Consider the following 57,671-nt stretch of genomic DNA (forward strand, 5'->3'; position numbering starts at 1 on the left):
GATACTTCCGAGGCCTCCAACGTGGTGTCCAACAATCGCAACGCACGATCACGAAACTCCGGCGAATACTGACGGGGCATGATTCTGATCCTCCTATAAAGATCGGAACAAAACCCGGGGTAGTTCACGCGTCGCCGAGTCAGAGGAGTACCGGACCCGCTATGACATCACCCTGGCGGCACAAGTCATCGCTGACCTGCCCGAGGGTGAGGACAGCAACACCGAGGTCCTTGATGCCTACATTCGCCGGCGCACCCCAAGCGAGATCGTCCGAGCAGGGCTGCGGTGCCTGGCCCAGACCATGAACATCGAAGTGCGCACCGCACTTCCGATCGCAGAGGCGATGACTGCGCTGCGCCGCTGCAAAGCACTGGCCACCACGCCGTCGGCTATCGACGACACACTGGCGTCGCCTTTGATCCGTGTGAATCAAGGGCGGCTGCGCTTCGGTCATGAGAAGCAAGCCCGTTTCCTGGCCGCCCAGCATCTAGTGCTGACTGCCCACGACGGTGCCGAGTTGGCCCAGCTGCTCACCCAGCCAGCGCACCACGACCTTCGCGACCACGCCATTATCTTGGAGAGCGACCCGGTTCGCCGCTACGACGCCATCCGCCAGCTCGCCGACCCTACGCTGATCGCCGCCGCCACACGCGGATCTTTCGGGATCCCCACCGCCAAGCAGGCCCAGGCCGACATCACCGAGTTGCTCATCCAAGCGACCGCTGCTGCACCGCATTCCACCTTCACCCCCAAGGATCCCGAAGCCGCATCGTTCGACGGCACCTGGCAGCACCTTCGACAATGGACCAGGACCGAGGCGGCGCTGCTGCTCGCCGCCGGACACTGTGCCTACGATGGCATGTTCCTGCCGGAGATCGGTGCGCTGATGGACGCTTTCGACACGGTGATGCGGGCCGCGATGCGCAACCTCCACAGTGCGGGCAGCCGCGTGGCGGTCAGCACCCTCGTCGCATGCACGTTTGGTCGATCCAGCCATGAAGGCACGCCGGCGGCGGGTCTGGTCGCTCGCGGCAGCGAACAGGCCCGTGTCTTCAGCGATCGAGCCGCGACGAACGTGCCGACTGCCACCTCGATGTGGCGACCCAACTCGCGTTGCTTCGGCCGACTGTATATGGCAGCACTACTGAGCCATCCGATCCGTCACGACACCGACGCGCAGAATCTGCCCGACCTTGTCGAGGCCGGTCTCGCGGTGGGCGGCTGCCACCTTCGACTGAAGCTGCTGGAGTCTGCTCTCTACGGCAGCAGCGTCCTGAAATCCGTGACGCGTCAACGCACGATCGACGTGCTGAACGGCTACGACAACGACCCACGCGACCTGGGGACCAGCTCGACTCTAATCGACGTGCTCGCCAGCTACGACCAAATCACGCCCGTCACGTCGCTGGAAGGTATACAGCGCGAGATCGCCGGTGCGCTCAGCGACGTCGACAATCCTGACCATCAGGCACTGGCTCAGGGAATCGTGGCCGGCATGTTTGAAGACGAGCGCGTACTGGGCCCCTACACCGAGGCGATAGACTCACTATCTGACGATCAGCGGTTGACCCTCTACGCGATGTCGGTGATGCGCTCCGACTACAGCTTCGCAACACCCTGGTCGATCAAGCAGCTCGCCGAGGGCGCCGACAGCACCGACGACCTCGTCGTACGCGCTTTGGCGCGATACGTCGGACCCTTACCGCGCGAGACTCTCAGTCGCTCCGAAGCCGTGGCAGCCCACCTCAACGCTCTATCGGGCTGGGCCAAGATTTCCGCCACGTTGCCGCCGGCGGAAGAGTCGGCCGACGAGTCCACCATCGCCTGGAGATTGGTCGACGAATTGCTGCTGGACCTCTTCCGTGGCGTTACCACAGTCCAACGGGCAGAAGCAGTCTGGTGTCGGCTCTCACATGAGACTCCCGGCTCGGCCGTCTCTGTTCTCCGCGACCTTTATCGCGCGAACAGCGAACTGCTCACCAGCGACCGGAATTCCCCTGTCCACCCACACCGTGCGCTCCTCGCCGCCCATCCCGACCAGATTCGCAGATTGATGGAGTGGGCACTGACCCACCGCGACGACCTGCCAGGAGAGCACGATGATTGGGATCCCATGGGCGGCACCCGCAGGTACGCCGTGCGGATGCTCGGTCTGGTAGGAACAGCCGACACCGCAGACCGGTTACGCCACCACTATGTCTACGACCCGGAACTTGGCCGCGACGCCATCGAGGCCGTCCACGCCATCGATACGCGCACTCAACAATGAGTTGAAGGATCGGCTGACCTTGAAGCGGGCTGCATATGCTTCAAAGGAGATTGTTATGTCGATGGCGGAAGTATGTACTGCCGGTCAGGTGTGAGCGCGTGAGCCGCAGGGCCTCTGGGGGCGGGCTGTATCGCAGGGCCACTTGTGAACGGATTTGTGAACGAAACCGTGCGTAACGGGGACGACCGCGTCGACACGGCGTGATATGCGAGACGCGGACTAGCAGCTGACCTGCACGTTAGCGACGTGGTGAGAAGCGCAAGACTGCAACCGGCCGGCTCATAACCCAGAGGTCGCAGGTTCGAATCCTGTCCCCGCTACTAGGTGATGTCTCAGGACATCGGAATGGCCGCGGACCTACTTTAGGTCCGCGGCTTTTTCCGTTCGGGGCCCAGGCCTCTTCGTCGGCGACCTCCTGCAGGCGCTTACTCACCTCGGGCAGCGGAATGTCGACCGCATCCGAGATGTGCCCGTCGGCGAACTCGCCGCTCAATCCGGTGATCACTGCGGTCGCCCACGTTCGAGGTCTCGATGACGGTGACGTCGACGCGCGAGTTCACAGCGACGCGATTGCGGCCCGCAGTTTGGCGGCGGCTTCGTCGGCGACCTCGCGCAGCCCCGGTTGATCCGAAACCTGGACCATGATCTGCGGGTCCATCGCGTCGACGATCACCGTGTCGTCGCCGGCCGAGGTGTCGGCGCGGACGACGACGTTGCAGGGGAGCAGCAGTCCGATCTGGCGGTCGGCGTTGACCGCACGGTGCGCCAGCGGCGGATTGCATGCGCCGAGGATCAGGTAATCCTCCATGTCCTCGCCCAGCTTCGCCTTCAGGGTGGCCTTCATGTCGATCTCGGTGAGCACACCGAAACCCTGGTCTGCCAGTGCCCTTCGAGTGCGCGCGACAGCGTCCTCGAACGTCGTGTGCAGGGTGGTGGACAGTGCGTATCCCATGGTTCCTCCGATTTGGTGGGTTCAGGCCAGAGCCAGGAACAGCTTCTCCAGCTCGGCTTCGGTCATCGGCTGCTTGCCGTCGGCTGCTTCGCCCGTCATGCACTCGCGCATCCCGGTCGCCACGATCTTGAAACCGGCGCGGTCCAGGGCCCGCGACACCGCGGCCAGTTGGGTGACCACGTCTTTGCACTCGCGGCCCTGCTCGATCATCGAGATCACTCCCGCGAGCTGACCCTGCGCCCTGCGCAGCCTGTTGAGCACCGCAGCGATCGCATCTTCGTCACCAACCATGGCGCATCTCCCTTCAACGGACGTTACTGGGGATGGTACCCGCGGGGGTATTGCCCGAACGCCTTGCGCGGCGCATCGGGGTCGACCAGTGCGGTCATGACGCGCTGCCGTCAACGAGCTGGGACACCACGCTCTGAGCGTCGCAGGAGGCGCCGCGGTTGTAGGGGAGCTTCGACAGCAGCATGCCCATTGCGCAGGTGTTGGACAGGGCCGCGAACGTCAGTCCGCCGCCGACAACGCCGGCCACCCACTTGAGCCGTGGCGCGGCGATGCTGGCCAGCACGCTGGACAGCACGATCGAGCCCGCCACCAGGCGGACCTGCCGCTCCAGGTCCCAGCGCGCGGTACCGCGGTTGACCGCGAATCCCTTGGCCTCCCAGGCCGATATCCCGCCCTCGAGGATGTGCACGTTCGACAGACCGGCGGTGCGCAGGGTCTCCTCGGCTTGCGTGGCGCGCTGGCCAGAGCGGCAGACCAGGACGACGTCCTCGTCGAGGTGCTTGACGATCTCGTCGCGGTGTTCGCGGAGCAGGTCCAACGGCACGTTGTAGGCGCCGGCGATGTGGGCGCTCTCGAACTCGCCGGGAGTGCGCACGTCGAGCACCCGGGGTGGGTTGGTGGAATCGAGCATCTGGCTCAAGTCATGGGAATCGATCATGGTGGGCGCGGTCATCGTCGTGTCCTTCTCGCAGAGTGGGGGAATACCAGATACCGGTGGGGGTATCCATGCGATCATGGTACTCATACCCCATGGGGTATAGGCAAGGCGGAATTTTTATACCCCCAGGGGTACTTGACATACCCATAGGGGTATCGGCAGTCTGGGACCCAGAAGGCCGAACCGCCGACCGAGTGAAAGGACCACCGTCATGAAGTTCATCCAGTACTACCTGGACTGCCTGTCCCATGCGTCGTATCTGATCGCCGACGAAACCACCGGGCGCGCAGTCGTCGTCGACCCGCAGCGAGACGTCGCCGAGTACCTGCGCGATGCCGAGGAGTTCGGCTACGGGATCGAGCTCGTCATCGAGACGCACTTCCACGCCGACTTCCTGTCCGGTCACCTGGAGCTGGCGAAGGCAACCGGCGCCACGATCGTGTACTCCTCGGTCGCCGAGACCGAATTCGAATCGATGGGTGTGGCCGACGGCGAGCGTTACTCGCTGGGCGACGTGACGCTGGAGTTCCGGCACACCCCCGGCCACACGCCGGAGTCGCTGAGCATCGTGGTCTACGAACACGCCGGCGACGAGATCCCCTACGGGGTGCTGACCGGTGATGCGCTGTTCATCGGCGACGTCGGCCGGCCCGACCTGCTGGCGTCGATCGGATTCACCAGGGAGGAACTCGCCGAGAAGCTCTACGACTCGCTGCACGACAAGCTGATGACGCTGCCGGACGCCACCCGGGTGTACCCGGCCCATGGTGCGGGCTCGGCCTGCGGCAAGAACCTGTCCACCGAGCTGTGGTCGACGATGGGGGAGCAGAAGGAGACCAACTACGCGCTGCGCGCCCCGGACAAGGACACCTTCATGGCGTTGGTCACCGAGGGGCAGCCGCCGGCGCCGAGCTACTTCGTCTACGACGCGATTCTCAACCGCAAGGACCGGGAACTGCTCGACGAGACCAAGATGCCGGGCGCCATGACCTACGAGCAGGTGCGTGATGCGATGGCCGGCGGCGCGATCCTGGTCGACGGACGTGGGCCCGAGGAGTTCGCGATGGGCCACCTGCGCGGCGCGATCAACATCGGGTTGGACGGCCGCTACGCCGAGTTCGCCGGATCGGTCGTCCCCGCCGATGTCGACATCGTGTTGTTCACCGAACCGGGTCAGGAGCTGGAGGCCAAGACCCGCCTCGCCCGTATCGGATTCGACCGGGTCATCGGCTATCTGGACAGCCCGTTCGAGGTGATGTTCGCCCACCAGGACGACGTTCAGATGGCGTCTCGCTTGACGGCCAGGGCGTTCGATCGACGTGCCACCGAACTGGCCGACCTGCAGGTCGTCGACGTGCGCAACCCGGGTGAGGTTGCTGCCGGAACCATCCCGGACGCGATCGCGATCCCGGTGGGCCAGTTGCCCGCCCGGATGGGCGAATTGGATCCGGCCAGGCCGACCGTCGTGTACTGCGCCGGCGGTTACCGTTCCTCGGTGGCGGCAAGCGTGTTGCGTCGCAACGGTTTCACCGACGTGAGTGACATCCTGGGCGGCTTCGGCGCCTGGGAGGAATCACACCAGAACGTCTGAGCGACAGGAAGAATCATGATCACCGACAAGCATCAGATCGTCATCGTCGGCGGTGGCACCGCCGGAATCTCGGTGGCGGCCCGCCTGCTGCGCAAAGGCCACTCCGATGTGGCGGTCATCGAACCGTCCGACGTGCACTACTACCAGCCGCTGTGGACGCTCGTCGGCGGGGGCCAGGCGAAAGCGTCGACGACCGCGCGTCCCGAGACTTCGGTGATGCCGGCGGGCGCCACCTGGATCAAGAAGGCCGCGGCGACGGTCGACCCCGACGCCAACACGGTCACCTGCGCCGACGGAGCGGCCTACGAGTACGACGTGCTCGTGGTCTGCCCCGGCATCCAGCTGGACTGGAACCGCACCGAAGGGTTGGCAGACGCTCTCGGCAAGGACGGGGTGTCATCGAACTACCGGTTCGACCTGGCACCGCGAACCTGGGAGTTCATCCGCGGTCTGCGATCGGGCACGGCGGTGTTCGCGATGCCGTCCGGCCCGATCAAGTGCGCCGGGGCTCCGCAGAAGATCGCCTACCTGGCCAGCGACTACTGGCGCAAACAGGGCGTGCTCTCCGACATCGACGTGCATCTGGTGGTGCCGACACCGCGATTGTTCGGCATCCCGGCGATCGCCGACACACTCGACACGATCGCCGCGGACTACGGCATCACCGTCCACACCAACGCCGAGGTGACCTCGATCGACGCGGCCGCGCACAAGGCGGGCGTCACCCACACCGGGGAGGGTGGGGCCCAGACGCTGCTGCCCTACGACGTCCTCCACACCGTCCCGCGGCAGTCGGCACCGGACTGGATCAAGTCCAGCCCGCTGTCGACCGGCGACGCAGGGGGGTACGTCGAGATCGACAAACACACGATGCAGCACGTTCGCCATCCCAACGTCTTCAGCCTCGGCGATGCCGGGTCGTCCCCGAACTCCAAGACCGGGGCCGCGATCCGCAAGCAGGCACCGGTGGTGGTCGACAACGTCGATGCGCTGCTGAACGGCCGTCCGCTGACCTCCTCCTACGACGGCTACGGGTCATGTCCGATCGTGACGTCCTCGCACGCGATGCTGCTGGCGGAATTCGACTACGACCTCAACCTCACCCCGTCGCTTCCGTTGCTCGACCCGACCAAGCCGCACCGCGGCTACTGGTACCTGAAGAAGTACGGGTTGCCGTTCATGTACTGGAACCTGATGTTGAAAGGACTGGCCTGAGATGGTCACCAAAAACCTGACCTACGATGACTTCGAGGCCGCTCACCCCCACGTCGAGGTGACGACGAGCGCGACGACGCAGAGCAGCACGACCACCGCGGTGACGCCGTAGGCGACGGTGCCTGCCGCGCGCAAGCGATACCGGCCCATCATCCGAGCATCGCGTGCGACGCCGATGATGACGACCATCAGGGGCAGGAGCAGAACGGCGTTGAGGACCTGGGTGGCGACGAGGATCGTCACCAGTGGCGCGCCGGGAATCATGACGATCAGCGCCCCCAGCACGGTGACGGCGCCGAAGGTGAGGTAGAACGTCTTCGCCTGTCGGAAGGGATCATTGAGTGCGGCCTCGACTCCGGCGTACTCGCACACCGAGTACGCGGTCGACAGCGGCAGGATGGCTGCGGCGAGGATGGCCGCGCCGACCAGGCCGGCCCCGAAGAGCGTCGATGCGAGGTCACCGGCGAGCGGTTGCAGCGCAAGGGCGGCGTCGGCGGCATCGGTGATGGAGCGTCCGTCGCGGTGCAGTGTGGCGGCACAGGCAACGACGACGAAGAAGCCGACGACGCCCGTCAGCAGTGCTCCGGTCACCACGTCGATGCGTTCGAAGCGCAGATCTTCGATGCGCAGCTTCTTGTCGACGGCGTAGGACTGGATGAACGACAGACCCCACGGGGCGAGTGTGGTTCCCACGGTGGCGGTGACGATCGCGACGGCTGCGCCGTCGACGGGCATCGTCGGAACGAGCAGCCCTCGGGTGGCCGCACCCCAGTCGGGATCGGCCAGGATGCCCGAGGCGATGTAGGCGAGGAACACCGTCGACAACACCAGCAGGAAGTGCTCGACCCGGTGAAAGCTGCCGCGCAGCACCAACACCGAGACGAGCAGGGCGGCGGCTGGGACGCTGACGTATCGGCTGACCCCGAACAGCTCGAAACCCGCGGCGATGCCGGCGAACTCGGCGCACGTCGTGCCGACGTTGGCGGTGACGAGCGCGACCAGGGCGGCGCCACCGATACGCACCCCGTAACGCTGGCGCACCAAGCCGATCAGTCCCTGACCGGTGACGATCCCCATGCGAGCCGCCAGGGTGTGGAACATGACCAGGGCGAGCGTCGAGAGCAGCAGGACCCACAGCAGCTGGTATCCGTAGTCGGCGCCGAGGACCGAGTACGTGGTGATGCCGGCGGGATCGTCGTCGGAGAGACCGGCGAGCAACCCGGGCCCGGTGACGGCGACCAGCGCACCGATCGCCCACCGCCTGCGCGTGGTGACCGCCACGCTCAGCGCACCCCGCGCCGGCGACGGGGCCAGACACCCGAGCGCAGCAGGTGCCGCCGCACCCTGGGCGCGCGGGACAGTACGCGTGCCCAGTGTCGGGAATGGTCGATCGGCATCGTGACGACGACGTCGGCGGCCTTGTCCGGGGTCAGGGCGCGCAGCATCCGTTCCGCATCGGCGGGGTCGCTCGCGCGGATGACGTCGGCGGCCACCGCGGCGTCCTTGGCGGCGAGCACATCGGCTGCCGGGCCCGTCGCCAGCCTCGCGACCAACGCCGCCAGGGCGCGGGCGTCCAACCGGTGGATCGCCGAACGCGGTGTCGCGAGTTGCACGGTGTGCCCGCGGTCCGACAGCAGGTGCAGATCGGTGAAGGCGATGGCATCACCACGGACGCCCTTGGCCACCCAGGCCAAGCCGAGGCGTCGCAGCACGGCGTCGAACCCGACCTCGACGCCGACGACCTCCAGGCGGCCATCGTGGCGACGGGTGAGGACGACGTCGGCCACCCGTGTGACCCGCTGCCCGGCGACGTCGACGACCTGGGCATCGAGGACGTCCCGCACCAGCAAGATCGCGTCTGCGGCCAGGGATTCGGCCGCCAGTGACGGCAGACGAGAAGCGTCCCCGGTCATGCGGACGTGGCGGGGGTGACCCAGGTCGACGGCCCCGCCGGGCACCAGAGCCGGCGCCCGGTGGGGGCGCGAGAGCACCACCGAGTCCACCACGGGCAGGCCTGCGTCGCCGCTGGGGCGGGCGACCACGTCGGCGATGCGTCCGACGACGCCGCCGTCCGCGCCCAGCACCCTTCGGCGCATCAGTGTGCTGAGGAGCAACACGTCAGCCACGCACCGTCGACGTCGGGATCATCGGAGGGCCTCCTCCCGCGGAATCGAGGGTGCCTCACCCCTCTGCGACGTCAGGGTACGACTGCGACGTCAGGGTACGACTCGTTGGCGTCCGGTCTCGCCCAATGACGCCTTCGTAGGGTGGACCCGGGAAGGAGCGCAGTCTCGTGGTGACGCTGGATCGGCTGGTCAACGTGCTCGGTGGGTACGGGGTGCGGTTGCGCGCGTGCACGGTGTCGCGCGAGGCCGAACTCAGCAGTGTGGTGCTGCCCGAGACCATCGCGGATCGCGGGGTGGTCACCGGCGACGTGCTGCTGGCCGTGGGCGCGCAGGACGTCGCCGAGGCGGTGCGGTGGGCGGTGGCGGCGGGGGCGTCGGCGGTCTTGGTGCGCGGCCGCGACGACGAGTTCGCGTTCCCCGACACCGACGCTGCGATCGCCGTGCTGACCGTGGATCCCGAGGTGTCCTGGAGCGAGCTGACCGCGGTGGTGTTCGGGCTGGTGCTGGAGGGGCGTGAGACCGAGTCCGGCCGGGGGCCCACCGACCTGTTCGCCCTGGCCGACAGCGTGGCCGCTGCGGTCGGTGCGGCGGTGACCATCGAGGACGGGCACTCGCAGGTACTGGCGTACTCGCGGCTGCAGCAGCACGCCGACGCGGCACGGGTGCAGACCATCATGGGCAGGCAGGCGCCCGAGGGCGTGCGTGCGCTGCTCGAGCGCCGCGGGGTGTTCGACCACCTGGCCCGCTCCGACGATCCGCTGTTCGTCGCCGGCGACGACGCGCACGGGCTGACGGGCCGGATGGTCGCGGCGGCGCGAGCGGGTCGTCGGCTCCTCGGGTCGGTGTGGGTGGCCACTCCGCAGCCGCTCTCCGGCGCGCGACTGGCGGCGCTCGCCGAGGCCGCGGGCACGGTCGCGGTGCACCTGTTGCGCTCCCGCGCCAGCGCCGATCTGGAACGTCAGGTCGAGTCGGATCTGGTGGCGCGCTTGGTCGAGGGCACTGCGGACGCGGTCACCGCGGCCAGCCGTCTGGGACTACCGCCCGACGGCCTGCGGGTCATCGCCGTGCACGCGCGCGCCGGCGCCGACCGCGACGCGGCGCTGCTGCTGCTGTTCGACCGGGCCACCTCGGGTTTCGGCTGGTCGCGTCCCGGTCGCAGCGCGCTCTTGGGCAACACGGTCTACACCGTGCTGCCCGCCGTCGAGCCGGTGGCCGCGCGCGGCTGGATCGACGCCCTGGGCTCGGCGTTGCCGGATCAGACCACGCTCGCCGCAGGCGTGAGCGGGCTCGCCGCCGCCGCCGAGGTGTCCCTGGCCCGCCTCGAAGCCGAGGAGTGCCTGGCCCTGCACGAGGCGCGCTCCTCGCGCGGTCGCCCACCGGCGTACGACGAGGACTGGCACGAGGTGCTGCTGCAGCGGCTGCGTACGGCCGCAGGCACCGCGCGCATCCCCACTCGCGGGCCGATGGCAGACCTGCGACGCCATGACCGGCTGCACGGCACCCAGTACGTGGCGACGCTGCGGGCGTGGCTGGAGGCTGCGGGGGACCAGTCCGTGGCGGCCTCCCGGCTCGGCGTCCACGCCAACACCGTGCGCTACCGGCTGCGGGGCATGGCCGGGATCACCGCTCTCGACCTCGACGATCCACGCGTGCGGGTCGCGACCATGATCGACCTCGCCGTGTTCGACGACGCCGACCCGCGGCTCGACTGACACCCGGCGACCTGTCGCCGAGCGACAACCGGGACCGCTCCGATTGTCGTCCGAGGACAACCGGGGTGTGGGCCGGGCTGGTCATGCTGGAGGCGTCCCCACAACCTCGGAGGTGCGCCATGACCGAACGATTCGACGGCGGCCCGCGATCGGTCATCGTCGTCGGTGCCGGCATCGTGGGTCTGTCCACTGCGTGGTTCCTGCAGGAGCGGGGCGTCGAGGTCACCGTCCTCGACCGCGCCGGTGCGGCCGCGGGCGCCTCGTGGGGCAACGCCGGCTGGGTGGCGCCGGCCCTGACCGTGCCGCTCAACGAACCGGGCGTGCTGCGCTACGGCCTGCGCTCGCTGCGCGACCCCAATGCGCCGCTGCACATTCCGTGGACGCTCGACGCCTCGTTGGCGTCGTTCCTGCTGCGCTTCGCGCTCAACTGCCGGCCGTCGTCGTGGCGGCGCGCCGTGTCCGCCAACCTGCCGCTCAACGACGAGTGCGTCGAGGCGTTCGACGTGCTCGTCGGCAACGGCGTCGACGCTCCCGTGACCGACGCGCCCGTCACCGCGCTGTTCCGCACCGCGCGCGACGCCGAGCACCTGCTCGACGAACTCCGCAGGATGCAGGACGCCGGCCAGGACATCGCGGTCACCACGCTGTCGGGAGACGCTCTGCGCGAACGGGTTCCGTTGGCCTCCCCGGTGCTGACCGCCGGCCTCGACATCGGTGGTCAGCGGTACCTGGACCCAGGGCGTTTCGTGCACGCCCTGGCCGCCGCGGTGCAACGGCGCGGCGGGGCACTGCTCGAGCACGAGGTCGTCGGGGTGCGTCCGTCCAACCGGGGCGGGGTGCAGGTGCTGTGCCGCGACGACCCGGCCCCGGCGGTCGCCGACGCCGCGGTGATCGCCACCGGCGCGTGGCTGCCCCGGCTCACCGCCCGCCGGCGCCTGCGAGTCCCGGTGCACGCCGGACGTGGTTACTCCTTCACGGTGCCCGTCGACCGACCCGTGCCCGGGCCGCTCTACCTCCCCGACATCCGCGTGGCGTGCACGCCGTACCGCGGCGCGCTGCGCGTCGCGGGAACCATGGAGTTCCGCGGGCCCGACGCGCCGCAGGTCCCGCGGCGCGTGCAGGCGATCGTCGACTCCACCGCACCACTGCTCGACGGCGTGCGGTGGCAGGAGCGCAGCGACGTCTGGGTGGGACCCCGACCGGTCACCCCCGACGGGCGCGCGCTGATCGGTTCCATCGACCCCAGCGTGTACGTCGCCGGCGGACATGGCATGTGGGGACTGGCCCATGGTCCGATCACCGGACGACTGCTGGCCGAGCAGATCACCACCGGCAAACAGCCCGCCGCCCTGCGGCCGTTCGACCCCACTCGCTGACCGCCACGCCATCGGGTGCGCCCGACCCCCGGGTCGGGCCCTGCGAGTCGTCAGGGGCGGAGACGTTCCCGCCCCTGACGACGACCCGACGACCCGGTGACCCGACGTGCCAATGACCCGACTGTCGAGAGGAACGACGATGACCAGTTCCACCAGTGTCTGGATTTCCGAACACGCTCACCAGCGCCTGAAGGACGAACTACGCGAACTGCGGACACTGTTGGAACGCAACGCTGCCGTCACCGTCGACGACGCCGGGGACGGGGAGAACCTCAAGGCGATCCAACGCGCGCGCCAGGCGCGGGTTCAGCACATCCACGACCTGCTGGTGCACGCCGTGGTGGGGGAGGACCCGCCCGACGACGGCGTCGCCGAACCCGGCATGGTGCTCACCGTGCGCTACGAGGACACCGAAAACACCGGAAACGCCGGGGACACCGAGACGTTCCTGATGGGAGTGCTCGGCACGGAATTCGGCGATCTCGACATCTACTCCGTGCAGTCGCCGCTGGGACGGGCGCTGCTCGGTGCCCGCGTCGGCCAGCAGCGCACGTACCGCGCGCCCACCGGTGCTGCCGTCACCGTCACCCTGCTCGGCGCGGTTCCCTACGGCCTGCATCACCGACAACCCGCCACCTGACGCGCGAACCCCGCGGCGGCGACGCTCCCTCAGGCCAGCCACCCCTGATAGGAGTCCCACGCCGCACGAGCCGGCGGGGCGTCGTCGCGCAGCACCGTCGCCTGGATGAAGCCGTAGGGCCGGTCGTCGGCGTTGAACACCTCACCGGGGTTTTCCAGCCCGAACCGCGACAGGTCGTAGAGGAAGTGATGCTTGTTCGGGGCGGCGAGGCGCACCTCGGTGATCTCCGGGACGGCTTCCAGCACGGCCTTGCCCATGTGAAACAGCGTCTGCTGCAGGGCCAGTGACCGAAGCTCGGCGAACTGCTTCACCATCTCCGCCTTCGCGGTGGCGTACGCGGCATCCCAGTCCACCTCGGTGGTGGTGAACCGCCACTGGGCCGTCAGCGACGTCGCCATCACGCGGTCGTGGGTCGGCTCGAGCACCGTGTACGGGTCTTCGAGGAACCCGAAGAACTCCGAACCCGTCGACTTCAGGATCACCAGGTCCTTCAGCCCGCCGACGACGTACTCGCCCGTCTCGTCGACCGTCACCGCTGCGGTGCGCACCTCCTGGCCCTTGCGCACGAAGGTGTGATCGTGCTCGACGCCGTCGACGACCGCACGCTCCCAGGCGTATTCGTCGATCTCGATGCGTGCGCCCACCACGGGTGCCACGTCACCCACGAAGTGCCGCGCCAGCGCCAGCCCGTACTCCTCGATGCACCGTAGCCCCTGCTCCTTCGCATAGGCGTAGGCGGTCTGCTTCTGCGAGTCGGTGGGCAGTACGTCGGCCTGATTGCCCTCGAGGTGTGCGGCACTGAAATCGCCACGCAGACAGGTGGATACGTTGATGTCGCGAATCTCGTGCCGCGGGGTGTCGCGGTGGATCCGCACCACGCGGTTCTCGGCCTTGCCGTACTGGTTGCCGCCCAGGATGATGCCCGACACGTGTCAGCTCCCTCTGTAGGTGGAGTAGGCGTACGGGGACAGCAGCAGGGGCACGTGATGGTGGCCTGCCGGGTCGGTGATCTCGAAGGCGATCACCACCTCGGGGTAGAAGCCGGTGACGCCGCTCGCGGCGAAATGAGCTGCGGTGTCGAAGCGCAACCGGTACACCCCCGCGGGGAGGTCGGCGGCCAGGGAACCGACGCGGCCGTCGTCGTCGGTGAGCGCGTCGGCCAGCACCGCACCGGCGGCGTCGGTCACCGTGACGGCCACGCCGACGGCCGGGCGGCCCGTCGTGGCGTCGAGGACGTGGGTCGAGAGGCTCACGTGTTCGACCCTGCCACAGGCTCGCCCAGGAGCCGCTGCAAACGCAGGCGGTTGATCTTGCCGAGTTCGCTGCGCATCACCCGGCGCTCGGTCTGGGGGTCGTTGCGCAGCCGGTCCTCGAGGATGGCCAGCAGCTCCTCGGCGGAGCGGCCGTGGGCGCACACCAGGTACACGTAGCCGAAGGTCGCGTCGTACTCCCGGTTGCGCGCCGCCAGCCGCGCCTTCACCTCGTCGTCGGCCGTCGCCACCCGCGCCTGTTCGCGCGCCGACGATGGGTCGTCCACCGCGGCGCCGATGCGCGGGTGCCCGTCGAGGGCGGCGTCGATCTCCGCGTCGGGCAGTTCGGCGAGCACGCGGTCGGCGCGGTCCAGCAGTGCGTCGACGGACCCGAACGGCGCTCCGGAGAGGACGCGGCGGGCCCAGATGGTCGAACTGCAGACACCGAACAGCCGATGCATCTGCTGTCGTTCCGACAACGCGTTGAAGCCGTCCAATCCCAGGGCTGCAGCGGGCATCTAGCGCAGCTCGTCGAGTCGCGAGAACCGGGCGGCGGCGATCGGGTTGGCGTCTGCCACCAGGTCGCTGAAGCGGTAGTTGGCGATCTTGGCGATCTCGATCAACGCGAACGCCCGCTCGGTGGCCGGCGAGTTGTCCATCCGCGACCACCCGTTCTTCAGCACGTACTCGAAACGTTCGGTCTCCTTGGCGCAGATGATGAGCGGGAAGCCGAAGTGCTCACGGTACGCGGTGGCGAGGTCGACGACGTCCTCGTGGTCGTCGGCGTCGAGGTTGGACAGTGCCACGTGGTCGACGGCCAGCGCGTGGCCCGTCTCGTCCTCGGCGCCCAGGTCGGGGAAGGCGCGCAGCAGTTCGTCCTGCTGCTCGGAGGAGCCGGTGAGCACGGCATCCTGGAACGCCTCCCGCAGGGCGGTGGTGTCGGCGAAGGGACGCGCGGTGAACGCCCGTTCGACGGCCCACGGGACGTCTTGTACGACGTGCCCGAACACCTCGGTGAAACGCTGCTGGCTCATGGCGTTGACTTCGTCGAGCGTGATGGATCCGCCACCTGCCACCCGCGGTCCCCGCGACCCGGTGTGGAAGAACACGACGTTCAACACGATCGCGCTGACCGCGCCGATGCTGATGCCGCTGCCGAAGATCAGGTCCAGTCCGGTGGGCATGCCCTTGGCGAGGTCGGGATGGGCCGTCACCCACAGGGCCAGCGCGAGGCTGGTGGTGACGATGATGAGGTTGCGGTGGTCGGTGAAGTCGACCTTGCCGAGCGTCTGGATGCCGACGACGGCGACGGTGGCGAACAGGGTCAGCGCGGCACCGCCGAGCACCGGGTTGGGGATCGAGGCGACGACGGCGGCGACCTTCGGCAGGAACCCGAGCAGGATCATGATGACCCCGGCAGCGGCCACCACCCAGCGGCTTTTGACCCCGGTGAGCCGCACCAGCCCGACGTTCTCGGAGAACGCGGTGTAGGGGAAGGAGTTGAAGATGCCGCCGATCGTGGTCGCCACCCCGTCGGCGCGCAGCACGTTGCCGATGTCGGAGGGGGTGACGCGCTTGCCGACGATCTCGCCGGTGGCGATGGTGCTGCCCGTCGACTCGACCGCGGTGATGAGCAGCACGAGGATCATCGTCAGGCAGGCGACCGCGTCGAACTTCGGCATGCCGAACAGGAAGGGTGCGGTGAAGCCGAACGCCGCCGCCTCACCGACCCGGTCGAAGGTCATGTCGCCCAACGCGAATGCCACCGCGCAGCCCGCCACCAAGCCCAGCAGCACGGCGATGGTCGCCAGGAATCCGCGGAACAGGCGCTGGATGGCGACGATGACCACGATGGTGCCCAGGGCGTAGAGGAACCAGCGGATGTTGGTCGGGTCTTCCTCGTGCGTGTGGGGGTTGGTCACGGCGTCCATGGCGCCGACGGGCACCAGACACGAGCCGATGATCGTGATGAGAGTGCCGGTGACGACGGGAGGGAAGAACACGAGCAGCTTGATGAAGATGGGCGCGACGAGGAACGTGAAGACACCTGCGACGATGACCGCTCCGTAGACGTAGAGCATGCTGGCCGCGCCGCCGCCGCGGGCCAGCCCGATCGCGATGATGGGCGAGACCCCCGCGAACGTGACGCCCTGCAGCAGCGGCAGTCGCACGCCGATCTTCCACACGCCGACGGCCTGCAGGATCGAGGCGATGCCGCAGGTGAAGAGGTCGGCGGTGATGAGCTTGACGAGTTCTGCCTGCGACAGTCCGACGGCGCCGGCGATGATGATCGGCACCAGCACGGCCCCGGCGTAGAACGCGACCACGTGCTGAAAGCCGTAGGTCGCGAGCTGGGGGGCGGGCAGCATCTCGTCGACCGGGTGCACCCGCGTGTTCGAGGTGGTGCGCGCTGGCACCGGCACTGGCGCTGACATGGATCAAGAATCAGTCAGCCGCGTGCCGTTCGCATGTCGCGGGCGAGGTGTTAACGCGCCCGTCACGAAGCCGGTCGCGTGCTCACGTCACGGATGTCCGGGACGTGCCCGTCGATGGTGACGCAGTCCTTGCCGCTCCGTTTGGCGTGATACATCAACACGTCGGCACGGTGCAGCAGCGCTTCCGGGCTGCATTGGTCCCGTGCCACCACGATGCCCACGCTGACCGACAGCCGGTCGTACCGGTGCCCGGCGCCCAGCGTGACGGGTCGGCGCAGCTCCGACCGCAGCCGCTCGGCGAGTTCGTGGAGCCGGCCGACGTCACCGACCCCGGGGCAGAGGATGGCGAACTCGTCCCCACCGAGGCGGGCCGCCGTATCGGCCGCGGTGATCGCGGCCGTGATCCGGGCCGAGACGTCCGCGAGCACCCTGTCACCCTCGGCGTGCCCCCAGGTGTCGTTGATCGCCTTGAAGCCGTCGAGATCCAAGACGATGAGCCCGGCGCCGGTTCCGCGGGCGGATTCGGACAGTGCGCTCTCGAGCCGCGACGTGAACAGGGTGCGATTGGCAAGCCCGGTGAGAGGGTCGTGGGATGCCAGATGGTCCGCGCGGTCGCGGGCGGCTTCGAGTTGGGCGATCAGCCGGGCGCGGGAATCGCGATACAGCGCCAGGGTGAGCACGAGCAACGTCAGGCTGGCGACCATCGCCTGCGCCAGCATTGCGCGGACCTCCACGTCCGCCATGACGAAGTCGCCCCGATTCGACAGGGTGGCGTAGATGATCCACACGCCCGCCACCGCGAGGAACAGGGTGCTGACGGTGGTGCTGTAACGCAGGGCGACCCACATCGCCGGAACGAGGGTGAGGAACGCCGTCGGCAGACCCTGGTTCTCCCAGAACGTCCAGTAGAAGACCCCGCAGACGCCCGCGAAGACCAGCAACGCCTCGGCCACGGGGGCGGCGCCGAGGCGCGGACGCCGGGGGCGCACGTCGCGCAGGGTGAGCCAGATCGAGACGCCCAGCAGTGCCGTCGCGCCGTTGCGAACGGCGAAGAGCGCGAACGTCTCCCACGGCCGGGACTCGGTGGTGAGCACGAAGTACGCCGCCGCGAGGACGGCGGCGCCGCAGGTGCCCGCCGTGACGGCCGCGACCAGCTTGGCGAAGTCGGTGGGATCACGCAGGGCGACGTCGTCTCGACCGAGGAACAGCAGTTCCACGGTGACGACCGACAGCACGACGTTGACCACCGAGAACCAGGCGCTCAGCGGCAGCGAGGCGCCCGTCGCGAGGTTCGTCGCCAGCGCGACGACGGCCAGCAGTCCGACGTGGACCGCGCGGCGGCGCAGCGTGCAGCGCTTCGTCGAGAGCAGCCAGATGACCCCGACCGCCGCCGCCGGCCAGACCAGGGAGACCTCTCCACCGGCCAGTCGACTGGCGCGACCGCCCGCGACGGCGATCGCGTAGGCCACGGGGAACGCCACCATGCTCATCGCCGAGCACCGAGAAAGGACCACCGCGCATCCCTTCATCAGGTGGGTCCCTCATAGGATGCCGCCACGGTGGGCCGTGCGTCGTGGAATCGGTCGGGCCACGACGCGCGTGTTCAGGTGCCGCTGCAATCCAGGGTGACGTCGATCGTCTTGTCCAGCGTGATCGTCACCTCGTGCTTGTCGCCGCGCGAGCCTGGTCCCCCCGGGGTGGTGCCCCCGGAGTTCATGGACGTCACCGTCATCGGGTTGTGCACCTCGACCACGTTGCAGTCCATGATGGGGCGGTCACCGGATCGATCGACGGTGACGGAGTAGCCGGCGGCCTGCAGACCCGCGATGGTGCGCACCGACGTGGTGTCCGGGAGCCAGTGGATCTTGCCCTGATCGTCGGCCATGCAGCGGAGGGCCGCGTCGCCGGTCGGATTCGCGGTGTCGCCGATCTGGGCGGCGGCGCAGTCGGCGCCCGCCGTCGGAACGTCGGCCGCGGACGGCGGGCTCAACGCCAGCAGCAGCACGGTGGCGATGGCCGCCGACGGCGCCAACGACGTCGTCGCGAAAGACGGTGTCGCCAAAGACGTTGTCGCCAAAGATGTTGTGGAGGAATATCTTTCGACACGTGCCATGTCCACTCCCCGGGGCTCGATAAGGACGTAGGCGGTCAGGCTAGGTGGCGGGGACGAGACCCGTCAGGGTCCAACGGCGGACGTCGGCGCGCCGAAGGTCACCGCGACGCCCGGCCGCGACCGGCGCCGGGGCGCAGCCGTCGCGGCCTCGCCGTGCCGGGACCTTGGCCCCTATCCGCTCGCGGCCGCTCGGCGGCACGTTGGTCTGATGACGAGGAGAGGGGCGAGGGATCATGAATCGTGAGGCATGCACGTTCTTCAGCGGCGCGTTCGCCGCGCTGGCGTACGCCCATGCCGCCTATGCGGTGGCGACGTCGCGCGGGATCATCAGTGAGCCGGTGTTCATGGGTAGGCGCTGGGGTGTGGGCTACATGTGGTCCGAGGCGGCCGTGTACGCCGCCGTGAGTGGGGCGCTCGGTTACGCCGGATGGCTGGCCGGCCGTGCACGCCGGGACGACTCGCCGACCCACGAGCTCCCGCCGGAGAGCGTGCCGACGGCCGTGCCCGCTGCCAGCCGGGCCCCGTCGATCTAGGCGCCCGGGGGCGGGGGACCGTCCACGTCGACGGCGCACGGGTGCGGTACGTGCGTTCACCCGGTTCCTCGCGGTCGCTCGACGGCGGTAGCTAGGCCCCCGAGGGGCTTTGGCCCCTTGACCGACCGGGCCGGGGGTCGTCGGCATCTGGTGGCGGCGGCGTTCAGGGCGAGGCCGCCCGCGGCGGGTGATGCTCGGGTGCCCACGGGTCGTCGATCGTGGGTCCGGTGCTCGCGTCTCCGGGTGGGTCGGCGGGTGCGACGGCGGTTGCCTCGCCGGTGGCCCTGGTCTCGGCGGGTGGCGATTCGCCTGCCGCGCAGCCGCTTTCCCCGCCGCCCGGTGGTGAATGGAGTCGTTCGGGGTGGTGGTAGGTGTTGATCCGGGTCTGTCCGCGGTCCAGCAGTGGGGGCGGTAGCCATTCGACGTGGTGGTGGGCGTTGATGCGGGTGGTCCAGCCGCCGGTCGTGCCGACGAGGCGGTTGTCCGCACCGCACGCCAGGGCGTTGTCGTTGACGTTGGTGTTGCCACCGGCGGCGAAGTCCTTCTTCGCGTGGTGGACTTGGCAGCCGTAGGCGGGCACGGTGCAGCCGGGTTTGGTGCAGCCGCCGTCGCGGGTGATCAGGGCGAGGCGTTGCACGACGGTGGCGGTGCGGCGGGTTTGGAAGAGGTCGAGGACCTTGCCGGTGGCGTCGTCGAACAGGGTCAGGAACCCGGTGGTGGTGGATTGGGCGGCGAGCTGCAGGATGTCGCGGCGGGTGAGCACGGTGCCGCCGCCGGTGACGCCGACTCCGGCGCGGGACTCGAGGTCGGCGAGGGTGGTGCGGATCAGGATGGCGGTGGGGACGCCGTTGAGGTGGCCCAGTTCGCCCTTGGCCAGGGCCGTGCGGTGGAGGAACGCCAGCGCGTCGTGGCGGCGTTGGGCCAGGGTGCGGTCATCACCATCGATCTGCGCCTGTGACGGCGTGCCGGAGGTGCACGGGTGCGCGTCGGCAGGGTTGCACATCCCGGGGGTCGCGAACTTGGCCAACAGGACTTCCAGTGCCGCCCACGCGGGTGCGGTCATGACCACGGTCATCGCGACGGTGCCGTCGGGGCCTTGCTTGCCCACGGTCATGCCGCGGCGGCGCACCCCATCGTCATGGGTGGGTTCGGGCCCGTCTTGGTCGAGCAGGTAGAGCGTGCGCTTGAGGTCAGCGGCGAACTGATGCGGCGCCATCACCATCGCGGCCCGCGCCCAGGCGACCTCCAACTCCTGCCGTCGTTTCGGGTCGACGTGGTCGGGGATCTTCGCGACGGCCTTGCGGATCACCGCGACGTGGTCGCCGTTGATGAGCCCGTGCGCCTCGGCAATCGCGGTCGCGGGCAGATTCGGTGGCATCGACTGGCCGGTCAGGGATCGCCGGGGTCCGAGGTCGGCGGCGACGGCGACGCGACGTTTGGCTTCCCTGGGGTGCAGATTCAGCCGCACCTGGAGCGCGTTGGCGAGGTTCTTGGCGCCTAACTGCGACGGCGGGGTGTCGGCGTCGAGGGAGGTGACCAGCCGGTGCTCGAGTGCGGGTAGGCGGCAGCGGTGGGTTTCCAGGTCTGCCAGTAGTGCCACCCGTTCGGCGGCGTCCAGTGATTCGAGGTCACACGCGGCGAGCGCGTCGACGGCGGCACGCAACGCCGCCACCGCCTCTGCCACCGCCCCCGTCTGCATGATTCGAACATACATGCGACTACTGACATCTTGGGTCCGCGATCCACAGCCCCGACGTGGTGTGGCCGATGGGACGAATGAGTCCGGACCGTTTGTTGCCGAGCGGGATTGGCCGACCCGGCGGAGACCCTTCGGCAGACCGCGCAGGGGTGGTTCGGCGCAGCAGAGCCGCCACCGTCACGTGAACAGAGCCTGTCCCAGGTAGTGCCCCGTCTCGGGAGCAGGCGGTATGGCGAAGATGGCCGAGCCGACGTGGCGGACGTACTCGTTGAGCAGATCGTGTGCCCCGATCCGATTCTGGATCGTGGTGAAGTGTCGCGGATCGTTCTGATAGGAGACGAACAGCAGCCCCGCATCGAGTTCGCCGGTGGGGTCCAGGCCGTCGGTGTAGTTGTAGGAGCGGCGGCGAATCATGATGCCGCCGTTGTTCTCCCGTGCGGCCAGTGCGACGTGGGAGACCGGGTCGATCACGGGATCGCCTGCCGACGTGCGTGCGCCGAAGTCCGGGTTGTCGAACTCGTCGGAACCGGTGAGCGGCGCGCCGGTCTCCTTGTGCCTGCCGAAGATCCGTTGCTGGTTGCCCACTCGGTCGGTGTCCCAGGACTCCAGCAGCATCCGGATCTTGCGGACCACCTGGTAGGTTCCGCCCTCCAGCCACGGTTGGTCGCCACCCTGGATCCACACGAACTCGCGGTACTCGTCGTCGGTGGCGACGTTGCGGGTTCCGTCCTTGAAGCCGAGCAGGTTTCGCGGCGTCTGTTGTCCCGGTCCGGCCGAGGCCCTGCCGAATCCCAGCACCGCCCAGAAGGGGTAGACGGTGCCGCGCCCCAGCCGGGCGAGGTTTCGGACGGCGTGGTAGCACACCTGCGGGTCCTCGGCGCACGCCTGCACGCTGAGATCCCCTCCGGTCAGGCGGGGGTCCAGGTCGTCGCCGTTGAGCGTCGGCAGGGCGCCGAACAGTGCGGGCTTGCGCGCCGCCAGCCCGAATCGATCACCGAAGACGCTGGGACCCAGGCCCACGGTGACGGTCAGCGACGCCGGGCTCAACCCGACCGCCTCGCCGGTGTCGCCGGGTGGCTGCACGTCGACGCTGGGCTGCACCGCACCCACCGGTCTGCCCTGCTGTAGCGACGCGATGCCCGCCGACCAGCGGGCCAAGAGGCTTCGCAGCGCCGATCGGTCGGCGGTGTCGGCGAATCGGAACGTCATGAACACGCAGTGCCGTTGCGGCTCGGTGTCGATGCCGCCCTGGTGGGCCTGGTCGTAGAACGGATACGCCCGGGAGAGGTCCACGGTGTCGGACCCCGCGGGGTGGTCGGCGGCCAGGGCCCAGCCGGTGGCGCCGCCTGCGGCGGCTCCCAGGGCCACTCCGCCGAGGCCGGCCCACAGCGCGCCCGACAGCACGCCGCGGCGGGACACCGCCGCGGGGTGGTCGGTGGGGGCGGCGGGTGAGGGATGCTCGCTCATCAGCTCGCCGCAACCACCTTCTGGGCCACGGTGGACAGGCTTTGATGCAGGGGTTGGATCACCGCGGTGAGTTTCGGTGCGTCCGTGGCGCGCAGCTGCGGTGTCCACACCACGAAGCCGCCCGGGCCGGCAGGGTCGCGATAGCCGTCCAGGGTGGTCGACACCGTCTGGAACCGTTGGTCGAGCTGCGCCACCAGGTTCGCGTCGATCTGCTGCAGGCCCGGTCGCAGCGAGGCATAGGCCTGTCGTGCCCCTTCCACGTTCCCCGCGAAGTCCACCAGGTCGAGGTGGCTGAACGCCTCCTCCTCGCCGGTGATCTTCGTGTTCTGCACCTCTTCGATCAGGTCGGCGGCGCCGTTGGCCAGGTCCTCGGGCTGGTACTGCAGGGGGGTGACGATGCCAACCAGCTTGTCGACGTTGCCCACCAGCTCGGTGCTGAGCGCCTTGGTCGTCGGCGTGATGGCGTTGCCCTGCCACAGATCTCGCTCGATGGCGTGAAAGCCCTTCCAGCCCACCTTGGCGTCGACGGGGGTCGACTCCCGCATGTCGATCAGGTAGTCGAGGTTGCCGGCGTTGTCGTCCACCGCGAAGCCCGGGAGCACGAACCCGTCGACGTTCGCTTCGGAGCGCTCGTAGAAGGGCCGCGCCCTGGCGTATTCGACGCGGGCCTGCGCGAGGTTGCCCGCCTGGACGGCGGCGTCGAGCGCCTTGACGCCGGCGTCGAGTTGGTGGACCTGATCCGTCACGTACGTCGCGTAGCCCTTGGTGCCGTCGGCCAGCACGGTCTGCACGGTGCCCGACGGTGCGGCCGGTGCCCGTCCCGTCACCTCGAGGTCGACGTATTCCCGGTCGGCGCCGGGGCAATACACCTGGTACGTGCCGCCGTCCAGGCTCACGGTGAACGACACCGGGTCCAATCCGGGTGCCAGGTTCTCCTTCTCGCCGACGATGCGCTGGTCCTTGATCAGTTCCACTTCGGTGATACCCGGTGCGCTGGCGTTGTCCACCGTGAAGGTCACCGGACCGGCCGCAGCGGTGGGGTGATCCAGCGCGCAGGTGTCCTTGCCGCCGTCGTTGGCCAGGGTGACCGTGACGGCCTGGGGGGCCGCCCCGGATGGCGTTGGGCCCGAGGCGGAATCGGTGTGACCGCTGCAGCCGCTCAACGTCAGCGCGGCCGCGACGGCCACTGCGGGCACCGCGAGCCACGGGTCACGGGCGGGCGACGCCGTCCGGTTGCGGGGGTGGGGCGAGGTTGCCTGCGGCGTCATCGGTGCCGTGCCTTTCGTCGGGGGTCGAAGGGGAGGTGCGAGGCGGGCGCAGGGCGGTGGCCGCGGCGCCGACGGCGGCGACGGCCAGCAGGATCGGCGCCCAGAGGCGCAGGAGTGCATCCGCGGGTGCGGTGACGTCGCGATGGGCGAGCGCGGCCGCCACCGCGTCGTCCTCGGGTGCAGGGGTGGCCCAGTCTCCCGGGAGCGCGCCGAGGCTCACGGTCCGGTTACCGGTCAGCCCGCCGCCGCTCAGCACCGCGATCCGGTTGCCGTCGGAGCGTGCGCTGATGAGCGAATCACCATGGGTGACGGCCTGATACGTGCGGGATCCGCTCCAGCTGGCCTGGAACGGCCCGGGTGCCCGGTTGGCGCCCAGACCCACCGGGAGCCGGCCACCGGTCAGGCGGGCCAGGTCGGCGAGCGTGGCCGACGGGGCGTTCACGCCGGGGTCGGCGGGCACGCGGGCCTGCCACAGCTGGGTCGCCACCCCGTCGGTCGAGCCGGTGCCGGCTGGGGTCAGCGCGACGGGCTCGGCGTCGCCGACCCGAAGGGTGGCGCCGTCGGCGACCCGCACGGTGACCGACGTGGTGCCGCCGCCGGTCAGCGCGACCGCTCGGGTGGCGCCCGGTGCGGGTCGCGGGCCGGGTGTCAGGAGTGCCAGCGCGCCTGCGGCGACGGCCAGACCGATCGCCGCGCTCAGCAGGACGCGCCGACGGGTCCGCGCGCAGCGCCTCGACGTGGCCGGCCACAGGAACACCGCCAGCACCGGTACGGCGTAGAGCGCCCAGCCGATCACCTCGATCTGGCGCGGATCGACGGGGATGCCGAACATTCCCGTGGCCACGGCGCCGAGCACCGAACGGGCGGACAGCCAGGACGTGAGGTCGGCGACGCGGTCCTGTCCGACGGTGAGCCAGCCGGCCTCGTGGGCGGTCCGGAGCGTGTTCAACACCAGGCCGGCGGCCACGAAGACCAGGAACACGCCGGTGACGCGGAAAAACCGCGCCAGGTTCAGCTTGATGCCGCCGAGGTAGATGCCGACGCCGATGCCGACCGCCACCGCGATCCCGGAGAGCCCGCCGAGGAGGGCGGCCCATCGGCTGCCGTGGGTCGCCTGCGCTGCGGCCAGCAGGAAGACTGCGGTCTCGAAGCCCTCCTTGAGCACCGCGAGGAACGCCATGCCTGCCAGGGCGAGGGAACTGCCCGTGCCGATGGCGCGCGCCGCGTGGTCTTCCAGTTCGCCCTTCATGGCGACGGCGTGGCGGTTCATCCAGATGATCATCGTGGTGACGAACACCACGGCGGCAGCGCCGATCACCGTCTCCAGCATCTCCTGCTGGCGTTGGGGCAGCGACGTCGACAGCAGGTCGAGACCGACGCCCACGGCGATGCTCAGCGTCACGGCAACCGCGACACCTGCCATCATCGGGCGCACCGAGGCCCCGTTGCGCCGCAGGAACGCACCGACGATCCCGACGATGAGGGTCGCTTCCAGGCCCTCCCGCAGTCCGATCAGGAACGTGCCCACGAACATGCCGTTCAGCCCCGTACCCTCTCGCCATTGCGTCCCATCGAGGAACGACTAGTAAGCAGGTTAGGCTTACCGCATGCCGAAAGGCCATGGCACGGCGCGGGATTCAGCACATTGCCAGGTTGCTGACAGCATCTTCCCGCCATCGGGAGGCCGGGCCCGTGCGGCGCGGGTGCCCTTGGTCGGGCCCGTCAGGCCCGGCGGGCCCGCGGTTTCGGCTGCGACGCGCGGGCGCCCAGGGCGATGCGGACCACCGCCAGGGCGTCGGGATCGGTGGCGACGTACACCTGTCGCTTGCCGTGCCGGGACGCGCGCACCAGCCCCGCCAGCTTCAGTTTGGCCAGGTGATGGCTCACGGTGGCGACCGATTGTCCGGTGATGTCGGCGAGGGTGCCCACGTCGCGTTCCCCGCCGTCGAGGAGCCACAGGATGTGCAGCCGTACCGTCGCCGACAGCAGGCCGAACAGGGCGGCGATGTCCTGTAGGTCGGCGGGGGAGGGGGCATCGTGCGGTTCTGCGGTGAACTCTGGCACGCAGTGGCATCCTTTCCGTGGCTCTCGGTGTGGCGGCGACTCTCGGTGTGGCGTCCAGGCTGTCCCATTCGGCACACTTGCGCAACCGTTTGACTGTTTGGCGGTTCTGGGGTCTACTGGGTGCGCGCCCGACGCCGGTCGGGGGCGTGCCGATGGGAGGTGAACCCGCATGATCGAAGGAAGTAGTCGCTGCCTCCGCCGATCAGTGCCAGGCCACCGTTTCCCGATGGGATCGATTTAGTCGCAGCGGTTTTCGGTGGGGGCCGTCGGATGGACTCGAGTTCGACGAACGATCACCTCACGCGAAGGACCGATGATGACCTTTCCCACGGCGCGTCCGTCGACGCGGCGCCCGCTGCAGGCAGGCGCGGACTACGCGCTTGCAGATCTGGGCAGTGCGTCGGTGTTCGCCGTGTTCCAGCGCGTGGCCGGTTCGCCGCGTGGGCTGACCGAACGACAAGCAGAAGCTCGGCTGCGCGAGGTCGGTGACAACGACGCGCTGTCGATCACGGTGCGCGGGCCCAACCCGATCGATGCGGTGCGCAGCCCGTTCGTCGCCTTGCTTGCCGTCGTGGGCGTGGTGTTCCTGGTGCTGGGCGAGTGGCACGGCGCGGCGACCGTGGCGCTGATGGTGGTCCTCGCCGTGGGCCTGCGCATCTGGCAGCAGACCCGCTCGACGCGGGCCGGTCTGGCCCTCGAAGACCTCGTGCTCACCACCACGACCGTCCGTAGGCGCGCCACACCGGAGGCGGAGCCGATCGCGCGCGACGTGCCCTCGCGCGACCTGGTCCCCGGCGACGTCGTCGTGGTCGGCGCGGGCGACGTGGTGGCCGCCGACCTCCGCCTGCTCTCGACCACCGACCTCGTCGTCGATCAGGCGGTGCTCAGCGGGGAAGTGTTGCCGGTGCCCAAGAGCGTCCCGCGGCAGGCGCCGGCGCCGGGACGGACCGGACCCGCTGCCGTCGTGGACCACTCGGCGCTGTGCTTTGCGGGGACCGCCGTGGTCTCGGGCACCGCGACCGGGGTCGTGATCGCGACCGGTGACCGGACCTACGGGGCGTCGCTCGCGCGCGCCGCCGGTGCGGCGCGGCCGGAGTCCAGCGTGGACGTCGGCGTGCGCGCCGTCGGGTGGACCTTGGTGCGGTGCACGATGGTGCTGGCGCCGTTGGTGTTCGTGGTGAGCGGGCTGGTCGGTGACGAGTGGGCCCGGGCCGGGTCGTTCGCCCTCGCCGTCGTGGTGGGTCTGACCCCGGAGATGCTGCCGGTGATCGTCACCGCGAACCTGGCGCGCGGCGCGGCGCGGCTGGCGGGCGACCGCGTGCTGGTCCGGCGGCTGGACGCGATCCAGGATCTCGGTGCGGTGGACGTGCTGTGCGTGGACAAGACCGGCACCCTGACCGAGAACCGCGTGGTGCACGCGCACAGCGTCGACGTCACCGGGCGACCCGACGACGTGGTCGCCGAATTCGCCTATCTGGCAGCGCACTTCTCCGACGAACCGGGCACGCCGCTGGACGAGGCGATGGCCGAGGTGGCGGGCGGGGACGCGGCGCTGGACGTGCTGGCGCGAGCGGCGTACGCGAAGGTCGGCGAGATCGCGTTCGAGCCTGCGCGCGGTGTCGGCACCGTCGTGGTGTCCCGGCGGCACGACGAGCACGTGCTGATCTGCCGGGGTGACGCCGATCGCATGCTGGCCCTGTGCGACCGGGTGCGGGTTGGCGGGCGGGTCACGGAGTTGGACGACGAACTGCGGCTCCGGGCAGCCGGCATGGTCGACGCCGTCCGCAGGCAGGGTCGTCGGGTGGTCGCCGTCGCGGTGGACTACCTCCCCGCGCGGTGGGAGCCGTACGGTTCGCGGGACGAGAAGCGGTTGATCCTGGCCGGTTTCGCGAGCTTCGAGGATCCAGTCCGCGACAGCGCCGCGCCCGCGGTGGCGAGCCTGGCCGCCCATGGCGTGGCGGTCAAGATGCTCACCGGCGACGGTCCGGTGGTCGCGCGGCAGGTGGCCGCGCAGGTCGGGCTCGACGCCGCCACGGTGGTCGTCGGCGCCGACGTAGATGCCGCCACCGACGACGACCTGCGTGCGATGGCGGCGCACAGCGACGTCTTCGCCGAACTGGCCCCATCACACAAGACGCGAATCCTGGCGGCGCTGCGAGCGGGCGGACACACGGTGGGCTTCCTGGGCGACGGGGTGAACGACGTTGCCGCACTGCGCTTGGCCGACGCCGGCATCGCATCCGACACCGCAACCGACGCAGCGCGGTACGCCGCCGACCTGGTGCTGCTCGACGAGGATCTGGCGGTGTTGGCACGCGGTGTCGTGGAGGGCCGTCGCACGCTGGCCAACACCATGAAGTACGTCAAGATCACTGCGAGTTCGAACTTCGGGAACGTGCTGTCGGTGGTGGCGGCGAGCGTGTTGCTGCCGTTCCTGCCGATCCTGCCGATCCAGTTGATGGTGCAGAACGTGCTCTACGACACGGCGCAGGTGGCCACGGCGTGGGATCGCGTCGACGACCACGCCGTGACGCGCCCGCGGCGCTGGCAGTCCGGGGGATTGGTGAGCTTCATGGTCGTCTTCGGTTCGCTCAGTTCGCTGTTCGACCTCGCGACCTTCGCCGCGCTGTGGTGGGGCTTCGGCGGCCCAGCTGCACCGGCGACATTCCAGACGGAGTGGTTCGTCGAGGGGCTGTGCAGTCAGCTGCTCGTCGTGCTGGTCCTGCGGACCTCGCTGCCGCCGTGGCGGGATCGCGGGCCTGCGCGGCCGGTGTGGCTGGCCGCGGCCACGGTCGCCGCGGCCGGGGTGCTCCTGGCGTGGAGTCCGCTGGCCGGCCCGCTGCACCTCGTGCCGCTACCGGCGGCGCCGCTGGCGGCGCTGATCGGGATCACCGTGACTTACGCCGTTGCGGCACAACTGGTCAAGCAGCACTACGTGCGCCGCCATCCGAGCTGGCTCTAGCCGCGGGCCCACGCCCGCGCACCACCAACCCTCCGACCTCCGTGAAAGCCGGGTGATCCGCCATGCCTTCGATCGACCTCGCCACCGGGGCCGCGATGCCCTCACCGGCCACCGCATGCCCGACTGCGTCCGCCACGAGCCCGTACCCGACGACCCCGAGGGGGCTGACCCGATGATGACACTCGACATGCTCGCTCGCCTCGGCGTCGGCGTGGGACTGGGAACGGTGATCGGCTTCGAGCGCCAGTTCCGGGCTCGCATCGCGGGGCTGCGCACCAACGCCCTCGTCGCCACGGGCGCCACCTTGTTCGTCCTGCTGTCGGCGCACGGATTCAGCGGCGCCACGGCCGATCCCACCCGGGTCGCGGCCCAGATCGTCTCGGGCATAGGGTTTCTCGGAGCCGGGGTCATCCTGCGGGAGGGGCTCAGCGTGCGCGGCCTGAACACCGCAGCCACCCTGTGGTGTTCGGCGGCCGTCGGCTCGTTGGCGGGCGCCGGGCTCTACGCGACGGCCGTGGCAGGAACCGCGGCCGTCGTCATGGTCAACATCGTGCTGCGGCCCGTGGGCCGGATCGTGGATCGACGACCGGCCACGGGCGTCGAAACCCCGGTCGACTACACGTTCCACGCCGTCACGCGCGACGGCACGCAGGCGCACGTGCGCACCCTGCTCGTATCGGCCCTGGCGCGCACCAACTTCGCGCTGCACTCGGTGGAGAGCGTGCACACCGACGTCGACGGCGTGGTCGAGGTGCGCGCTGCGCTCTCGGCCGACCAGCGTGACGACAAGCAGTTGGAGTCCGCGGTCAGCACGCTGTCGTTCGAACCCGCCGTGACCGGCGTGCGCTGGCACGTTCATCCCGTCGGCGGTGCGACCGCCCGCAGCGACCTCGTCCGACACGACGTCATCCGAAACGACGTCATCCGAAACGACGTCATCCGAAACGACACCGAGACCAGGTGAAGCCATGTCGACCACCTCCACCTTTCCCACGCGCGGCGCCCTGGCGCGCCCGGCCCGCCACGTCGGCGCCGACGTCCTGGTCTTCGTCGCCGCCGCGACACTGCTGTGGCTGACCGTCCGGGTGGCTCACGGCACCACCCTTGCGTGGAGCCCGCAGACGGCGCAGGCCACCGTGTCCACCGATCCCGCCGAGCTGCCGTACTTCGCCGCGCGCTCCTTGCTGCGCATGTTCGTCGCGCTGGCGCTGTCGCTGCTCTTCACGTTCGTCTACGCCACGGCCGCGGCACGGTCGCGGCGCGCGGAGGCGGTGCTGATCCCGCTGCTCGACATCCTGCAGTCGGTGCCGATCCTCGGTTTCCTCTCGGTGACCGTCACGGGTTTCATCGCCCTGTTCCCCGGCTCGGAGCTGGGATTGGAATGCGCGTCGATCTTCGCGATCTTCACCTCGCAGGCCTGGAACATGACGTTCGCGTTCTACTACTCCCTGGTCTCGCAGCCCCGGGAACTCGACGAGGCGGCGCGGCTGCTGAGACTGTCCCGCTGGCAACGCTTCTGGCGAGTCGATCTACCCGGGGGCATGATCCCGCTGGTATGGAACGGCATGATGAGCTTCGGGGGCGGCTGGTTCTTCCTCACGGCCTCGGAGGCGCTGAGCGTCGACGGCCGGCACGTCGCCCTGCCCGGCATCGGTGCCTACGTCGCCGCGGCCGGCGACGCCGGTGAACTGGACCGCGTCCTGCTCGCCGTCGCGGTGATGATCGTCATGGTCGTCGGCGTCAACGTGATGTTCTGGCGGCCGCTGACGGCGTGGGCCGAACGCTTCCGAGTCGAGGACTCCGAGACCGCCGTCGCTCCCCGCAGCGTCACGCTGAACCTGCTGCGCGCTTCGCGAATTCCCACGATCGTCGGACGGCCGCTCGGGCGCCTGGTCCATCCGCTCGACCGGGTGACGGCGGTGTTCGGGACGGCCGATCACCCGCTGCACTCCTCGCCGGCCCGTCGGCGGATGGGTGACGTGGTCTTCGTCGCCGCCCTGTCGGCGCTTCTGGGCTACGGCGCGTACCGGGTGTTCGGCTACGTCGCCGCCAACGGTGGACTCACCGAGGTGGGGCACGCCTTTTCGCTGGGAATGGTGACGTTCGCCCGCGTCGTCGTGCTCGTCGTCGTGGCCACCGTCGTGTGGGTGCCCGTGGGGGTGTGGATCGGCATGAACCCCAGGGTCGCCCGACTGGCGCAACCGATGGTCCAGGTGCTCGCGTCGTTTCCCGCCAACTTCCTGTTCCCGCTCGTCACCGCGGTCTTGGTCGCCACCGGCATCAGCCTGAACATCGGCGGCATCCTGCTGATGAGTCTGGGTGCGCAGTGGTACGTCCTGTTCAACGTCATCGCCGGGGCCAGTGCCATTCCCAACGATCTGCGCGAGGCCGCGACCAACCTGGGATTGCCGCGGAAACTGTGGTGGCGCAGACTGATCCTGCCCGCGGTCTTTCCCAGCTACGTCACCGGGGGCATCACCGCGGCCGGCGGCGCGTGGAACGCCGCGATCGTCGCCGAGGTGGTCACCTACGACGGCACCACGTTGACCGCGACGGGCCTGGGGGCCTACGTCACCGAGGCCACCGCCGCCGGCAACGCGAGCCACGTGCTCATCGGCGTGCTGGTCATGAGCGTCTTCGTCGTGACCACCAACCGGGTCTTCTGGCGCCGCCTCTATGCGCTGGCGCAGCGGCGCTATTCCCTGACCTGACCTGACCTGACCTGGCCCGACCTGACCCGACCTGACCGCCCCGACCAACTCGAGAGGACATCGTGACTGCACCGAAGACCACCCTCATCCGCGTCGACCACGTCAGCAAGCGCTTCACCGGTGCTGCCGGAGACTCCATGCTCGTCCTGGACGACGTGTGCCTGGCCGTCCACGCCGGTGAGATCGTCGCCCTGCTGGGGCGATCGGGATCCGGCAAGTCCACGCTGCTGCGCACCATCGCCGGTCTCATCAGTCCCACCGACGGCACCGTGCGCTACCGCGGAACACCGCTCGACGGCGCCAATCCCGGAGCGGCCATGGTATTCCAGACGTTCGCCCTCATGCCGTGGCTCACCGTGCAGGACAACGTGGAACTGGGACTGGCCGCGCGTGGGGTGCCACCGGCGCAGCGCCGGGCGCAGGCTCTCACGGCCATCGACCTGATCGGTCTCGACGGCTTCGAGTCGGCCTATCCCAAGGAGCTCTCCGGCGGCATGCGTCAGCGCGTCGGCTTCGCGCGAGCCCTGGTGCTCGAGCCGGATCTGCTGCTGATGGACGAACCGTTCTCCGCCCTCGACGTGCTCACGGCCGAGAACCTGCGGGCCGAACTGGTCTCGCTGTGGGCCGGGCGGGACTTTCCCACCCAGGCCATCTGTCTGGTGACGCACAACATCGACGAGGCCGTCCAGCTGGCGGACCGGGTGATCGTGTTGAGCGCCAACCCAGGTCGGGTGCGCGCGGAGGTGGCCGTCGACCTGCCGCGCCCACGGGATCGGCGCAGCGTCGCGTTCACGGCGCTGGTCGACCAACTCTACGCCATCCTCACGGGGACGGAGGCCGACGCCGCCGTGCCCGAGCCCGCCGATGCCACACCCAGTGCCCGACCGCTGCCGGATGCCAGCGTGGGTGGCCTGGCGGGCCTGGTCGCGATCGTCCACGCCCGCGGCGGCCGCGCCGACCTGCCCGACATCGCCGGCGAGCTGAACTTCGAGATCGACGACCTCCTGCCCATCGTCGACGCCGCCGCGCTGCTCGACCTGCTGAGGGTCGCCGGCGGCGATCTCGAGATCACCACCGCCGGAACGAAGTTCGCGACGGCCAACATCCAGGACAGCAAGTACGTCTTCGCCGAGCAGGCGCGACGGCAGGCGCCGCTGGTGCGCACCATCTGCACGGCGCTCTCGGCGAGCGCCAACGGGACGCTGCGGGCCGGGTTCTTCCTCGACCTGCTCAAGCGGAGTTTCAGCCCCGCCGACGCCCAACGGCAGCTGGACACCGCGATCGACTGGGGTCGCTATGGCGAACTGTTCGACTACGACACCGGCAGCGACACGATCGCGGCCGATCGGGATCAGGCGTAGATCGACTGGTACAGCGCGACGACGTCGTCGACGTCGGGCACCCGCGGGTTGTTCGCGGGGGAGCCGGACGCCAGCGCCTGCCGGGCCATCACGTCCAGTCGTCCGTTCCACTCGTCCTCGTCGATGCCGTACTGCGCCGGCGTGGGGACGCCGACGTCGTGACACAGGGCGTCGAGTTCGTCGACGAGGGCAGCCGCGGCCACGTCGTCGCTCGTCGAATCGTCGGCCACCCGCATGGCGCGGGCACATTCGGCGTACCGGGCCGTGGCGGCGTCTGCCGAGAACCGCGTGACGGCGGGCAAGAGCATCGCATTGGACAGACCGTGCGCCACGTGAAAGTGGCCGCCGATGGGACGACTCATGCCGTGCACCAACGCGACGCTCGCGTTCGAGAACGCCATCCCGGCCTGCGTCGAGGCGAGCATCATGGCCTCGCGCGCCGCGCGATCCTGACCGTCGGCGTAGGCGCGACGCAGGTTGGCGCTGATGGTCCGCATGGCCACCAGGGCCAAACCGTCGCTGAAGGGGTTGGCGCGTCGGCTCACGTAGGCCTCGATGGCATGCGTCAGAGCGTCCACCCCCGTGTCGGCCGTGAGGCGTGCGGGCATCGACAGGGTCAACTCGAAGTCGACGACCGTGGCCACCGGTAGGAACGACAGGCCCGGACAGAGCATCTTCTCGTCGGTCTCGTCGTCGGTGATCACCGTGAACTGCGTGGCCTCCGAGCCGCTGCCGGCCGTGGTGGGCACCGCGACGATCGGCAACGCCGGCCCGGCGTGGCGGTGCGGCGCCTTGAACGACGCGATGTCCGCATCCGAGACGGCAAGCACCGCAAGCGCTTTGGCGGTGTCCATCGGGCTGCCCCCACCGAAGCCGATGATGCCGTCCGCCCGGTGTGCGCGTACCGCCTCGAGCCCGGGGATCAACGACGACGACGTGGGGTCGGGCACCGTGTCGGAGAACGACGCTGGCGTGCAGCCTGCTGCCCGCAGGACGGCCATCAGCCGGTCGGCGTGGCCCGTGTCGGTGAGGTACCGATCGGTGACGAGAAGTGGTCGCACGATGCCGATCTGGGAGCACAGCGTGCCGAGTTCTGCTGCGGCACCAGCGCCGATCTTGCTGTGGCGGGGCAGGGTCACGTCGTAGGACGCGGAAGTCGTTGGGGTCACACCACCATGGGATGTGAGATTTGCGCACCAGTCAACGAGTAAATACGCTCTGGGGACTGCAGATTTGCACGACCGAAAGGGTGGCATGCTCAGCGCCGACAACCTGCGCTACTTCCTCGAGGTGGCCAGGGCGGGTCGGCTCAGTGACGCGTCCCGGGTGCTCGAGGTCGACCACACCACCGTGGGGCGCCGGATCACGGCCCTCGAACGCGCCGTCGGCGAGCGGCTCTTCGACCGGGCTCCCGGTGGTTGGCGACTGACCGAGGCCGGCAAGCGGCTGCTCCCGCGGGCCGAAGCCGTCGAGTCTGCGGTACTGGCGGCCTACGACGTACGAAGTGGCGCCGCCGACGCTCTCACGGGTTCCATCCGCATCACCACGACCGACGGATTCGGTGCGTTCATCATCGCGCCACGCCTGGTAGACCTGAAGAACGAGCATCCGCGCCTGACCGTGGAACTCGTCACCGCGACGGTCCACGACGCGGTCTCCGAGAGGCACTTCGACGTGGCGGTGACACTGGAGCGTCCGACGTCCCGCGCGGTACGCGCCGACGTGCTCTGCGACTACCACCTGGGCCTGTACGCCACCGCCGACTACCTGGCCGCCAATCCGCCCATCACGAAGGTGGCCGACCTGCGTTCGCACACGCTGATCTGGTACGTCAACGCGCTCTTGGACATCGAGCCGCTACGCATCCTCGACGAGCTACCGCACGTCCAGCAGGTCGACGCGCAGATCTCGAACATCACCGGGCACTGGCTGGCCGCACGCAGCGGACTGGGCGTGGCGCCACTGCCCGCATACATCGGCAACGGCGACGATCGGCTGACGCGGGTTCTCCCGGACGTGTTCAACGTGCGTCGGATGTACTGGCTGGTGGTGCCTCGAGAGCTGGAGCGGCTGCACCGGGTGCGGACCGTGTGCACGTTCTTGGCCGACACCGTCGAGCAGCACCCGGACCTCCACCGGCCCCGAGGGGGAGTGACCTCGAAATAAGCCTTTTCGCAACGTCATTCGATCAATCCACTGAGGTCTGCGGCGTGCTGCATTTCTGCACGCTTCGGTGCACGAATGTCCATTGACTTCGCACGATGACCGGGTTGAGATGTAGTTCACATCAGCGGCAGGTGACACCCGTGCAGCGCACGACGTCGCTCCGCTCGTCCCCTCCACGTCGATCGGTGACGGCGGTACGCATCGGGATGTGGTCACACGGAGTCGAAAGGGCTCGAGCGTTGAATCTCAGCAGTTACTTCCATGGTCCGGCGACGAGCCTGGACGACCAGGTGGAGAGCTACGCCACCACCCGCGTGCCCGACGGTCAACGCTGGCGGCGCCCGGCGATCTTGCTGGTGCTCACCGGCAACGTCACCGCCATGTTCTGGTTCGCGCTAGGTGGCCAGATGGGCTTCCTCGTGGGGTGGCCGGGAGTTCTCGTCCCGATTGCCTACATGGTGGTCGGAGCGACCGTGGTCGGGGCATTGGTGATGCGCATCGCCAGCCAGCAGGGCCTGTCGCTGCCGCTGTTGTCGCGTGGTCTGGGCTTCGGGGCCCGCGGCTCGGCGATCGCCTCCTTCGTCTACGCCGTCAACTACGTGTTCTACTTCATCTTCGAAGGCAGCATCGTCTCGCACGGTCTCAGCGAAATCCTGGGCATATCCATTGATTCCGCTGCCGCCAGCGTCGTGTTCGCGATCGTCGCACTCATCGCGCTGTACTACTCGTGGCGCGGGATGCACTCGATGAACGTCCTACAGCGCTTCGGCATGCCGATCTTCCTCGTGCTGTTCGTCATCGGCATGGTCATGCTGGCCAACGGCTACGTCCTGGTGGGTCCCGGGGAATGGGCCGTCGAAGACGGCGTCACCGCCACCGCCATGTGGCAGGCCCTGAGCCTGGCCAACGGTCAGGTGGTCTTCCAGGCGCTCATCGCCACCGACTACGGTCGATTCGTCAAGCGGTCGGTGTCCTACGTCGGCACGGGCGGCGTGATGCTGGTCGAGCTGTTGATGATCTCGGTGGTCATGGTGCTCGGCGTGTTCTTGGGATTCACGATGATCTCGCACTTCGACGGCGACCGTGCCACGCGGGAACTCGCGGCCACCGACCCCGGCCTGATCTTCGCCGTCGTGATGGGCGTGCTCGGCGTGGTGTTCGCGATCCTCACCCAGGTGAGGATCAACGTCATGAACCTCTATTCCGGCTCATTGGCCCTGTCCAATGCGTGGGACGTGCTGTCGCCGAAGAAGGTCGGTCGACAGTGGTGGATGGTGCTACTGGTGGTCCTGGGCATCGCGCTCTATCCCATCAACGTGTTGCAGTACACCGACAAGTTCCTCGCGGTCACCGGCATCATGACCAACACGTGGATCTTCATCTTGCTCAGTGACTACTTCGTGTGCCGCAAGCTGCTCAAGCTCGCTCCCAGCACGCTCGTCGAGTACCGCGAGGGGCGCGTCAAGGACTGGAACGTCTGCGGCATGGCGGCTCTCGCCGCAGGTGTCGCGGTGGGGGCGCTCGGCGTCGCGGGTGCTTACCCGCTGTACTTCGCATCGTTCGCGGCCATGGTGGTGGGCCCGATCGTGTACGTTCCCCTGACCATCCTGACCAAGGGGTCGCAGTACGGGCTGCCCGCCTCCGGCGCGCTCGACATCGAGTCCGAGGATCCCACGGCCGACGCGCACCGCGCCGTCGCGACCGAGCCCGGCGACTAGACCATCCGAAGACACCGAGAACCGACACAGAAAGGGCGTCGTGATGACCGAGAGCCTCACCGAACCCCTGCACTACCGTGAAATCTGCGACGTCGTCGAGTTGCTCGCCACCGGCGACGTCAGCTCCGAACACTTGACCGACCTGGTGTTGGAACGCATCCGTGCCGTCGACGATCGCGTGGGGGCGTTCGCCTTCGTCGCCGAGGACGAGGCCAGGAGGAGTGCTGCGGAATCCGACGCGCGCCGCGCGTCCGGTGCCACGCGGGGACCGCTGGACGGCATCCCGCTGGCGATCAAGGACATCTACCACAGGGCGGGGTGGCGCACCGAGGCCGGCATGGCGGTGCGTGCGGGTCAGGTGGCGACCGAGACGGCAACCGTCGTCGAGCGGCTCGAACGGGCCGGTGCGGTCATCGTGGGCAAGGTGCACACGACCGAGGGGGTGTACACCGAGCACACGCCACCGTTCCGGGCGCCGCTCAACCCGTGGGATCCCACGCGCTGGGTGGGTGTCTCGTCCAGCGGGAGCGGTGTTGCCCCCGTCGCCGGATTGTGTTTCGGGGCACTGGGTTCCGACACCGGCGGGTCCATCCGGATGCCGTCGGCGTCCAACGGTGCCACCGGCCTGAAGCCGACGTGGGGCCGTGTCAGCCGGGCCGGCGTCGTCGAACTCGCGGCCACCCTCGACCACGTGGGCCCCATCTGCCGCTCGGCCAGGGACGCGGGGTTGATCCTGGGTGCGATCGCCGGCGCCGACCCCCGGGACCCCACGGCGTCGTCGGAGCCCGTGCCCGCGTTCGACGTTGCGGTACCCAGCTCGCTGCGGGGCGTGCGCATCGGCGTCGACCCGCGGTGGAGCTACCACGAGGTGAGCGCCGACGTCGAAGGCGCACACCGCGACACGGAAGGTGCGCTGCGCGACCTCGGCGCCGAACTGGTCGACATCACGCTGCCCGACCCCACCCAGGCCATCACCGACTGGTTCGGCGTATGCGCCGTCCAGACCGCGCGGGCGCACCGCGGTCTGTACCCGGAACACCGTGAGACCTACGGGGCTGCGCTCAGCGAGCTGATCGACCGCGGAATCGCGATGTCCGGCATCGAGTACGACGAGCTGCTGCAGCGCCGCTTGAACTTCAAGGGGCGCATGGAGGCTGCCCTGGCTCCCGTGGATGCCGTTCTGATCCCGGCGATGTCGTTCATCGCACCGCCGGTCGACAAGATGATCCGCATGGACGAGGAGACCACGGCGGGGGTACACCGGTTCACGGTCCCGTTCACGTTGTCCCAGCTGCCTACCATCACCTTTCCCGGGGGCTTCACCACGACGGAGTCCGGGCTGCCGTTCCCGGTGGGGTTGCAGCTGGTGGGCAGTGCGTTCACCGAACGCCGACTGGTCGACGTGGTGGGCGCCTTCCAGGCGGCGACGCCGTGGAACAAGCGGCACCCGCAGCTGTGAGGGTCAGCCCGCCGCGCGCGGCGTGGCATCCCGACGTTCGCACGACGATGCTCGCCGGCACGCGGGGACCGTGGTCGGGATCGTGAGTGTCCACGGCAGACCGGCGAAGTGCCCCTGGGGGGTCTCGGCGCCGGCGTCGAGGCTCGATGCGACGAATGATGCGGTGCGTGCGGGGGTGTGGAGCACGACGCGTCGTCATGTGACGGTCATCGGCCCCTCGTGCGGAACAGGCCCCGCCGGGGAGTCGGTGCGGCGGCACGATCGTGGCCGTCGCACCATTGGTCGCGCGGTACGGCGCGTCTGACCGCCTCGACGTGCCTGCCGCAGCCCGCCCAGGTCGTCTCGTGGCATGTCGTGCACGTCACGGGATGGCACATGTCGCAGCCCCTTCCTCCGGCGGTGGTCGCAGCGGGCGAAGCCAACCCTCGACCATCACGCCAGGTATACCATACCCCCTAGGGTATGCGCAGGGACGTCTGGCACTGCCGTGAGAACCGCCGCGGACCGCGTGGCGATGCCCACGGCGGGGGCGGAGGGTGGCTCACCGGTCGCGGCCGGCGACCGTGATCGATTGCCGGGCAGCGGTCGTGGGCCACGACCGGCGGGGCGCGACGGCGTACCGGCGGCCCGTCAGCCGACCGCGGTGGGCTCGGGCTTCGCGTCGCTGTCGGCAGGTGGCTCGTCGAGCGCTGGCCGGGTCTCGGGTACGGCGACGACCAGCAGCGCCAGGGCGAGTGTGGCGATCCCCGTCAAGGCCCACATGGCCGCGCCGTAGCCGGCCGCTGCGTCGATGGCCCCGGCGAGCGTCGGGCTCAGTGCGCCGCCGATGCCCTGCACCATGGTGGCCGCACCGAAGGCGACGTTGTATCGGCCGCTGCCCTGGGTGAGGTCGGCCACCATGATGGCGAACAAGGCGCCCTGCAGACCGGCGCCCACGCCGTCGAGGGCCTGCACGGCGATCACCTCGCCCGGGTACTGCGCCAGGATGAACAGCACTCCGCGAAGCGGCAGCACGGCAAAGGCCAACACCATCAGCGGCTTTCGGCCCCATCGGTCACCGCGCCTGGAGACCACCATGGCCATGGGGATCATCACGAGCTGGGCCACGATGATCAGTGCCGCCTGGTAGAGCGCACCGTCGTGCACGTCGCCCACGGCGAGCTTCTGGCCGGTGATGGGCAGCATCGCTCCGTTGGCCAACTGCCAGAGCCCCACCACGGCGGCCAGCATCAGCAGCGGCCGATTGCGCAGCAGCACGGTGAATCCCGATGGCTTGTCGTCGCCGTCGCCGTCGCCGTCGTCGTCTCGCCTCGGCTTCATGCCGCGTGCCACGTCGTGATCGATGAGCCGGGGTTTGATCAGCAGCGTCGCCAGGACCACGAAGATGCCGAACAGGCTGGCCAGCCAAAATCCCATCCGCAAGCTGATCAGGTAGCCGGCCAGCCCGGCCACCGCCGAACCCATGACGTTGCCGGCGTGGTTGAACGCCTGCATGCGCCCCGTCTGCGCGGCGTAACGCTGCGGGCCGACCATGCCCAGCGCCATGGCCGCGATGACCGGACCCAGCACGACGCCGGCGACTCCGGTGACGAGTTGCGCCGCGGTCACCACCGCGAAGGTGGGGGCAAGCGTGACGATGAACGTGCCGAACGACGTCAGCGCTGCCGCGGCGGCGAGCAGGGCGCGCTTGTGCATGGTGGCGTCGATGAGGGCACCTGCGGGCGCGTTCAGCAGCAACCCCACCGCACCGCCCAGGGTGAGGATCAGGCCGATGTTCGCCGGATTCCACGTCTCCTTGTTGATCAGGTAGACGCCGAGGAACGGTCCGAGGCCCGCTTGGACGTCGGCGAGGAAGAAGTTGACGCCGTCCAATGCCCACAGCGAACGCTTGAGCCCTGCCGAGTCAGGGGCGCTCACCGTGGACGACACGCACGGAAGGTTCACCGTGTGAAGTGTCGCCAATCCCGACGATGCCGTGAGTGTCCTGTGGATTTTCCTGCCGAAATGCTGTGGCCGTGCGCTGGTCGGGCCTTCAGGTTCGTTTCACGGGGCACCCCTACGCTGTCGGTTCGAGCGTTGCGAGAGGAGGTGCGGCATGAGCGACGTCGCTCGGCGGGGTGGGGAAATGGCCCCGGCCAAGAAGGCTCCCGCGAAGAAGGCTCCCGCGAAGAAGGCTCCGGCCAAGAAGGCTCCGGCCAAGAAGGCGTCGGCGAAGAAGGCGGCGGCGAAGAAGGCTCCCGCGAAGAAGGCTCCCGCGAAGAAGGCTCCCGCGCAGAAGGCCCCGGCCAAGAAGGCGGCGGCGAGGAAGGCCCCCGCGAAGAAGGCGGCCAAGAAGGCGGCCAAGAAGGCCGCGCCGCAGAAGGCCCGCACGGCCACGTCGGCGCCGACGGCGGAGTCTCCGCCGACGATGTCCCTGCCGGAACTCCCTGCGCCACCGCAGGATCCACTACGGGTGCTCGGGATGACGGCACCGTACTCGGCGGCCGACCTGCGGCGGGCCTGGCGGACGTACGCGGCCCGGCACCATCCCGACAAGGGTGGTGACCCGACGACCTTCGCCCGCGGCCGGCGAGCCTACGACGAGCTGGGCGGCGCCGGTTCCGACTGAGCGACGGGGGCGGCCTTCCCCTCAGCGGAGCAGGAACGTATCGACGAGCACGTAGGCGGCCACCGCGAAGACCAGGTAGGCGAACCAGCGTTGCAGGCGGGCGGTGTCCACTCGGCTGCCGACGTGCCCGGCGACCAGTGAACTCACCATCGCCGCAGCGACGAATGCGATGGTGACGTGCCAGTCGATGCTGATGGCCTGTAGGTGCGTGACGACGCCTGCCGCGGAATTGACCGCGACGATCAGCAGTGACGTGCCGACGGCCGTCACCATGTCGACGCCCAGCAGAACCACCAGCGCGGGGACGACGAGGAAGCCGCCCCCCACGCCGAACAGGCCGGTGAGCACGCCCACGAACGCGCCCGCGGCGACGGACCGGGGCACGCATCGGCGCCAGTTCACCCGGCCGCCGTCGACGGCGCAGGCGGTACCGGTGGCGCCCCGATCGGCCAGCAGCCGGACGCCGGCAGCCACCATCACGGCCGCGAAGCCGGCGAGCAGCGCCGACTGCGGCAGCTGACGGCTGATGGCGCTGCCGACGACGGTGGCCGGGATGCCCGCCGCGGCGAACACCGCCGCGACGCGCCACCGCACCCGGCCGGCGCGGATCTTGGGGAGCACTCCCACCGCCGAGGCGGCCGCTACGACGATGAGCGACGTCGGGATGGCCCGTTCGACGTCGAGGCCGACGCCGTAGACCAGTGCCGGGACGGCGAGGATCGAGCCCCCGCCGCCGAGCAGCCCCAGCAGGACGCCGATCAGTGCGCCGAGAGCCAGGCTCATCGGGATGGCCACGCCGTCTTCCCCTCCCTCGGGTCAGACGCCTGCGAGGGCGTCGACTCACGCGCGGTGGCCGCCGACGAGGTCGGCGAGATGGTCCCCGACGTCACGCCGGGGATCGACCACGATCGCGTGGCCGGTCTCTCGTCCGCGATCAGGTAGGACGCGTGGGACAGGCGTTCCACGTAGTACTGCTTGAGGATCATCGACGGTGTCCCTTCGTGTTCGAGGGCGCCGCGGGGTGTGACACGCGACGGGTTCACCATACCCCTAGGGGTATCATACCGGGCAATGTTGGATACCCCACAGGGTATCTTGGGAATCTCGGTGCCACGACGGAGGTCGTGTCCACCGTGACGGATACCCCCGCGGGTACCGTCGTGACATCGGCAACGAAGGGAAGACAGCCATGGTCGGCGATCCGGAAGCCATCGACGCGGTGCTGAAGCGACTGCGGCGTGCGCAAGGCCAACTGGCGGGCGTGATCTCGATGATCGAACAGGGCCGCGAGTGCAAGGACGTCGTCACCCAATTGGCCGCCGTCTCCCGCGCGCTCGACCGGGCGGGCTTCAAGATCGTTGCCACCGGGCTGCGGGAGTGCCTGACCGGGACGGACGACGGCAACGAGAGGCCCATGACCGAGGCCGAGCTGGAGAAGCTGTTCCTCGCCCTGGCATGAGCGCTCGGCAGTCGGCGCAGTCCCGCCGTCGTGAGGCCGGCGGTGTCGTAGGTTGGGCACGATGCGCATCGCGGTGGTCGAGGACGACGACGGCGTCGGCGAGGCCCTGGTCGACGCGCTGACCGAGGTCGGTCACGCACCCGTGCGCATGCGCCGCGGCGCCGACCTGCTGTTGGGCCACCGCGACGTCGACCTGGTACTGCTCGACCTCGGATTGCCCGACGCCGACGGCATGACCGTGCTGCGCCAGCTGCGCGCCGTCACCCAGATCCCGGTGGTGGTCCTCACCGCCCGCGACGACGAACGCTCGGTGGTGCGAGCCTTGCGAGGCGGCGCCGACGACTACGTCGTCAAACCCGCACGCCTCAACGAGCTGCGGGCACGCATCGAGGTCGCGGGCCGACGCCGGTCGCCGGTGGGGGAGCGTGAACCGGCCACGGTCGTGTTCGGCGACGTCGTCGTCGATCTCGACGCGCGGCGTCTCGAGGTCGGCGGAGCCGAGGTCGCGTTGTCTCCCAAGGAGTTCGACGTCCTGGCCTACCTGGCGTCACGGTCGGGGGAGGCGGTGAGCCGGCAGCAGCTGATGGATGCGATCTGGGGCGACGCCTACGTGGCCATCTCGCGTAGCCTCGACGTGCACATGACCTCGCTGCGGGCCAAGCTGGCCAGGCCCGACGTCATCGTCACCATCCGCGGCTACGGCTACCGCTGGGGATCCTGACGTGTGGCGGCGGGTGCTCCTGGTCCTGATCGCGTACTCGACGGTCGTGGTGGCGATCCTGTCGGTCCCGCTGGCGGCCACGCTGGGACGCGAACGGTTGCAACGGTTCAGCGAGAACCGGACCGCGGCCGCGGCGTACTTCGCCAACCTGGCGGGCCGCGAGGACGGCCTGCACGGGGTGGAGTTACGGCAGGCGCTCGACCGCTACGTCGCGCTCTACGACGAACCGGTGGCGGTGTTCGGCAGCGACGGCGCGGTCGTGGCGTCGGCAGGCGGGGCCACCACGGCGCCCAACGTGGTGGCCGGGGCCACCACCGCGCCCAACGTGGTGGCCGGGGCCACCACCGCGCCCAACGTGGTGGCCGGGGCCACCACCGCCCCCAACGTGGTGGCCGCCGCCTCCGAGGCGCTGCGCAATCAGCGCACCGGCATGCCGGACGCGGTGACGCCATGGTCGCCCGACCATGTCTTGATCGCGGTGCCCATCGGTACCGGAACCCAGGTCGACGGCGCGGTGGTCCTGACCGCCTCGCTGGCGGCTGCCAAGGCCGACGTGACCCGGGCGTGGGCGCTGATCGCCGCGGGTGCGGTCACGCTGCTGGCCGTCGCCTCGCTGATCGCCGTCGCGCTGTCGCGCTGGACCGTGCGCCCGCTCACCGAGTTGGCCGAGCGCGCCTCGTCGCTGGGCAGGCGGGTGCTGACGTCGGCGGCCATCGAGCAAGGTGAGCGCACCCGCCCGGTCGACGGATATACCGGCCCGCACGAGGTGCGCCGGCTGGCGGCCGTCTTCGACGCCATGTCCCAGGACGTGGAGGCCGCTGCCCTCGCCCAGCGCAGGCTCATCGCCGATTCGGCGCACGCGTTGCGAAACCCGCTCGCGGCATTGCGCATTCGGCTCGACACGCTGGGAATGGCGCTTCCGACGTCGGCGGTCGCGGCGCATCGCAAGGTGGCAGGTGAGGTCGACCGACTGGAGGGCATCGTCGCCGATCTGTTGGCACTGGCGGTGGCCGAGGCGCCACCGGAGGGCGGCCCCGAGGGCGCGTGCGCCGACGTCTCGGCCGTCGTCGTCGAACGCGCTGACTTCTGGTCGGCCGCGATCGCCGAGGCAGGCATGCAGATGACCGTCGTGACCGCCGGACCGGTGCAGGCCGCGATCGGCGCGAGCGACCTCGCTCGAATCCTCGACGTCGCGCTGAGCAACGCCGTGACACACGCGGGCAGCGGGGCCCACGTCGAGGTGGGGGCGCGAGCCGAGGGGCGGCACGTCCACGTCTGGGTGCGCGACGACGGCCGCGGCGTATCCGAGCAGGACGCACCGGTGATCACGAGGCGTTTCTTCCGCGCCGCCGACGCGGTGGGGCAGGGCAGCGGGTTGGGGTTGTCGATCGCCACGGCACTGGCCGAGCGGGCCGGCGGGGCGTTGCGGGTGGACTCCGGGGCGGGCCGAGGCCTGGCCGTCGAGGTTCGGCTGGCCGGCCCGTCGTCCTAGGCCCGTCGTCCGAGGCCCGTCGTCCGAGGCCCGTCGTCCGAGGCCCGTTGTCCGGGGTCCGTTGTCCTGGCCCGTCGTCCTAAGGAACTGTTAGGGATGGCGCGTTGGTCTTGGCCACGCTCGTGACAGCCTTCACAGTGAGAACCCGACGGCGCGGTCGACCACCCGGACGCACGGCCACGGCCCGCCGCGGACGAGGAGGGAGCAGCCATGACCAGTTCGGCCACCAGGGGTCCAGTCGGCGGCAAGCCGGCCGGGGAGGTGTCATCGGCGGCGGCGACGCGGCGGGCCGTGCTCAACACGCTGCGCGGATCGTCGGGCAACCTCGTCGAGTGGTACGACGTCTACGTCTACACCGTGTTCGCCACGTATTTCGAGAGCCAGTTCTTCGACTCGGCGGACAAGAACTCCACGATCTACGTGTATGCGATCTTCGCGGTCACGTTCGTCATGCGCCCGGTGGGCTCGTGGTTCTTCGGGCGGTTCGCCGACCGGCGGGGCCGGCGTGCCGCGCTGACGTTCAGCGTGTCGCTGATGGCCGCGTGCTCCCTGGTGATCGCGGTGACGCCCGGCCGCGAGAGCATCGGCGTGTGGGCCGCGGTGATCCTGGTCCTGTGCCGCCTGGTGCAAGGCTTCGCCACCGGCGGCGAGTACGGGGCGTCGGCGACCTACATGTCGGAGGCGGCGACCCGGGAACGGCGCGGCTTCTTCTCGTCGTTCCAGTACGTCACCCTCGTCGGTGGCCACGTGCTGGCCCAGTTGACCCTGCTGGTCATGCAGACGTTCCTCGACCGCGAGCAGATCCAGGAGTTCGGCTGGCGCATCGCCTTCCTCATCGGCGGCGTCGCGGCCGTGGTGGTGTTCTGGTTGCGCCGCAGCATGGACGAGTCGCTGACGCCCGAGCAACTCGAGGCGGTGCGCCGCGGTGAGGACACGGGTTCCGGCTCGATGCGCGAGTTGCTCACCCGGCATTGGCGCGCGCTGCTGACGTGTTTCCTGGTGACCATGGGCGGCACCATCGCGTTCTACACCTACAGCGTCAACGCGCCTGCGATGGTCAAGTCCACCTACGAGGACCACGGCATGACGGCCACGTGGATCAACCTGATCGGGTTGACGTTCCTGATGGTGATCCAGCCGATCGGCGGGTTGATCAGCGACAAGGTGGGTCGCAAGCCGGTGCTGCTGTTCTTCGGCGTCGGGGCGGTGATCTACACCTACGTGCTCATCACCTATCTGCCGCGGACGACGTCGGTGGCCGCGTCGCTGACCCTGGTGTGCGTCGGTTACGTCATCCTGACCGGTTACACGTCGATCAACGCGATCGTCAAGGCCGAACTGTTCCCGTCGCACGTGCGCGCGCTGGGCGTCGGTCTGGGCTACGCGCTGGCCAACTCGGCCTTCGGCGGTACCGCGCCGCTGATCTACCAGGCGGCCAAGAGCGGCGGCCACGTGCCGTGGTTCATCGGCTACGTCACGGTCGTGGTCGCGGTGTCGCTGTTCGTCTACGCCTTCATGCTGAAGAACAGGTCCGAGACCGCGCTCGATCGCGAACAGGGCCGCGCGTTCGTGTGACGTCGGCGCGCGTCACCCCCGTGCTCGGCACGCACCCATCGGCGACGATCGATCGCCGGGCGGTGCTGCGGGGCATCGGGGCGCTGGTCCCCGTGGCGCTGCTGTCGACGGCGACCGCGTGTCACGGCGGCGGTGGTGGGGCGGTGCGTCTGGCAGCGGGTGAGCCCGGGGGATTCTTCTGGGAGTTCTCCGGCCTGCTGGCGGCGGCCGCGAATCGATCCGGCAGCGTCCGCATCGAGCCGCAGCAGACCGGCGGTTCCGCCGACAACGTGGCGGCGCTGCGCGAGGGCCGGGCCGATCTGGCGATGAGCCTCGGCGACACCGCCGCCGCCGACGGCGCCGTCGATCTGACCGCCGTGGGACGGGTGTACGAGAACTACTTTCAGGTTGCGGTGCGCGACGATTCGCCGATCTCGACGCTGGCGGACCTACGCGGCCGACGCGTGAGCGTGGGAGCGCCCGGATCCGGCGCCACCACGCTCTCGCAGCGGGTGTTGGCGGCCGCGGGCATCGCGGGCCCGGCGGGCGTCCGCGAGGTCGTGCAGTCGATGCGCGCCGCCGCGGCGGCGCTCGGCGCACGGGAGGTGGACGCGGCGATGTGGGCCGGCGGCCTGCCCACACCCGCCTTCCGCGACGTCTCGACGGGCATCCGGCTGCTCGACCTGACCGCCGTCGTCGCGGAGTTGCAGCAGACCTACGGCACGGTCTACGAGCCGGTGTCGGTCCCCGCCGACGTCTACGGGCGCCACCCGGCCGTGACCACCGTCGGCGTGGCCAACCTGCTGCTGGCCCGACACGACGTCGACGACGGCGTGGTGGCCGCCGTCGTCGACCTGCTGCTGGATCAGTCGTCGGCGCTGGTTCCCGAGCAGGCCGTGGGCAGCCAGTTCCTGGATGCCCAATCGCTGATCCAGACCGGTGCCGTCGCACTGCACCCGGGCGCTGCGGCGGAGTATCGGCGCAGGCACGGCTGACGATCGGGGCACCGTCAGTGCCGCAATCGCAGCCAGGGTTGGCGCAGCGCCTGCTCGCGGCGCATCGCCTCGGCGCTCGTGATCTCGGCAAGGCGTTGCAGCAGTTGATCCTTGGTGAGGCCGAACTCGATCAGCACCTCGTCGGCGGGTGGTCCGCCGTAGGGTGCCCAACTGCGCACGAACGCCAGGATGTCACGGCTGAACCGGTCTGCGACGCCGCCGTCCGACACGTCAGCGTCCGCCCTTCTTCTTGTTGTAGACGTCGAAGCCGACGGCGGCGAGCAGGACCAACCCCTTGATCAGTTGTTGGACGTCGCTGCCGATGCCGATCAACGACATGCCGTTGTTCAGCACGCCGAGGACGAAACCGCCGATGACGGCGCCGAACACGGTGCCGACGCCGCCGTTGGCGGAGGCGCCGCCGATGAACGCAGCGGCGATGGCCTCCAGTTCCATCCCGATGCCGGCCTGTGGCGTCGCGGAATTGAGCCGGGCCGCGAACAACAGCCCCGCCAGCGCCGAGAGCAGCCCCATGTTGACGAAGACCAGGAACGTCACCCGCTTGGTCTTGACCCCGGACAGGCGTGCGGCCGCGACGTTGCCGCCCACGGCGTATACCTGGCGACCGAACACGGTGGAGCGCATGACGAAGGCATAGACCACGAACGCCAACGCCAGGATGATGCCCACCACCGGAACCCCGCGGTAACTGGCCAGCAGCAAGGTGAACGCTGCGAGGGCGGCGGCGATGGCCGTGCACTTGGCGGCGAACCAGCCGACGGGCAGCACGTCGAAGCCGTAGCGGGAGCGTGCCCGCCGTTGCCGCACCTGCTGACCGATGGCGGCCACGATGACGACGGCGCCCAGGATGACCGTGGGCCAGTGGTAGAGGCTGCCTGCGCCCAGCTCGGGCAGGAAGCCGCTGCTGACCTGGCCGAAGCTGCGGGGGAACGGCGCGATGGACTGCCCTTCCAACAGGTACTGCGTGGCGCCGCGGAAGACCAGCATGCCCGCCAGCGTGACGATGAAGGACGGGATGCCGACGTAGGCGATCCAAAACCCTTGCCAGGCACCGATGGCGGCGCCCAGGAGCAGGCAGATCGTCACGGCCACCGGCCAGGGCACGGAGTGGTGCACCATGAGGACGGCCGACGTCGCGCCGATGAATCCGGCGATCGAGCCCACCGACAGATCGATGTGCCCGGAGATGATGACGATGACCATCCCGATCGCCAGGATGAGGATGTAGCCGTTCTGCTGGACGATGTTGGTGACGTTGAGCGGCTTGAGCAGGATGCCGTCGGTGAGCAGCGAGAACAACACCACGATGAGGGCCAGGGCCACCACCATGCCGTACTGCCGGAAGTTGCCCCGGACGGCGGTCACGAGCCGTGCCATGGGCGACTCGGGGGGTCGTGGCGTCTCGGGTGACGTCGACGACGTCGCCACGGTCGTGGTCATGCGGTTCGTCCCTTCATCATGTAGCGCATCAACGTCTCCTGCGTCGCGTCCGCACGGGCCACCTCGCCGGTGAGTCTGCCCTCGTTCATGGTGTAGATGCGGTCGCACAGCCCGATCAACTCTGGCAGCTCGGATGAGATCACCAGCACGGACTTACCCTGCGCGGCAAGCGAATCGATGATGGTGTAGATCTCGTACTTGGCCCCGACGTCGATGCCGCGGGTGGGCTCGTCGAGGATGAGGACGTCCGGGTCGGCGAAGATCCACTTGCTCAGCACCACCTTCTGCTGGTTGCCGCCCGACAGGTTGCCGGTGGTGGCCTGGACCGACGACGCCTTGATGTGCATGTCGGTGCGGAAGCGTTCGGCGACCACGGTCTCGACGTGTTCGTCGATGATGGCGAGCCTGCTCACCTTCTTCAGTGACGCCAGCGTGATGCTGCGCGCGATGTCGTCGGAGAGGTTCAGGCCGAAGTGCTTTCGGTCCTCGGTGGCGTAGGCGATGCGGTGCGAGATGGCCTCGGGGACCGAACGCGTCCGGATCTGTCGGCCGTCCTTGTAGACGGTGCCGCCCGCCGCCTTGCCGTAGCTGCGCCCGAAGACGCTCATCGCCAGCTCGGTCCGCCCGGCTCCCATGAGCCCCGCCAGGCCCACCACCTCACCGCGCCGCACCGTCAGCGAGACGTCGTCGACGACCTTGCGCTGCTGGTCCAGCGGATGGAACACCGTCCAGTTCTCGATGGCGAAGCCGACGTCGCCGATGGGGTGCGGCGTTCGCTCCGGGAAGCGATCGGTCATGTCCCGCCCCACCATGCCGCGGATGACGTGTTCTTCGGTGACGTCCGGCTCCACGGCCAGGGTCTCGATCGTCTGGCCGTCGCGCAGGATGGTGATGGCATCGGCGACGTGCATCACCTCGTTGAGCTTGTGCGAGATGATGATGCACGTCAGCCCTTGATCGCGGAGTTCACCGATGAGGTCCAGCAGATGTCTGCTGTCCTCGTCGTTGAGCGCTGCGGTGGGTTCGTCGAGGATGAGCAGCCGTACCTCCCTGGACAGGGCCTTGGCGATCTCGACGAGCTGCTGCTTGCCCACCCCGATGTCCGAGATCCGGGTGTCGGGACTCTCGCGCAGACCCACGCGGTCGAGCAGGCGTCGGGCGTGGGTGGTGGTCTCGTGCCAGCTGATCACCCCGGCCGACGCGTGTTCGTTGCCCAGGAAGATGTTCTCGGCGATGGACAGGACGGGGATGAGCGCCAGCTCCTGGTGGATGATGCCGATGCCGCGGTGCTCGCTGGCACGGATGTCCTTGAAACGTGCCGGCTCGCCGTCGAACACGATGTCACCGGAGTAGCTGCCGTACGGATGGATTCCGCTGAGCACCTTCATCAGCGTCGACTTGCCTGCGCCGTTCTCGCCGCAGATCGCGTGGATCTCGCCACGACGCACGGTGAGGTTGACGTTGCTCAACGCGGTGACACCGCCGAATCGCTTGGTGATGTCGCGCATCTCGAGCAGCGCCGCGCCGGAGCTGCCCATCAGGCGAGCTGTTCGGGGGTGTAGTAGCCCGACCCGACGAGCACCTTCTCGTAGTTGCTCTTGTCGACGCTCACCGGTTCGAGCAGGTGTGCCGGCACCACCTTCACCCCGTTGTCGTAGGTGGTGGTGTCGTTGACCTCCGGCGTGCCGCCGGTGAGCAGCGAATCAGCCATCTGGACAGCAGCTTTGGCCAGCTCGCGGGTGTCCTTGAAGACCGTCTGGGTCTGTTCTCCCGCGATGATCGACTTGACCGAGGCCAACTCGGCGTCCTGCCCGGTCACGATGGGCAGGGGATTGGTGGGCGTGCCGTAACCGGCGCTCTTGAGCGCGGAGATGATCCCCAGGGACATCCCGTCGTAGGGCGACAGCACGGCGTCGACTCGGCCGCTGGTGTAGGCCCTGCTGAGCAGGTTGTCCATGCGAGACTGCGCGAGGCCGCCGTCCCAGCGCAGCGTGGCCACCTGGTCGAAGGAGGTCTGGCCGCTCTTGACCACCAACTTCCCGCTGTCGAGGTAGGGCTTCAGGACGCTCATCGCGCCGTCGAAGAAGAACGTGGCGTTGTTGTCGTCCGGGGATCCGGCGAAGAGTTCGATGGTGAACGGCCCCGGTTGCTGGGGCAGGCCCAGCTTGTCGACGATGTAGGTGGCCTGCAGCACGCCGACCTTGAAGTTGTCGAACGTCGCGTAGTAGTCCACGTTCTGCGAGCCGCGGATCAGTCGGTCGTAGCTGACGACGGGGATGTGGGCATCTGCGGCCCGTTGCAGCGTGTCGGTCAGCGACGACCCGTCGATCGGGGCGACCACCAACACCTTGACGCCCTTGGTGATCATGTTCTCGATCTGGGAGACCTGGTTTTGCACCACGTCGTCGCCGTACTGCAGATCGGTGTCGTAGCCGAGTTCCTGGAACTGGCGTGCCATGTTGTCGCCGTCTGCCACCCAGCGTTCCGAGGACTTGGTCGGCATCGCGATGCCGACCGTCCCGGTGCGTTGCCCACCGCCGTCGGTGGCCTCGGTCGTGGTCGAGCGGCCGCAGCCGACGCACGTGATCGCGGCGATCGTCGCGAGTACGCCGACGGCTCGAACGAAGCTCTTGCGCATGGTGATCCTTAGGTTGGGATGGCTCGTCAGCGTGTCGCCGGCGGCGCCGGCGCCCACGTGATGTGAGCGTTCACAAGGGGGATCTTGTGACGGCGGTCACGCGTTTGTCAAGACGTTCCGAGATTGGATGTGAGCGTTAACAAAATCGTTGACACCTCGGTGATGTGAGCGTTAACATCGCCGTGGATGTAACGCCGGTCACACATCGGCCCGTGCGCTCGGACCCGCCGTCTTCCCCACGGTGGCATCGGATCCGGCCGTCATTTCCCCTGTTCACGAGACAACCCCCGGTTCACGAGACAACCCCGTGTTCACGAGACAAGGTCGAAGGAGTTCGTCGTGCGAAGGTTCCTCACCGCGATGCTCGGCGTCGCAACGGTCGGCGTGCTGGCGGCGTGTGGCAGCGGCCCGGCACCGGGGGGCGCCCCGGGTGGCGGAGGCGGGGACGGGCAACTCACCATGGGCTTCTCCCAGGTGGGTGCCGAGAGTGGCTGGCGCACCGCCAACACCGCCTCCATCCAGGACGCGGCCGCGGCCGCCGGCATCGACCTCAAGTTCTCCGACGCCAACGGCGAGCAGGAGAACCAGATCTCGGCGATCCGCTCGTTCGTGCAGCAGCGCGTCGACGTGATCGCATTCAGCCCCGTCGTCCGCACGGGTTGGGACGCCGTCTTGTTGGAGGCCAAGAACGCCGGCATCCCGGTGATCCTCACCGACCGTGCCGTCGACACCAGCGAACCCGACGTCTTCACGACGTTCCTCGGCGCCGACTTCGTCCGCGAGGGAACGTGGGCGGGGGACTGGGCGGTCAAGCAGTTCGCGTCGGCCCCCGGCCCGGTGAACATCGTGCAACTGGAGGGCACCACGGGTTCCGATCCTGCGCTGGAGCGCAGCAAGGGCTTCTCCGAGGCCATCGCCAAGGACCCCAAGCTCACCGTGATCGCCTCGCAGACCGGCGACTTCACCCGGTCCGGCGGCAAGCAGGTGATGGAGGCATTCCTCAAGGCGCACCCGAAGATCGACCTGGTCTTCGCACAGAACGACGACATGGCCCTCGGTGCCATGGAAGCCATCGAGGCCGCAGGCAAGCGACCCGGACAGGACGTCGAGATCGTCGCGATCGACGCGACGCACGACGGCCTGCAGGCCCTCGCCGACGGCAAGTTCAACTTCGTCGTCGAATGCAATCCGCTCCTGGGGCCGCAGCTGATGGACTTGGCGAAGAAGGTGGTTGCGGGCCAACCGGTCCCGCCGCGCGTCGTGACCGACGACCTGACCTTCGATCAGCAGCAGGCTGCCGCCGCCCTGCCGGATCGCAAGTACTGAACCGTGGTGGTCGCAGACCGAACCGCCACGGCCACGCCGGTGGTCGACATCCGCGGCGTCAGCGTCGGCTTCCCCGGCGTGAAGGCGCTCGACGCCGTGGACTTCCGATTGCTGCCCGGTGAGATTCACGCCCTGATGGGCGAGAACGGAGCGGGCAAGTCCACGTTGATCAAGGCGCTCACCGGTGTCTACGGCGTCGACGAGGGCAGCATCACCGTCGCCGGGGTGCCGCAGCGGTTCCACGGTCCCCGACAGGCCCAGGACGCCGGTATCAGCACCGTGTACCAGGAGGTCAACCTGTGCACCAACCTCACGGTCGCCGAGAACGTCCTGCTGGGACGTGAGCCCCGCCGCCTCGGTCGCATCGACCATCGCGCCATGCGGCGTCGCGCTGCCGAGCTGCTGGCCGAACTCGACATCGCCGTCGACCCGGGTTCCGAACTCGGCACGCACTCGCTGGCGATCCGGCAACTCGTCGCCATCGCCCGGGCCACCGCCGTATCGGCGCGCGTAGTGATCCTCGACGAGCCCACCTCGAGCCTGGACGCCGACGAGGTCGCCGAGCTGTTCCGGGTGATGCGGCGCCTGCGGGACACCGGCACGGCCGTCCTGTTCGTGTCGCACTTCCTGGATCAGGTCTACGAGATCTCCGATCGCATGACGGTGCTGCGCAACGGGCGCCTCGTCGGCGAATTCGCCACGGCCGACCTGAGCCGGGTTGGGCTGGTGGCGGCGATGCTCGGACGCGAACTCGACGTGCTCGACCAGATCGGCGAGCGGGCGGCACGAACGTTCGACGAGACCGCGCCCGTCCTCGATGCGCGTGGCCTCGGGCGGGCGCCCCGGGTGGCGCCGACCGACGTGACCGTGCACCGCGGGGAGGTGCTGGGGTTCGCCGGCCTACTCGGCTCCGGCCGCACCGAGCTGGCGCGGCTGCTGTTCGGCGCCGACCGGGCGACCACCGGCACCGTCACCATCGACGGCAGCCCGGCCGTGGTGCGTTCGCCACGCGACGCGATCGCCAGGCGCATCGCCTTCTCGTCCGAGGATCGCAAGGCAGAGGGCATCATCGGTGAACTGTCGGTGCGCGACAACCTGATGCTGGCGTTGCAGGCTCGGCGCGGCTTCGCGCGACCGCTGCCGAAGAAGACCTCCGCCGACCTCGTCGACCGCTACGTGGACGCCCTCGACATCCGGCCGCGGGATCCCGACGCGCTGGTGAAGAACCTCAGTGGGGGCAACCAGCAGAAGGTGCTGCTGGCACGGTGGCTCATCACCGAACCTCGGCTGCTGATCCTCGACGAACCCACGCGCGGTATCGACGTGGGCGCCAAGGCGCAGATCCAAGAGCTGGTCGCCACCCTCGCCGCCGACGGCATGGGCGTGGTGTTCATCTCCGCCGAACTCGACGAAGTGGTCAGGATCAGCGACCGCATCGCCGTGATGCGGGACGGACGCTGCGTCGCTCAGATCGAATCCGACTGCGGTGTCGAGGAACTGACGTCGCTGATCGCCGGCGGGGTGGCATCGTGACGCGACCGGCGGCGGCGCGGGTGCTGGCATCGCCGTTGGTGTGGCCCGCGGCGGCGCTCGTCGCGCTGCTCGCCGTCAACGTGGTGATCACCCCGGGGTTCCTCACCCTGCGCGTTCAGGACGGACATCTCTACGGCAGCGTCGTCGACATCCTGCGCAACGGGGCGCCGACCCTGCTGGTGGCCATCGGCATGACACTGGTGATCGCCTGCCGCGGCATCGACCTGTCGGTGGGCGCCGTGGTCGCGGTCAGCGGTGCGCTGGCCTGCGCGCACATCGCGAGCGCACCCGACCCGGGGGGCCTCGCCACCGTGGTGACCGCGGCGGCACTCGCGCTCGGCGTGGCCGTGGCGCTGGGACTGTGGAACGGCCTGCTGGTCTCGGTGTTCGGGGTACAGCCCATCATCGCCACGCTGGTGCTCATGACCGCCGGCCGGGGGATCGCGCTGTTCATCACCGACGGTCAGATCGTCACCGTCACCAGCGCCCCGTTCAAGGTTCTGGGAGCCGGTTACGTGCTCGGTCTGCCGACGGCCGTCCTCGTCGGTGCCGCGGTCTTCGCGGTGGCGGTGCTGGTGGTCCGGCGGACCGCACTGGGCATGCTGTTGGAGGCGGTGGGGATCAACCCGGAGGCCAGCCGCCTGGCCGGTGTCCGACACCGCTCCATCGTCTTCGCCGTCTACGTGTTCTGTGCCCTGTGCGCGGGGGTCGCCGGCCTGATGATCGCGTCGAACATCTCGGCAGCAGATGCCAACAACGCCGGGGCGTGGATCGAGTTGGACGCCATCCTCGCCGTGGTGATCGGCGGGACCTCGCTGCTGGGCGGACGTTTCAGCCTCACCGGCACCGTCCTGGGCGCCCTGATCATCCAAACCTTGACCACCACGGTGTACACCGCGGGCATCACCCCCGAGAGCACCCTGGTGTTCAAGGCGCTCGTGGTGATCGCGGTGTGCCTGCTGCAGGCACCGAGGTTCCGGGCTCTGGTGCGCCGCCGACGCGGACCGGGCCCGCGCGCGGAGTCCGTGACGAACGACGATGCGCGACGACTGGATCCGATGATGGTGGGCAAGTGAGCACGCAGACGATCGACGGTCACCGATTCCCGAGCCGCCTCGCGCCCGCGGTACGGCGGATCCGGGGCCGCTACCTTTCCCCGCTGGCGTCGCTGGCGCTGTTCGCGGTGATGTTCACGGCGGTCGTCGTGCGCTACGACTTCGCCAGCCCCGTCCAGGTCTTCCTGAACCTCCTGGTCGACAACGCCCATCTGATCGTGCTCGCCGTGGGCATGACCTTCGTGATCCTCACCGGCGGCATCGATCTGTCCGTGGGCTCGGTCGTGGCGCTGTCCACCGTCGTCGTGGCCGCAGCCCTGCGCGATGGCTGGCCGATGCCGCTCGCGGTGGCCACGGTGCTGACGGTCGGCCCCGTGCTGGGGCTGCTGATGGGCCTGGTGATCGAGTACTTCGACGTCCAGCCGTTCATCGTCACGCTGGCCGGGATGTTCCTGGCCCGTGGCCTGTGCTACCTGGTCAGCGTCGACACGCTGCCCATCAAGGACCCGGTGCTGCGGCAGATCGGATTGGACTACCTCTACCTGTACGAGGGCGACTTCATCCGGTGGACCGTGGTGATCGCGCTGGCCGTGGTGCTGATCGCGGCCTACGTGCTGCACCAGACGCGGTTCGGCCGGACGGTGTACGCCGTCGGCGGCAACGTGCAGTCGGCACGGCTGATGGGGCTCGCCGCCTCCCGTGCCCGGGTGTCGGTGTACGTCATCAGCGGGTCGTGCGCGGCGCTGGCGGGCCTGCTGCTGGCCGTGCAGAAGCTCTCGGGCTACAGCCTCAACGGCGTCGGCATGGAGCTGGACGCCATCGCCGCTGCGGTCGTCGGCGGCGTACTGCTCTCCGGCGGAGTCGGTTTCGTGTTCGGCGCGGTCGTCGGCGTCCTGGTGCTGGGGACCATCCAGACCTTCGTCACGGCCGAGAACCTGGATTCATACTGGACCCGGATCATGACCGGCGTGTTGCTGCTGGTCTTCGTCCTCGTCCAGCGCCTAGTGGTCAGGAAGCCCAGATGACAAGCCAGCCCGCCAGCCAGCCGGCCAATCAGCCAGCCAATCAGCCAGCCAATCAGCAGATGCCCGCCAGCGCACCGAAGCCCGTGATGGCCGACGTCGCACGGCTCGCCGGGGTGAGCCATCAGACGGTCTCGCGAGTGATCAACGGTTCCTCCAGCATCCGGCCGGCGACGAAAGAGCGCGTCGAGCAAGCCATTCGGGAGCTGGGGTACCGCCCCAACACCGCCGCCCGGGCGCTGGTCACCCGGCGGTCCGGCATCATCGGCATCATCGGAACCGGCAGCGCCCTCTACGGGCCGTCCAGCGTCCAACGCTCGGTCGAGGAGGCCGCCCGGGCACAGGGCTTCTTCACCAGCATGGTGCCGCTGGCGCAGGTGACCCCGATCGCGTTGCGGGATGCGCTCGACCACCTAGCCAGGCAGTCGGTCGAGGCCATCGTGATGATCGCCGCTCAGCAGGACGCGCTCGACGTCGTGCACTCGGCGGATGCCGACCTACCGCTGATCGTCGTCGAGGGCGACCTGTCCGGCAGCGGACTGAGTGTCGGGGTGGACCAGATCGCCGGCGCCCGCCACGCCACCCAGCACCTGATCGACCTGGGCCACCGCGCCATCGAGCACGTCGCGGGCCCGGTGAGTTGGACGGAGGCCAAGGGGCGCCGCACGGGCTACGAGGAAGCCATGCGCGCCGCGGGGCTGCCGCCGCGCGACTCGCTGCACGGCGACTGGACGCCGGCCCGCGGGTACGAGATCGGCCGCGAACTGGCCCGCCGGGGTGAGGCCACGGCGGTCTTCGTGGCCAACGACCAGATGGCCATCGGGGTGTTGCACGCCTTCGCCGAGGCCGGGCTGGCGGTGCCGCACGACGTCAGCGTCGTGGGCTTCGACGACATCCCGGAGGCCGCCTACCTCATCCCGGCGCTGACCACGGTGCGTCAGGACTTCCACCGCATCGGTCAGCGGGCGATCGAGTTGGTGAAGGCCACGCTCGAGGGCGCCACGACGGCGATGCCCCTGCTGGCACCAGAACTGATCGTGCGCGACAGCACGGCAGCGTTCGAGGAGACATGATGAGGTCAGACGTGGCGGATACCGAAAGATACGTCGTGGGAGTGGATTTCGGTACGCTCTCCGGACGTGCCCTGGTGGTGCGGGTGAGCGACGGCGCCGAGCTGGCGAGCGCCGAACACGGCTACGCCCACGGCGTGGTCACCGACACGGTGCCGGGCGGCGGCGCCCGCCTGCCGTCGCAATCGGCGTTGCAGGTGCCCGCCGACTACGTCGACGTGCTGCGCACCGCCGTGCCCGCCGCGGTCGAACGGGCGGGCATCGACGCCGCCGACGTCATCGGCATCGGCACCGACTTCACGGCATGCACCATGGTCCCGGTGCGCCACGAGGGCACCCCGCTGTGCGAACTCGCCGAGTTCGCCGACCGCCCGCACGCGTACGCCAAGCTCTGGCGCCATCATTCGCCGCAACCGCAGGCCGATCGCATCAATGCCGTCGCCGAGCGACGCGGGGAGTGGTGGCTGCCGCGGTACGGCGGCCTGATCTCCAGTGAGTGGGAGTTCGCGAAGGCCTTGGAGATCCTGGACGCCGATCCGGAGGTCTACGCGGCGATGGACCACTTCGTCGAGGCTGCCGACTGGATCGTCTGGCAGCTGTGCGGGTCCTACGTCCGCAACGCGTGCAGCGCGGGTTACAAGGGCATCCGGCAAGACGGCCGCTATCCCTCGCGGGAGTTCCTCGCCGAGGTGCGGCCCGCC

Annotated in this window: 50 protein-coding genes (1 of these 50 running past the window's edge); 26 read left to right on the forward strand and 24 right to left on the reverse strand. The window is 69.2% G+C overall.

Annotation, left to right across the window (positions count from 1 at the left end; all coding sequences use genetic code 11):
* Nucleotides 1-301 precede the first annotated feature (301 nt).
* Nucleotides 302-2,269 carry a hypothetical protein gene (locus AC30CM_RS09980; protein ID WP_490116701.1) on the forward strand — a complete coding sequence of 656 codons (1,968 nt, stop codon included), beginning with the start codon at nt 302-304 and terminating at the stop codon, nt 2,267-2,269.
* Between the two features lie 556 nt (nt 2,270-2,825).
* Here the strand turns inward: AC30CM_RS09980 and AC30CM_RS09985 are convergent.
* The 3 genes from AC30CM_RS09985 to AC30CM_RS09995 form a co-directional block, all read right to left on the reverse strand.
* The gene (locus tag AC30CM_RS09985) at nt 2,826-3,221 is read right to left on the reverse strand and encodes a DUF302 domain-containing protein (RefSeq protein WP_490116702.1); all 396 of its coding nucleotides are present in this window, start codon (nt 3,219-3,221) and stop codon (nt 2,826-2,828) included.
* A 21-nt stretch (nt 3,222-3,242) separates the two neighbouring features.
* Nucleotides 3,243-3,512 (reverse strand): metal-sensitive transcriptional regulator, encoded by a 270-nt coding sequence (locus AC30CM_RS09990; RefSeq protein ID WP_068916848.1) that lies wholly within the window; start codon nt 3,510-3,512, stop codon nt 3,243-3,245.
* A gap of 94 nt (nt 3,513-3,606) precedes the next feature.
* Complete coding sequence (locus AC30CM_RS09995) at nt 3,607-4,185, reverse strand: rhodanese-like domain-containing protein (protein WP_490116703.1); 579 nt, start codon at nt 4,183-4,185, stop codon at nt 3,607-3,609.
* Between the two features lie 196 nt (nt 4,186-4,381).
* Between AC30CM_RS09995 and AC30CM_RS10000 the strand changes: the two genes are divergently transcribed.
* Nucleotides 4,382-5,761 carry an MBL fold metallo-hydrolase gene (locus tag AC30CM_RS10000; RefSeq protein ID WP_490116704.1) on the forward strand — a complete coding sequence of 460 codons (1,380 nt, stop codon included), beginning with the start codon at nt 4,382-4,384 and terminating at the stop codon, nt 5,759-5,761.
* A gap of 15 nt (nt 5,762-5,776) precedes the next feature.
* Entirely contained in the window at nt 5,777-6,976 is a 1,200-nt protein-coding gene (locus AC30CM_RS10005; protein WP_490116705.1) for an NAD(P)/FAD-dependent oxidoreductase, read from the forward strand.
* Between the two features lie 42 nt (nt 6,977-7,018).
* Here AC30CM_RS10005 and AC30CM_RS10010 read toward each other — a convergent pair whose 3' ends face one another.
* Nucleotides 7,019-8,257 (reverse strand): NRAMP family divalent metal transporter, encoded by a 1,239-nt coding sequence (locus AC30CM_RS10010; RefSeq protein WP_490116706.1) that lies wholly within the window; start codon nt 8,255-8,257, stop codon nt 7,019-7,021.
* Between the two features lie 2 nt (nt 8,258-8,259).
* Complete coding sequence (locus AC30CM_RS10015) at nt 8,260-9,102, reverse strand: magnesium transporter MgtE N-terminal domain-containing protein (RefSeq protein ID WP_490116707.1); 843 nt, start codon at nt 9,100-9,102, stop codon at nt 8,260-8,262.
* A gap of 167 nt (nt 9,103-9,269) precedes the next feature.
* Between AC30CM_RS10015 and AC30CM_RS10020 the strand changes: the two genes are divergently transcribed.
* The 3 genes from AC30CM_RS10020 (at nt 9,270) to AC30CM_RS10030 (ending at nt 12,830) form a co-directional block, all read left to right on the forward strand.
* Nucleotides 9,270-10,814, forward strand: a complete 1,545-nt coding sequence (locus AC30CM_RS10020) for a PucR family transcriptional regulator (RefSeq protein WP_490116708.1) — start codon at nt 9,270-9,272, stop codon at nt 10,812-10,814.
* Nucleotides 10,815-10,933: 119 nt separating this feature from the next.
* Nucleotides 10,934-12,190, forward strand: a complete 1,257-nt coding sequence (locus AC30CM_RS10025) for an NAD(P)/FAD-dependent oxidoreductase (protein WP_490116709.1) — start codon at nt 10,934-10,936, stop codon at nt 12,188-12,190.
* A gap of 139 nt (nt 12,191-12,329) precedes the next feature.
* Complete coding sequence (locus AC30CM_RS10030) at nt 12,330-12,830, forward strand: GreA/GreB family elongation factor (protein WP_490116710.1); 501 nt, start codon at nt 12,330-12,332, stop codon at nt 12,828-12,830.
* 29 nt (nt 12,831-12,859) lie between these two features.
* Here AC30CM_RS10030 and pucL read toward each other — a convergent pair whose 3' ends face one another.
* The 6 genes from pucL to AC30CM_RS10060 form a co-directional block, all read right to left on the reverse strand.
* Entirely contained in the window at nt 12,860-13,759 is a 900-nt protein-coding gene (gene pucL / locus AC30CM_RS10035) for a factor-independent urate hydroxylase (RefSeq protein WP_490116711.1), read from the reverse strand.
* Nucleotides 13,760-13,762: 3 nt separating this feature from the next.
* A complete protein-coding gene (uraH, locus tag AC30CM_RS10040) occupies nt 13,763-14,083 on the reverse strand; it encodes a hydroxyisourate hydrolase (protein ID WP_490116712.1) in 321 nt (106 codons plus the stop codon).
* Nucleotides 14,080-14,598, reverse strand: coding sequence for a 2-oxo-4-hydroxy-4-carboxy-5-ureidoimidazoline decarboxylase (gene uraD, locus AC30CM_RS10045; protein ID WP_490116713.1), 519 nt, complete (start codon nt 14,596-14,598; stop codon nt 14,080-14,082). The genes uraH and uraD overlap by 4 nt, the downstream gene beginning before the upstream one ends.
* Entirely contained in the window at nt 14,599-16,515 is a 1,917-nt protein-coding gene (locus tag AC30CM_RS10050; protein WP_490116714.1) for a solute carrier family 23 protein, read from the reverse strand.
* A gap of 62 nt (nt 16,516-16,577) precedes the next feature.
* Entirely contained in the window at nt 16,578-18,029 is a 1,452-nt protein-coding gene (locus AC30CM_RS10055) for a diguanylate cyclase domain-containing protein (RefSeq protein ID WP_490116715.1), read from the reverse strand.
* An 89-nt stretch (nt 18,030-18,118) separates the two neighbouring features.
* The gene (locus AC30CM_RS10060) at nt 18,119-18,577 is read right to left on the reverse strand and encodes a hypothetical protein (protein WP_490116716.1); all 459 of its coding nucleotides are present in this window, start codon (nt 18,575-18,577) and stop codon (nt 18,119-18,121) included.
* A gap of 284 nt (nt 18,578-18,861) precedes the next feature.
* On the opposite strand from AC30CM_RS10060, the gene AC30CM_RS10065 reads away from it, so the two are divergent.
* A complete protein-coding gene (locus tag AC30CM_RS10065; protein WP_490116717.1) occupies nt 18,862-19,161 on the forward strand; it encodes a hypothetical protein in 300 nt (99 codons plus the stop codon).
* A 163-nt stretch (nt 19,162-19,324) separates the two neighbouring features.
* On the opposite strand, the gene AC30CM_RS10070 is transcribed toward AC30CM_RS10065, so the two are convergent.
* The 5 genes from AC30CM_RS10070 to AC30CM_RS10090 form a co-directional block, all read right to left on the reverse strand.
* Nucleotides 19,325-20,860 (reverse strand): HNH endonuclease signature motif containing protein, encoded by a 1,536-nt coding sequence (locus tag AC30CM_RS10070; RefSeq protein WP_490116718.1) that lies wholly within the window; start codon nt 20,858-20,860, stop codon nt 19,325-19,327.
* A 177-nt stretch (nt 20,861-21,037) separates the two neighbouring features.
* The gene (locus tag AC30CM_RS10075) at nt 21,038-22,327 is read right to left on the reverse strand and encodes a Dyp-type peroxidase (protein WP_490116719.1); all 1,290 of its coding nucleotides are present in this window, start codon (nt 22,325-22,327) and stop codon (nt 21,038-21,040) included.
* Nucleotides 22,327-23,595 carry an iron uptake system protein EfeO gene (efeO, locus tag AC30CM_RS10080; RefSeq protein WP_490116720.1) on the reverse strand — a complete coding sequence of 423 codons (1,269 nt, stop codon included), beginning with the start codon at nt 23,593-23,595 and terminating at the stop codon, nt 22,327-22,329. The genes AC30CM_RS10075 and efeO overlap by 1 nt, the downstream gene beginning before the upstream one ends.
* Nucleotides 23,537-25,129, reverse strand: coding sequence for an iron uptake transporter permease EfeU (gene efeU, locus AC30CM_RS10085; protein WP_490116721.1), 1,593 nt, complete (start codon nt 25,127-25,129; stop codon nt 23,537-23,539). Before efeU ends, efeO begins: the two co-directional genes overlap by 59 nt.
* Before the next feature lie 188 nt (nt 25,130-25,317).
* Nucleotides 25,318-25,659 (reverse strand): ArsR/SmtB family transcription factor, encoded by a 342-nt coding sequence (locus tag AC30CM_RS10090; RefSeq protein WP_490116722.1) that lies wholly within the window; start codon nt 25,657-25,659, stop codon nt 25,318-25,320.
* 316 nt (nt 25,660-25,975) lie between these two features.
* On the opposite strand from AC30CM_RS10090, the gene mgtA reads away from it, so the two are divergent.
* The 4 genes from mgtA to AC30CM_RS10110 all read left to right on the forward strand — a co-directional run bounded on the left by mgtA (nt 25,976) and on the right by AC30CM_RS10110 (nt 32,693).
* Nucleotides 25,976-28,621 carry a magnesium-translocating P-type ATPase gene (gene mgtA, locus AC30CM_RS10095; protein WP_490116723.1) on the forward strand — a complete coding sequence of 882 codons (2,646 nt, stop codon included), beginning with the start codon at nt 25,976-25,978 and terminating at the stop codon, nt 28,619-28,621.
* A gap of 172 nt (nt 28,622-28,793) precedes the next feature.
* The gene (locus AC30CM_RS10100) at nt 28,794-29,585 is read left to right on the forward strand and encodes an MgtC/SapB family protein (RefSeq protein WP_490116787.1); all 792 of its coding nucleotides are present in this window, start codon (nt 28,794-28,796) and stop codon (nt 29,583-29,585) included.
* A gap of 4 nt (nt 29,586-29,589) precedes the next feature.
* Nucleotides 29,590-31,332, forward strand: a complete 1,743-nt coding sequence (locus AC30CM_RS10105) for an ABC transporter permease (protein WP_490116724.1) — start codon at nt 29,590-29,592, stop codon at nt 31,330-31,332.
* Nucleotides 31,333-31,394: 62 nt separating this feature from the next.
* Nucleotides 31,395-32,693, forward strand: a complete 1,299-nt coding sequence (locus AC30CM_RS10110; protein ID WP_490116725.1) for an ABC transporter ATP-binding protein — start codon at nt 31,395-31,397, stop codon at nt 32,691-32,693.
* On the opposite strand, the gene AC30CM_RS10115 is transcribed toward AC30CM_RS10110, so the two are convergent.
* The gene (locus tag AC30CM_RS10115) at nt 32,684-33,862 is read right to left on the reverse strand and encodes an iron-containing alcohol dehydrogenase (RefSeq protein ID WP_490116726.1); all 1,179 of its coding nucleotides are present in this window, start codon (nt 33,860-33,862) and stop codon (nt 32,684-32,686) included. The genes AC30CM_RS10110 and AC30CM_RS10115 overlap by 10 nt on opposite strands.
* A gap of 85 nt (nt 33,863-33,947) precedes the next feature.
* Between AC30CM_RS10115 and AC30CM_RS10120 the strand changes: the two genes are divergently transcribed.
* The 3 genes from AC30CM_RS10120 to AC30CM_RS10130 all read left to right on the forward strand — a co-directional run bounded on the left by AC30CM_RS10120 (nt 33,948) and on the right by AC30CM_RS10130 (nt 38,036).
* A complete protein-coding gene (locus AC30CM_RS10120; protein WP_490116727.1) occupies nt 33,948-34,859 on the forward strand; it encodes a LysR family transcriptional regulator in 912 nt (303 codons plus the stop codon).
* A gap of 239 nt (nt 34,860-35,098) precedes the next feature.
* The gene (locus AC30CM_RS10125; protein WP_490116728.1) at nt 35,099-36,577 is read left to right on the forward strand and encodes a purine-cytosine permease family protein; all 1,479 of its coding nucleotides are present in this window, start codon (nt 35,099-35,101) and stop codon (nt 36,575-36,577) included.
* A gap of 43 nt (nt 36,578-36,620) precedes the next feature.
* Nucleotides 36,621-38,036 carry an amidase gene (locus tag AC30CM_RS10130; protein ID WP_490116729.1) on the forward strand — a complete coding sequence of 472 codons (1,416 nt, stop codon included), beginning with the start codon at nt 36,621-36,623 and terminating at the stop codon, nt 38,034-38,036.
* A 206-nt stretch (nt 38,037-38,242) separates the two neighbouring features.
* On the opposite strand, the gene AC30CM_RS10135 is transcribed toward AC30CM_RS10130, so the two are convergent.
* Nucleotides 38,243-38,413 (reverse strand): DUF8730 family Cys-rich protein, encoded by a 171-nt coding sequence (locus tag AC30CM_RS10135; protein ID WP_490116730.1) that lies wholly within the window; start codon nt 38,411-38,413, stop codon nt 38,243-38,245.
* A gap of 253 nt (nt 38,414-38,666) precedes the next feature.
* Nucleotides 38,667-39,980 carry an MFS transporter gene (locus tag AC30CM_RS10140; protein WP_490116731.1) on the reverse strand — a complete coding sequence of 438 codons (1,314 nt, stop codon included), beginning with the start codon at nt 39,978-39,980 and terminating at the stop codon, nt 38,667-38,669.
* A 151-nt stretch (nt 39,981-40,131) separates the two neighbouring features.
* Here AC30CM_RS10140 and AC30CM_RS10145 point away from each other — a divergent pair, with 151 nt between their 5' ends.
* Nucleotides 40,132-40,644 carry a histone H1-like repetitive region-containing protein gene (locus AC30CM_RS10145; RefSeq protein ID WP_490116732.1) on the forward strand — a complete coding sequence of 171 codons (513 nt, stop codon included), beginning with the start codon at nt 40,132-40,134 and terminating at the stop codon, nt 40,642-40,644.
* Nucleotides 40,645-40,665: 21 nt separating this feature from the next.
* Here the strand turns inward: AC30CM_RS10145 and AC30CM_RS10150 are convergent, their stop codons facing one another.
* Nucleotides 40,666-41,427, reverse strand: a complete 762-nt coding sequence (locus AC30CM_RS10150) for a sulfite exporter TauE/SafE family protein (RefSeq protein ID WP_490116788.1) — start codon at nt 41,425-41,427, stop codon at nt 40,666-40,668.
* A 406-nt stretch (nt 41,428-41,833) separates the two neighbouring features.
* Between AC30CM_RS10150 and AC30CM_RS10155 the strand changes: the two genes are divergently transcribed.
* The 5 genes from AC30CM_RS10155 (at nt 41,834) to AC30CM_RS10175 (ending at nt 46,865) form a co-directional block, all read left to right on the forward strand.
* Nucleotides 41,834-42,103, forward strand: a complete 270-nt coding sequence (locus AC30CM_RS10155; RefSeq protein WP_490116733.1) for a metal-sensitive transcriptional regulator — start codon at nt 41,834-41,836, stop codon at nt 42,101-42,103.
* Between the two features lie 61 nt (nt 42,104-42,164).
* On the forward strand, nt 42,165-42,824 hold the full coding sequence (locus AC30CM_RS10160) for a response regulator transcription factor (RefSeq protein ID WP_490116734.1): 660 nt from the start codon (nt 42,165-42,167) through the stop codon (nt 42,822-42,824).
* A gap of 1 nt (nt 42,825) precedes the next feature.
* Nucleotides 42,826-44,316: a sensor histidine kinase gene (locus AC30CM_RS10165; RefSeq protein ID WP_490116735.1), complete on the forward strand. Its 1,491-nt coding sequence runs from the start codon at nt 42,826-42,828 to the stop codon at nt 44,314-44,316.
* A gap of 210 nt (nt 44,317-44,526) precedes the next feature.
* Nucleotides 44,527-45,891: an MFS transporter gene (locus AC30CM_RS10170; RefSeq protein ID WP_490116736.1), complete on the forward strand. Its 1,365-nt coding sequence runs from the start codon at nt 44,527-44,529 to the stop codon at nt 45,889-45,891.
* Nucleotides 45,888-46,865, forward strand: coding sequence for a TAXI family TRAP transporter solute-binding subunit (locus AC30CM_RS10175; protein WP_490116737.1), 978 nt, complete (start codon nt 45,888-45,890; stop codon nt 46,863-46,865). Before AC30CM_RS10170 ends, AC30CM_RS10175 begins: the two co-directional genes overlap by 4 nt.
* Nucleotides 46,866-46,879: 14 nt before the next feature.
* Here AC30CM_RS10175 and AC30CM_RS10180 read toward each other — a convergent pair whose 3' ends face one another.
* Genes AC30CM_RS10180 through chvE form a run of 4 tightly spaced genes read right to left on the reverse strand, consistent with a single transcriptional unit; the run spans nt 46,880 to nt 50,964 of the window.
* Nucleotides 46,880-47,095, reverse strand: a complete 216-nt coding sequence (locus tag AC30CM_RS10180; RefSeq protein WP_490116738.1) for a hypothetical protein — start codon at nt 47,093-47,095, stop codon at nt 46,880-46,882.
* A gap of 1 nt (nt 47,096) precedes the next feature.
* Nucleotides 47,097-48,326 carry a multiple monosaccharide ABC transporter permease gene (gene mmsB, locus AC30CM_RS10185; RefSeq protein ID WP_490116739.1) on the reverse strand — a complete coding sequence of 410 codons (1,230 nt, stop codon included), beginning with the start codon at nt 48,324-48,326 and terminating at the stop codon, nt 47,097-47,099.
* Entirely contained in the window at nt 48,323-49,864 is a 1,542-nt protein-coding gene (gene mmsA, locus AC30CM_RS10190; protein ID WP_490116740.1) for a multiple monosaccharide ABC transporter ATP-binding protein, read from the reverse strand. The genes mmsB and mmsA overlap by 4 nt, the downstream gene beginning before the upstream one ends.
* Nucleotides 49,864-50,964, reverse strand: a complete 1,101-nt coding sequence (gene chvE / locus AC30CM_RS10195) for a multiple monosaccharide ABC transporter substrate-binding protein (protein ID WP_490116741.1) — start codon at nt 50,962-50,964, stop codon at nt 49,864-49,866. The genes mmsA and chvE overlap by 1 nt, the downstream gene beginning before the upstream one ends.
* Before the next feature lie 339 nt (nt 50,965-51,303).
* Here chvE and AC30CM_RS10200 point away from each other — a divergent pair, with 339 nt between their 5' ends.
* The 6 genes in view from AC30CM_RS10200 to araB are tightly spaced (at most 6 nt apart) and all read left to right on the forward strand, a layout consistent with a single transcriptional unit that may run on beyond the window.
* Nucleotides 51,304-52,290, forward strand: coding sequence for an ABC transporter substrate-binding protein (locus AC30CM_RS10200; RefSeq protein WP_490116742.1), 987 nt, complete (start codon nt 51,304-51,306; stop codon nt 52,288-52,290).
* 6 nt (nt 52,291-52,296) lie between these two features.
* The gene (locus tag AC30CM_RS10205; RefSeq protein ID WP_490116743.1) at nt 52,297-53,823 is read left to right on the forward strand and encodes a sugar ABC transporter ATP-binding protein; all 1,527 of its coding nucleotides are present in this window, start codon (nt 52,297-52,299) and stop codon (nt 53,821-53,823) included.
* A complete protein-coding gene (locus tag AC30CM_RS10210; protein ID WP_490116744.1) occupies nt 53,820-54,899 on the forward strand; it encodes an ABC transporter permease in 1,080 nt (359 codons plus the stop codon). The genes AC30CM_RS10205 and AC30CM_RS10210 overlap by 4 nt, the downstream gene beginning before the upstream one ends.
* Nucleotides 54,896-55,903: an ABC transporter permease subunit gene (locus AC30CM_RS10215; RefSeq protein WP_490116745.1), complete on the forward strand. Its 1,008-nt coding sequence runs from the start codon at nt 54,896-54,898 to the stop codon at nt 55,901-55,903. Before AC30CM_RS10210 ends, AC30CM_RS10215 begins: the two co-directional genes overlap by 4 nt.
* Entirely contained in the window at nt 55,900-56,973 is a 1,074-nt protein-coding gene (locus tag AC30CM_RS10220; RefSeq protein ID WP_490116746.1) for a substrate-binding domain-containing protein, read from the forward strand. Before AC30CM_RS10215 ends, AC30CM_RS10220 begins: the two co-directional genes overlap by 4 nt.
* Nucleotides 56,970-57,671, forward strand: partial view of a ribulokinase gene (gene araB / locus AC30CM_RS10225; protein ID WP_490116747.1) — the 5' end (the start) only. It continues 984 nt past the right edge of the window; the window shows 702 of its 1,686 coding nt (coding positions 1-702); its start codon is at nt 56,970-56,972; its stop codon lies beyond the right edge, outside the window. Before AC30CM_RS10220 ends, araB begins: the two co-directional genes overlap by 4 nt.

The organism is Mycobacterium sp. DHQP2018-32-09, assembly GCF_058148405.1.

Bases quoted from the DNA above. Each gene is read 5' to 3' on its own strand.
- AC30CM_RS10050 (WP_490116714.1), bottom strand. From the start codon at position 16,515: ATGTCAGCGCCAGTGCCGGTGCCAGCGCGCACCACCTCGAACACGCGG.
- mmsA (WP_490116740.1), bottom strand. From the start codon at position 49,864: ATGGGCAGCTCCGGCGCGGCGCTGCTCGAGATGCGCGACATCACCAAG.
- AC30CM_RS10100 (WP_490116787.1), top strand. From the start codon at position 28,794: ATGATGACACTCGACATGCTCGCTCGCCTCGGCGTCGGCGTGGGACTG.
- AC30CM_RS10160 (WP_490116734.1), top strand. From the start codon at position 42,165: ATGCGCATCGCGGTGGTCGAGGACGACGACGGCGTCGGCGAGGCCCTG.
- AC30CM_RS10170 (WP_490116736.1), top strand. From the start codon at position 44,527: ATGACCAGTTCGGCCACCAGGGGTCCAGTCGGCGGCAAGCCGGCCGGG.
- AC30CM_RS10105 (WP_490116724.1), top strand. From the start codon at position 29,590: ATGTCGACCACCTCCACCTTTCCCACGCGCGGCGCCCTGGCGCGCCCG.
- chvE (WP_490116741.1), bottom strand. From the start codon at position 50,964: ATGCGCAAGAGCTTCGTTCGAGCCGTCGGCGTACTCGCGACGATCGCC.
- AC30CM_RS09995 (WP_490116703.1), bottom strand. From the start codon at position 4,185: ATGACCGCGCCCACCATGATCGATTCCCATGACTTGAGCCAGATGCTC.
- AC30CM_RS10000 (WP_490116704.1), top strand. From the start codon at position 4,382: ATGAAGTTCATCCAGTACTACCTGGACTGCCTGTCCCATGCGTCGTAT.
- AC30CM_RS10075 (WP_490116719.1), bottom strand. From the start codon at position 22,327: ATGAGCGAGCATCCCTCACCCGCCGCCCCCACCGACCACCCCGCGGCG.
- AC30CM_RS10065 (WP_490116717.1), top strand. From the start codon at position 18,862: ATGAATCGTGAGGCATGCACGTTCTTCAGCGGCGCGTTCGCCGCGCTG.
- efeU (WP_490116721.1), bottom strand. From the start codon at position 25,129: ATGTTCGTGGGCACGTTCCTGATCGGACTGCGGGAGGGCCTGGAAGCG.
- AC30CM_RS09990 (WP_068916848.1), bottom strand. From the start codon at position 3,512: ATGGTTGGTGACGAAGATGCGATCGCTGCGGTGCTCAACAGGCTGCGC.
- AC30CM_RS10070 (WP_490116718.1), bottom strand. From the start codon at position 20,860: ATGCAGACGGGGGCGGTGGCAGAGGCGGTGGCGGCGTTGCGTGCCGCC.
- AC30CM_RS10155 (WP_490116733.1), top strand. From the start codon at position 41,834: ATGGTCGGCGATCCGGAAGCCATCGACGCGGTGCTGAAGCGACTGCGG.
- efeO (WP_490116720.1), bottom strand. From the start codon at position 23,595: ATGACGCCGCAGGCAACCTCGCCCCACCCCCGCAACCGGACGGCGTCG.
- mmsB (WP_490116739.1), bottom strand. From the start codon at position 48,326: ATGACCACGACCGTGGCGACGTCGTCGACGTCACCCGAGACGCCACGA.
- AC30CM_RS10150 (WP_490116788.1), bottom strand. From the start codon at position 41,427: ATGAGCCTGGCTCTCGGCGCACTGATCGGCGTCCTGCTGGGGCTGCTC.
- AC30CM_RS09980 (WP_490116701.1), top strand. From the start codon at position 302: ATGAACATCGAAGTGCGCACCGCACTTCCGATCGCAGAGGCGATGACT.
- AC30CM_RS10025 (WP_490116709.1), top strand. From the start codon at position 10,934: ATGACCGAACGATTCGACGGCGGCCCGCGATCGGTCATCGTCGTCGGT.
- AC30CM_RS10135 (WP_490116730.1), bottom strand. From the start codon at position 38,413: ATGTGCCATCCCGTGACGTGCACGACATGCCACGAGACGACCTGGGCG.
- AC30CM_RS10030 (WP_490116710.1), top strand. From the start codon at position 12,330: ATGACCAGTTCCACCAGTGTCTGGATTTCCGAACACGCTCACCAGCGC.
- AC30CM_RS10120 (WP_490116727.1), top strand. From the start codon at position 33,948: ATGCTCAGCGCCGACAACCTGCGCTACTTCCTCGAGGTGGCCAGGGCG.
- AC30CM_RS10005 (WP_490116705.1), top strand. From the start codon at position 5,777: ATGATCACCGACAAGCATCAGATCGTCATCGTCGGCGGTGGCACCGCC.
- AC30CM_RS10130 (WP_490116729.1), top strand. From the start codon at position 36,621: ATGACCGAGAGCCTCACCGAACCCCTGCACTACCGTGAAATCTGCGAC.
- AC30CM_RS09985 (WP_490116702.1), bottom strand. From the start codon at position 3,221: ATGGGATACGCACTGTCCACCACCCTGCACACGACGTTCGAGGACGCT.
- uraD (WP_490116713.1), bottom strand. From the start codon at position 14,598: ATGCCCGCTGCAGCCCTGGGATTGGACGGCTTCAACGCGTTGTCGGAA.
- mgtA (WP_490116723.1), top strand. From the start codon at position 25,976: ATGACCTTTCCCACGGCGCGTCCGTCGACGCGGCGCCCGCTGCAGGCA.
- AC30CM_RS10145 (WP_490116732.1), top strand. From the start codon at position 40,132: ATGAGCGACGTCGCTCGGCGGGGTGGGGAAATGGCCCCGGCCAAGAAG.
- AC30CM_RS10220 (WP_490116746.1), top strand. From the start codon at position 55,900: ATGACAAGCCAGCCCGCCAGCCAGCCGGCCAATCAGCCAGCCAATCAG.